The organism is Aerococcus kribbianus (genome assembly GCF_026805545.1).
In the GTDB taxonomy this organism is placed as follows: Bacteria; Bacillota; Bacilli; order Lactobacillales; family Aerococcaceae; genus Aerococcus; species Aerococcus kribbianus.
Genome location: NZ_JAPRFR010000001.1, coordinates 1 through 57671 on the forward strand (window position 1 = coordinate 1; position 57671 = coordinate 57671).

Annotated in this window: 51 protein-coding genes, 23 tRNA genes, 1 rRNA gene, 1 other RNA gene and 1 other annotated feature (1 of these 77 running past the window's edge); of the genes, 58 read left to right on the forward strand and 18 right to left on the reverse strand. The window is 39.8% G+C overall.

Annotated elements, in window-relative coordinates; genetic code table 11:
• Nucleotides 1-125: 125 nt before the first annotated feature.
• From rrf to OW157_RS00155, 31 genes are all read left to right on the forward strand, one after another.
• A 5S ribosomal RNA gene (gene rrf, locus OW157_RS00005) occupies nt 126-241 on the forward strand.
• A 10-nt stretch (nt 242-251) separates the two neighbouring features.
• A tRNA-Val gene (locus OW157_RS00010) sits at nt 252-324 on the forward strand.
• A 3-nt stretch (nt 325-327) separates the two neighbouring features.
• A tRNA-Lys gene (locus tag OW157_RS00015) sits at nt 328-400 on the forward strand.
• A 5-nt stretch (nt 401-405) separates the two neighbouring features.
• Nucleotides 406-487 (forward strand) — tRNA-Leu (locus OW157_RS00020).
• A 12-nt stretch (nt 488-499) separates the two neighbouring features.
• Nucleotides 500-572 (forward strand) — tRNA-Thr (locus tag OW157_RS00025).
• Between the two features lie 4 nt (nt 573-576).
• Nucleotides 577-648: transfer RNA gene (locus OW157_RS00030), tRNA-Gly, on the forward strand.
• Between the two features lie 36 nt (nt 649-684).
• Nucleotides 685-770: transfer RNA gene (locus tag OW157_RS00035), tRNA-Leu, on the forward strand.
• Nucleotides 771-787: 17 nt separating this feature from the next.
• Nucleotides 788-861, forward strand: a tRNA-Arg gene (locus OW157_RS00040).
• A 5-nt stretch (nt 862-866) separates the two neighbouring features.
• Nucleotides 867-940: transfer RNA gene (locus OW157_RS00045), tRNA-Pro, on the forward strand.
• Nucleotides 941-946: 6 nt separating this feature from the next.
• Nucleotides 947-1019: transfer RNA gene (locus tag OW157_RS00050), tRNA-Ala, on the forward strand.
• 5 nt (nt 1020-1024) lie between these two features.
• Nucleotides 1025-1098 (forward strand) — tRNA-Met (locus OW157_RS00055).
• Nucleotides 1099-1120: 22 nt separating this feature from the next.
• Nucleotides 1121-1194, forward strand: a tRNA-Ile gene (locus OW157_RS00060).
• Nucleotides 1195-1235: 41 nt separating this feature from the next.
• Nucleotides 1236-1325, forward strand: a tRNA-Ser gene (locus OW157_RS00065).
• Nucleotides 1326-1334: 9 nt separating this feature from the next.
• A tRNA-Met gene (locus tag OW157_RS00070) sits at nt 1335-1407 on the forward strand.
• A gap of 6 nt (nt 1408-1413) precedes the next feature.
• Nucleotides 1414-1486: transfer RNA gene (locus OW157_RS00075), tRNA-Asp, on the forward strand.
• 13 nt (nt 1487-1499) lie between these two features.
• Nucleotides 1500-1570: transfer RNA gene (locus tag OW157_RS00080), tRNA-Gly, on the forward strand.
• Between the two features lie 11 nt (nt 1571-1581).
• Nucleotides 1582-1655, forward strand: a tRNA-Ile gene (locus tag OW157_RS00085).
• A 3-nt stretch (nt 1656-1658) separates the two neighbouring features.
• Nucleotides 1659-1746, forward strand: a tRNA-Ser gene (locus OW157_RS00090).
• A gap of 39 nt (nt 1747-1785) precedes the next feature.
• Nucleotides 1786-1857, forward strand: a tRNA-Glu gene (locus OW157_RS00095).
• Between the two features lie 12 nt (nt 1858-1869).
• Nucleotides 1870-1959: transfer RNA gene (locus OW157_RS00100), tRNA-Ser, on the forward strand.
• A 9-nt stretch (nt 1960-1968) separates the two neighbouring features.
• A tRNA-Met gene (locus tag OW157_RS00105) sits at nt 1969-2041 on the forward strand.
• 6 nt (nt 2042-2047) lie between these two features.
• A tRNA-Asp gene (locus OW157_RS00110) sits at nt 2048-2120 on the forward strand.
• A gap of 5 nt (nt 2121-2125) precedes the next feature.
• Nucleotides 2126-2198 (forward strand) — tRNA-Phe (locus OW157_RS00115).
• A 20-nt stretch (nt 2199-2218) separates the two neighbouring features.
• Nucleotides 2219-2290 (forward strand) — tRNA-Glu (locus tag OW157_RS00120).
• A 158-nt stretch (nt 2291-2448) separates the two neighbouring features.
• On the forward strand, nt 2449-3435 hold the full coding sequence (gene mreC, locus OW157_RS00125; RefSeq protein ID WP_268751296.1) for a rod shape-determining protein MreC: 987 nt from the start codon (nt 2449-2451) through the stop codon (nt 3433-3435).
• Entirely contained in the window at nt 3428-3949 is a 522-nt protein-coding gene (gene mreD / locus OW157_RS00130; protein ID WP_268751297.1) for a rod shape-determining protein MreD, read from the forward strand. Before mreC ends, mreD begins: the two co-directional genes overlap by 8 nt.
• A gap of 87 nt (nt 3950-4036) precedes the next feature.
• Nucleotides 4037-4108: a sequence feature (ribosomal protein L21 leader region), on the forward strand.
• Nucleotides 4109-4125: 17 nt separating this feature from the next.
• Entirely contained in the window at nt 4126-4434 is a 309-nt protein-coding gene (gene rplU / locus OW157_RS00135) for a 50S ribosomal protein L21 (protein ID WP_268751298.1), read from the forward strand.
• Nucleotides 4434-4772: a ribosomal-processing cysteine protease Prp gene (locus OW157_RS00140; RefSeq protein ID WP_268751299.1), complete on the forward strand. Its 339-nt coding sequence runs from the start codon at nt 4434-4436 to the stop codon at nt 4770-4772. Before rplU ends, OW157_RS00140 begins: the two co-directional genes overlap by 1 nt.
• A gap of 23 nt (nt 4773-4795) precedes the next feature.
• Nucleotides 4796-5077, forward strand: a complete 282-nt coding sequence (rpmA, locus tag OW157_RS00145; RefSeq protein WP_268751300.1) for a 50S ribosomal protein L27 — start codon at nt 4796-4798, stop codon at nt 5075-5077.
• Nucleotides 5078-5358: 281 nt separating this feature from the next.
• Nucleotides 5359-6381: a class I SAM-dependent methyltransferase gene (locus tag OW157_RS00150; RefSeq protein WP_268751301.1), complete on the forward strand. Its 1023-nt coding sequence runs from the start codon at nt 5359-5361 to the stop codon at nt 6379-6381.
• A 155-nt stretch (nt 6382-6536) separates the two neighbouring features.
• Nucleotides 6537-7739: an acetate/propionate family kinase gene (locus tag OW157_RS00155; RefSeq protein WP_268751302.1), complete on the forward strand. Its 1203-nt coding sequence runs from the start codon at nt 6537-6539 to the stop codon at nt 7737-7739.
• 361 nt (nt 7740-8100) lie between these two features.
• Here OW157_RS00155 and OW157_RS00160 read toward each other — a convergent pair whose 3' ends face one another.
• The 3 genes from OW157_RS00160 to OW157_RS00170 all read right to left on the reverse strand — a co-directional run bounded on the left by OW157_RS00160 (nt 8101) and on the right by OW157_RS00170 (nt 10170).
• Nucleotides 8101-8562, reverse strand: a complete 462-nt coding sequence (locus tag OW157_RS00160; protein ID WP_268751303.1) for a universal stress protein — start codon at nt 8560-8562, stop codon at nt 8101-8103.
• A gap of 95 nt (nt 8563-8657) precedes the next feature.
• Nucleotides 8658-8845: non-coding RNA, 6S RNA (gene ssrS, locus OW157_RS00165), on the reverse strand.
• Between the two features lie 50 nt (nt 8846-8895).
• Entirely contained in the window at nt 8896-10170 is a 1275-nt protein-coding gene (locus OW157_RS00170) for a replication-associated recombination protein A (RefSeq protein ID WP_268751304.1), read from the reverse strand.
• A gap of 153 nt (nt 10171-10323) precedes the next feature.
• Here OW157_RS00170 and gshAB point away from each other — a divergent pair, with 153 nt between their 5' ends.
• From gshAB to OW157_RS00255, 17 genes are all read left to right on the forward strand, one after another.
• Nucleotides 10324-12606, forward strand: a complete 2283-nt coding sequence (gene gshAB, locus OW157_RS00175) for a bifunctional glutamate--cysteine ligase GshA/glutathione synthetase GshB (protein ID WP_268751305.1) — start codon at nt 10324-10326, stop codon at nt 12604-12606.
• 3 nt (nt 12607-12609) lie between these two features.
• The gene (locus OW157_RS00180; RefSeq protein ID WP_268751306.1) at nt 12610-13740 is read left to right on the forward strand and encodes a cysteine desulfurase family protein; all 1131 of its coding nucleotides are present in this window, start codon (nt 12610-12612) and stop codon (nt 13738-13740) included.
• A gap of 12 nt (nt 13741-13752) precedes the next feature.
• A complete protein-coding gene (locus OW157_RS00185) occupies nt 13753-14097 on the forward strand; it encodes a cysteine desulfurase (protein WP_268751307.1) in 345 nt (114 codons plus the stop codon).
• A 140-nt stretch (nt 14098-14237) separates the two neighbouring features.
• Entirely contained in the window at nt 14238-15362 is a 1125-nt protein-coding gene (gene mnmA, locus OW157_RS00190; protein WP_268751308.1) for a tRNA 2-thiouridine(34) synthase MnmA, read from the forward strand.
• Between the two features lie 311 nt (nt 15363-15673).
• Nucleotides 15674-16033, forward strand: a complete 360-nt coding sequence (locus OW157_RS00195) for a hypothetical protein (RefSeq protein ID WP_268751309.1) — start codon at nt 15674-15676, stop codon at nt 16031-16033.
• Between the two features lie 97 nt (nt 16034-16130).
• Nucleotides 16131-16580, forward strand: coding sequence for a GNAT family N-acetyltransferase (locus OW157_RS00200; RefSeq protein ID WP_268751310.1), 450 nt, complete (start codon nt 16131-16133; stop codon nt 16578-16580).
• 166 nt (nt 16581-16746) lie between these two features.
• A complete protein-coding gene (gene recD2 / locus OW157_RS00205) occupies nt 16747-19182 on the forward strand; it encodes an SF1B family DNA helicase RecD2 (RefSeq protein WP_268751311.1) in 2436 nt (811 codons plus the stop codon).
• A 287-nt stretch (nt 19183-19469) separates the two neighbouring features.
• Complete coding sequence (gene alaS, locus OW157_RS00210) at nt 19470-22106, forward strand: alanine--tRNA ligase (RefSeq protein ID WP_268751312.1); 2637 nt, start codon at nt 19470-19472, stop codon at nt 22104-22106.
• Nucleotides 22107-22174: 68 nt separating this feature from the next.
• Nucleotides 22175-22438, forward strand: coding sequence for an IreB family regulatory phosphoprotein (locus tag OW157_RS00215; protein WP_268751313.1), 264 nt, complete (start codon nt 22175-22177; stop codon nt 22436-22438).
• A complete protein-coding gene (ruvX, locus tag OW157_RS00220; RefSeq protein WP_268751314.1) occupies nt 22438-22854 on the forward strand; it encodes a Holliday junction resolvase RuvX in 417 nt (138 codons plus the stop codon). The genes OW157_RS00215 and ruvX overlap by 1 nt, the downstream gene beginning before the upstream one ends.
• 35 nt (nt 22855-22889) lie before the next feature.
• Nucleotides 22890-23198, forward strand: a complete 309-nt coding sequence (locus OW157_RS00225) for a DUF1292 domain-containing protein (protein ID WP_268751315.1) — start codon at nt 22890-22892, stop codon at nt 23196-23198.
• Nucleotides 23199-23443: 245 nt separating this feature from the next.
• A complete protein-coding gene (gene mltG, locus OW157_RS00230; RefSeq protein ID WP_268751316.1) occupies nt 23444-24562 on the forward strand; it encodes an endolytic transglycosylase MltG in 1119 nt (372 codons plus the stop codon).
• 76 nt (nt 24563-24638) lie between these two features.
• Nucleotides 24639-25271: a uridine kinase gene (udk, locus tag OW157_RS00235; protein WP_268751317.1), complete on the forward strand. Its 633-nt coding sequence runs from the start codon at nt 24639-24641 to the stop codon at nt 25269-25271.
• 75 nt (nt 25272-25346) lie between these two features.
• Complete coding sequence (greA, locus tag OW157_RS00240) at nt 25347-25829, forward strand: transcription elongation factor GreA (protein ID WP_268751318.1); 483 nt, start codon at nt 25347-25349, stop codon at nt 25827-25829.
• A gap of 379 nt (nt 25830-26208) precedes the next feature.
• Nucleotides 26209-26877, forward strand: a complete 669-nt coding sequence (locus tag OW157_RS00245) for a LiaF domain-containing protein (protein WP_268751319.1) — start codon at nt 26209-26211, stop codon at nt 26875-26877.
• Nucleotides 26874-27896: a sensor histidine kinase gene (locus OW157_RS00250; RefSeq protein WP_268751320.1), complete on the forward strand. Its 1023-nt coding sequence runs from the start codon at nt 26874-26876 to the stop codon at nt 27894-27896. Before OW157_RS00245 ends, OW157_RS00250 begins: the two co-directional genes overlap by 4 nt.
• A 9-nt stretch (nt 27897-27905) precedes the next feature.
• A complete protein-coding gene (locus OW157_RS00255; RefSeq protein ID WP_268751321.1) occupies nt 27906-28541 on the forward strand; it encodes a response regulator transcription factor in 636 nt (211 codons plus the stop codon).
• 168 nt (nt 28542-28709) lie between these two features.
• Here the strand turns inward: OW157_RS00255 and rnjA are convergent, their stop codons facing one another.
• Together rnjA and OW157_RS00265 are read right to left on the reverse strand one after the other, a co-directional pair.
• The gene (gene rnjA / locus OW157_RS00260) at nt 28710-30383 is read right to left on the reverse strand and encodes a ribonuclease J1 (protein ID WP_268751322.1); all 1674 of its coding nucleotides are present in this window, start codon (nt 30381-30383) and stop codon (nt 28710-28712) included.
• A complete protein-coding gene (locus OW157_RS00265; protein WP_268751323.1) occupies nt 30383-30601 on the reverse strand; it encodes a DNA-directed RNA polymerase subunit epsilon in 219 nt (72 codons plus the stop codon). Before OW157_RS00265 ends, rnjA begins: the two co-directional genes overlap by 1 nt.
• A gap of 170 nt (nt 30602-30771) precedes the next feature.
• Between OW157_RS00265 and OW157_RS00270 the strand changes: the two genes are divergently transcribed.
• Nucleotides 30772-31758, forward strand: coding sequence for an aromatic acid exporter family protein (locus OW157_RS00270; RefSeq protein ID WP_268751324.1), 987 nt, complete (start codon nt 30772-30774; stop codon nt 31756-31758).
• Nucleotides 31759-31805: 47 nt separating this feature from the next.
• Here the strand turns inward: OW157_RS00270 and trhA are convergent, their stop codons facing one another.
• Complete coding sequence (trhA, locus tag OW157_RS00275; protein WP_268751325.1) at nt 31806-32474, reverse strand: PAQR family membrane homeostasis protein TrhA; 669 nt, start codon at nt 32472-32474, stop codon at nt 31806-31808.
• A 102-nt stretch (nt 32475-32576) separates the two neighbouring features.
• Between trhA and OW157_RS00280 the strand changes: the two genes are divergently transcribed.
• Nucleotides 32577-33812, forward strand: a complete 1236-nt coding sequence (locus OW157_RS00280) for a YcjF family protein (protein WP_268751326.1) — start codon at nt 32577-32579, stop codon at nt 33810-33812.
• A 101-nt stretch (nt 33813-33913) separates the two neighbouring features.
• Nucleotides 33914-34501 (forward strand): DUF1836 domain-containing protein, encoded by a 588-nt coding sequence (locus tag OW157_RS00285; protein WP_268752759.1) that lies wholly within the window; start codon nt 33914-33916, stop codon nt 34499-34501.
• A gap of 485 nt (nt 34502-34986) precedes the next feature.
• Here OW157_RS00285 and OW157_RS00290 read toward each other — a convergent pair whose 3' ends face one another.
• The 3 genes from OW157_RS00290 to OW157_RS00300 all read right to left on the reverse strand — a co-directional run bounded on the left by OW157_RS00290 (nt 34987) and on the right by OW157_RS00300 (nt 37340).
• Nucleotides 34987-36582 carry an ABC1 kinase family protein gene (locus OW157_RS00290; RefSeq protein ID WP_268751328.1) on the reverse strand — a complete coding sequence of 532 codons (1596 nt, stop codon included), beginning with the start codon at nt 36580-36582 and terminating at the stop codon, nt 34987-34989.
• A 116-nt stretch (nt 36583-36698) separates the two neighbouring features.
• Nucleotides 36699-37019 (reverse strand): phasin family protein, encoded by a 321-nt coding sequence (locus OW157_RS00295; RefSeq protein WP_268751329.1) that lies wholly within the window; start codon nt 37017-37019, stop codon nt 36699-36701.
• A gap of 21 nt (nt 37020-37040) precedes the next feature.
• Nucleotides 37041-37340 carry a HesB/YadR/YfhF family protein gene (locus tag OW157_RS00300; protein WP_268751330.1) on the reverse strand — a complete coding sequence of 100 codons (300 nt, stop codon included), beginning with the start codon at nt 37338-37340 and terminating at the stop codon, nt 37041-37043.
• 162 nt (nt 37341-37502) lie between these two features.
• Here OW157_RS00300 and OW157_RS00305 point away from each other — a divergent pair, with 162 nt between their 5' ends.
• The 5 genes from OW157_RS00305 (at nt 37503) to OW157_RS00325 (ending at nt 41884) form a co-directional block, all read left to right on the forward strand.
• Complete coding sequence (locus OW157_RS00305) at nt 37503-38162, forward strand: ABC transporter ATP-binding protein (protein WP_268751331.1); 660 nt, start codon at nt 37503-37505, stop codon at nt 38160-38162.
• 1 nt (nt 38163) lies between these two features.
• A complete protein-coding gene (locus tag OW157_RS00310; RefSeq protein WP_268751332.1) occupies nt 38164-38943 on the forward strand; it encodes an ABC transporter permease in 780 nt (259 codons plus the stop codon).
• 83 nt (nt 38944-39026) lie between these two features.
• The gene (locus OW157_RS00315) at nt 39027-39782 is read left to right on the forward strand and encodes an acyl-[acyl-carrier-protein] thioesterase (RefSeq protein ID WP_268751333.1); all 756 of its coding nucleotides are present in this window, start codon (nt 39027-39029) and stop codon (nt 39780-39782) included.
• Between the two features lie 6 nt (nt 39783-39788).
• On the forward strand, nt 39789-40724 hold the full coding sequence (gene coaA, locus OW157_RS00320; RefSeq protein ID WP_268751334.1) for a type I pantothenate kinase: 936 nt from the start codon (nt 39789-39791) through the stop codon (nt 40722-40724).
• Nucleotides 40725-40732: 8 nt separating this feature from the next.
• Nucleotides 40733-41884: an AI-2E family transporter gene (locus tag OW157_RS00325; RefSeq protein WP_268751335.1), complete on the forward strand. Its 1152-nt coding sequence runs from the start codon at nt 40733-40735 to the stop codon at nt 41882-41884.
• Between the two features lie 205 nt (nt 41885-42089).
• Here OW157_RS00325 and OW157_RS00330 read toward each other — a convergent pair whose 3' ends face one another.
• The 6 genes from OW157_RS00330 to OW157_RS00355 all read right to left on the reverse strand — a co-directional run bounded on the left by OW157_RS00330 (nt 42090) and on the right by OW157_RS00355 (nt 52212).
• Nucleotides 42090-43889: an ABC transporter ATP-binding protein gene (locus tag OW157_RS00330; RefSeq protein ID WP_268751336.1), complete on the reverse strand. Its 1800-nt coding sequence runs from the start codon at nt 43887-43889 to the stop codon at nt 42090-42092.
• Nucleotides 43886-45622: an ABC transporter ATP-binding protein gene (locus tag OW157_RS00335; RefSeq protein WP_268751337.1), complete on the reverse strand. Its 1737-nt coding sequence runs from the start codon at nt 45620-45622 to the stop codon at nt 43886-43888. The genes OW157_RS00330 and OW157_RS00335 overlap by 4 nt, the downstream gene beginning before the upstream one ends.
• Nucleotides 45623-45844: 222 nt before the next feature.
• On the reverse strand, nt 45845-47473 hold the full coding sequence (locus tag OW157_RS00340; protein ID WP_268751338.1) for an ABC-F family ATP-binding cassette domain-containing protein: 1629 nt from the start codon (nt 47471-47473) through the stop codon (nt 45845-45847).
• 105 nt (nt 47474-47578) lie between these two features.
• Complete coding sequence (locus tag OW157_RS00345) at nt 47579-49735, reverse strand: RNA degradosome polyphosphate kinase (RefSeq protein WP_268751339.1); 2157 nt, start codon at nt 49733-49735, stop codon at nt 47579-47581.
• Between the two features lie 32 nt (nt 49736-49767).
• The gene (locus OW157_RS00350; RefSeq protein WP_268751340.1) at nt 49768-51321 is read right to left on the reverse strand and encodes a Ppx/GppA family phosphatase; all 1554 of its coding nucleotides are present in this window, start codon (nt 51319-51321) and stop codon (nt 49768-49770) included.
• A gap of 12 nt (nt 51322-51333) precedes the next feature.
• Nucleotides 51334-52212 (reverse strand): Cof-type HAD-IIB family hydrolase, encoded by an 879-nt coding sequence (locus OW157_RS00355; protein ID WP_268751341.1) that lies wholly within the window; start codon nt 52210-52212, stop codon nt 51334-51336.
• A 104-nt stretch (nt 52213-52316) separates the two neighbouring features.
• On the opposite strand from OW157_RS00355, the gene OW157_RS00360 reads away from it, so the two are divergent.
• Nucleotides 52317-52994, forward strand: coding sequence for a uracil-DNA glycosylase (locus OW157_RS00360; protein WP_268751342.1), 678 nt, complete (start codon nt 52317-52319; stop codon nt 52992-52994).
• Nucleotides 52995-53087: 93 nt separating this feature from the next.
• Here the strand turns inward: OW157_RS00360 and OW157_RS00365 are convergent, their stop codons facing one another.
• From OW157_RS00365 to recU, 3 genes are all read right to left on the reverse strand, one after another.
• A complete protein-coding gene (locus OW157_RS00365) occupies nt 53088-54032 on the reverse strand; it encodes an alpha/beta fold hydrolase (RefSeq protein WP_268752760.1) in 945 nt (314 codons plus the stop codon).
• A gap of 75 nt (nt 54033-54107) precedes the next feature.
• Complete coding sequence (locus OW157_RS00370) at nt 54108-56507, reverse strand: transglycosylase domain-containing protein (RefSeq protein WP_268751344.1); 2400 nt, start codon at nt 56505-56507, stop codon at nt 54108-54110.
• Nucleotides 56508-57122, reverse strand: coding sequence for a Holliday junction resolvase RecU (gene recU / locus OW157_RS00375; RefSeq protein ID WP_268751345.1), 615 nt, complete (start codon nt 57120-57122; stop codon nt 56508-56510). It lies immediately after the preceding gene.
• Between the two features lie 224 nt (nt 57123-57346).
• Between recU and tig the strand changes: the two genes are divergently transcribed.
• Nucleotides 57347-57671 carry the beginning of a trigger factor gene (tig, locus tag OW157_RS00380; RefSeq protein ID WP_268751346.1) on the forward strand. 956 nt of this gene lie beyond the right edge of the window, so 325 of the gene's 1281 nt are visible here — the first part of the coding sequence; its start codon is at nt 57347-57349; its stop codon lies beyond the right edge, outside the window.

Below are 57671 nucleotides of genomic sequence, written 5' to 3' on the forward strand. Positions count from 1 at the left end.
TGGAAGTGCAGTAATGTATGGAGCGGACCAGTACTAATGAGTCGAGGACTTATCCAAATGGATAGTTGTATGATGGTTGGTTTATGAAAACAGTATTCAGTTTTGAGCGAATAATGCTCAATAAGTGCGGTGGCGATGGCAAGAAGGACACACCTGTTCCCATCCCGAACACAGTAGTTAAGCTTCTTAGCGCCGAATGTAGTTGGGGGTTTCCCCCTGTGAGACTAGGACGTTGCCGTGCTTTTAATTATGGAGAATTAGCTCAGCTGGGAGAGCGTCTGCCTTACAAGCAGGATGTCGGGGGTTCGAACCCCTCATTCTCCATATGACTCGTTAGCTCAGTCGGTAGAGCAACTGACTTTTAATCAGTGGGTCACAGGTTCGAATCCTGTACGGGTCATTTATGCGGGTGTGGCGGAATTGGCAGACGCACCAGATTTAGGATCTGGCGCCGCAAGGCGTGGGGGTTCAAGTCCCTTCACCCGCATTAAAAACATAAGCCGGCTTAGCTCAGTTGGTAGAGCATCTGATTTGTAATCAGAGGGTCGAGGGTTCAAGTCCTTTAGCCGGCACTTTGCGGAAGTAGTTCAGTGGTAGAACATCACCTTGCCAAGGTGGGGGTCGCGGGTTCGAATCCCGTCTTCCGCTTTAGCGAAAGCTAAAAATATTGTCTTTGATAAATATGCCGGGGTGGCGGAACTGGCAGACGCACAGGACTTAAAATCCTGCGGTAAGTGATTACCGTACCGGTTCGATTCCGGTCCTCGGCATTATTATTTATCAATTGGCACCCATGGCTCAACTGGATAGAGTACCTGACTACGAATCAGGCGGTTGCAGGTTCGAATCCTGCTGGGTGCATATATCGGGAAATAGCTCAGCTTGGTAGAGCACTTGGTTTGGGACCAAGGGGTCGCAGGTTCGAATCCTGTTTTCCCGATTTTATGGGGGATTAGCTCAGCTGGGAGAGCGCCTGCTTTGCACGCAGGAGGTCAGCGGTTCGATCCCGCTATTCTCCATATATGGCGGTGTAGCTCAGCTGGCTAGAGCGTCCGGTTCATACCCGGGAGGTCATGGGTTCGATCCCCTTCACCGCTATTAGTTTTATTGGTTGTAGCTTGGACCTTTAGCTCAGTTGGTTAGAGCAAACGGCTCATAACCGTTAGGTCGTAGGTTCGAGTCCTACAAGGTCCATATTATTGGATATCAATAAAATAATTTTTAAATATTATCATGGAGGATTACCCAAGTCCGGCTGAAGGGAACGGTCTTGAAAACCGTCAGGTGGGTCAAACCACGCAAGGGTTCGAATCCCTTATCCTCCTTAAAAATATCGCGGGGTGGAGCAGTTGGCAGCTCGTCGGGCTCATAACCCGGAGGTCGTAGGTTCGAGTCCTACCCCCGCAATTACTAGGTCCCGTAGTGTAGCGGTTATCACGCCTCCCTGTCACGGAGGAGATCGCGGGTTCGATTCCCGTCGGGACCGTTTTTGGAAATATGCGGGTGTAGTTTAGTGGTAAAACTACAGCCTTCCAAGCTGTTGTCGCGAGTTCGATTCTCGTCACCCGCTTTATAAAATATGGGCCTGTAGCTCAGCTGGTTAGAGCGTCCGCCTGATAAGCGGGAGGTCGATGGTTCGAGTCCATTCAGGCCCATTTGGAGAATTACTCAAGAGGCTGAAGAGGACGGTTTGCTAAATCGTTAGGTCGCTTTCGCGACGCAAGGGTTCGAATCCCTTATTCTCCGTTGTGTTCTATTCTTTATAGTATGCATAACTTATTTGTCGGCCCGTTGGTCAAGCGGTTAAGACACTGCCCTTTCACGGCGGTAACACGGGTTCGAATCCCGTACGGGTCATTTATATCATATGGAGGATTACCCAAGTCCGGCTGAAGGGAACGGTCTTGAAAACCGTCAGGTGGGTCAAACCACGCAAGGGTTCGAATCCCTTATCCTCCTTAAAAATATCGCGGGGTGGAGCAGTTGGCAGCTCGTCGGGCTCATAACCCGGAGGTCGTAGGTTCGAGTCCTACCCCCGCAATTACTAGGTCCCGTAGTGTAGCGGTTATCACGCCTCCCTGTCACGGAGGAGATCGCGGGTTCGATTCCCGTCGGGACCGTTTTTGGTCCGATAGCTCAGTTGGTAGAGCACGTGATTGAAGCTCACGGTGTCGGCAGTTCGACTCTGTCTCGGACCATAATACTTATTAATTAGTCTGGCCCGTTGGTCAAGCGGTTAAGACACTGCCCTTTCACGGCGGTAACACGGGTTCGAATCCCGTACGGGTCATAGATTTTATAGCAAAGAAGCTAGGATGGAATTCCTAGCTTCTTTTTATTTAAAGATATTTATAGATTCTTAAGTTTCATGAGGTAAAATATCTGCCGTGAAAGTAAAAATTCTGTTATAATGGTCTATATGTATTTTAAGAGAAGGGAAGGATTAGCTTGCGTCAATTTTTTGGCAATAAAAAATTAATCATTTTGCTAATCAGTGTTATTACATCATTCTCAATGATTTCATTTTCTATTTTTGGTCAAGGTAATATGCCACAACCAATTTTATGGGTAAATGATGTAACTGCTATTGTCGGTCGGGTTGTATCGGCGCCAAGCAATTCTTTGATTCGTTTTTCGGAATCGATTGATAATTTGATGAACACCTATAAAGAGAATATTTCATTAAAGAAGCAAGTCAATTCATTGGATGATTTAAAAGCACAAAACGAGATTTTAAAAGCTGAGAATGCTGAATTATCGGATTTGTTGTCTTTAAGACCATCCTTAACTGGAAAAGACATTATTTCAAGTTCAGTAATTAGTCGTTCTCCTGACTCTTGGGTGGATAATATTACAATCGATGTAGGGAGTAATAATGGGATTGAAAAAAATATGTCTGTTATGACTTCTTCTGGTTTAATAGGTCATATTTCTGAAGTATCACCCACTTCTTCAAAAGTTCAGCTCTTAACTACTGAGAGTGAGCAAGTAAGACCAGTAGCGGTTTCTATTCAACTTGATGATGAAATTGTACACGGGATTATTTCTTCATTTAATCGCAAAAATAATGAAATTGTTTTAAGCCAAATTCCTCGAGATGCTAAAGTATCTGCTGGTGATATGGTAACGACATCTGGATTAGGAGGTGTCTCTCCAGAAGGTTTAGTGGTTGGGCAAGTAAAAGAAAGTCAAAAGGATAACCATGGTTTATCCTTAAAGGTCACCGTGAATCCTGCTGCTGATTTTAATGATATTCGTCATGTCATTGTAGTTATGACTATGGGAGCAGATCCCGAAGCTAATACCAACCAAGGTGAAAGTGTTAATGAGGATGGTAGTGTAGCTGGTGATGGTGAAGGCAGTGAACAAGCCAGCCAAAGTTCAGACAATCAAGCAGATAATAGTGAGTCTGAAGGCGGTGGGGAAGATGCTTAACTATTTTAAACAACATTTTTTACTACCTATCATTTTAGTATTTTTTCTCCTTTTTGATGGGACTTTGATGATTTTACTGACCTATAGCTTAAATACAGTGCCTTATTTTATTTCGGCAGCCTCATTGATTATTGCTCTGATTCTGTTTACGCTCTATTTGGATCAATATCGTGCTTTATATATCACTGCAATGGTATTAGGCTTTATTTACGACGCTTACTATACGTCAATTTTGGGAGTTAATTTGTTTGCCTTTCCTGCAATCATAATGATTACCGCTTATATCAAAAAGAAAATTATGTTAAACCTCTATTCTATTTGGTTTATCGTTATCGTAATGTATTCATTATATGTCCATTTCATTTACTTACTTTATGCCTTACTAGATATTCAAGCTGATTCAGTTCTTGAGTTTTGGACTATATTTTACATTCCATCATTATTATTTAATGGCTTATTGGCTTTTATCTTGATATGGGCGATTCGCCATTTAGCAGCTATGATTAATAATTAGTCATAGCTGTTTTTAATATTAAATGAAGAATTATGATTGACTTTGATTATCAAAGCTAGTATAATGTTACTGTTGTTTTGTGTGAGCACCACACTGCAACCGCTCATGACAAGTTACTAAGTTCTTCGGGCACTTGTTATGGCGAGTCTAAGTTTATTTTAAGGAGGTGCAGTTTAATGTACGCAATCATTAAAACTGGTGGAAAACAAGTAAAAGTTGAAAAAGGTCAAGCAATCTACATTGAAAAATTAGATGCTGAAGCTGGCGACAAAGTAACATTTGATGAAGTTGTTTTTGTCGGTGGAGACTCTGTCAAAGTAGGCGCTCCACTTGTGGAAGGTGCTTCTGTTGAAGGTACCGTTGAAAAACAAGGGAAACAAAAGAAAGTGACAACTTTCAAATATATTCCTAAAAAAGACAGCCATCGTAAACAAGGCCATCGTCAACCTTATACTAAAGTTGTTATCGACGATATCAAAGCCTAATGATATCTGCTGTTTTTAAAGCAAATATTACTAAGGAAATTATCGCTTTAGAGATTTCCGGTCATGCCATGTCTGGACCACATGGTTATGATATTGTATGTGCAGGGGTGTCGGCAGTCGTCATTTCAACCGTAAATAATTTAAGCCGTTTAGGAAAGATTGACCCTATTTTAGAAACAGATGACCGAGAGGGAGGATACTTATATTTGGAACTTCCTGACGATTTATCTGATCAACAAATAGCCTTGAGTCAGATGCTTTTACAGGCTTGTTATTATGCTTTAAAGGACGATATTCAAACCGAATATCCTCAATCACTAAGAGTGAGTCTAGCTTAAAACTACAATGGGAGGTAAAGCACATGTTAAAAATGAATTTACAATTCTTCGCCCATAAAAAAGGTGGAGGTTCAACAGCCAATGGTCGTGATTCAGAATCTAAACGTTTAGGTGCTAAACGTGCAGATGGCCAGGCCGTTACTGGTGGCTCTATTCTTTACCGTCAACGTGGAACTAAGATTTATCCTGGTTTAAACGTTGGACGTGGTGGCGATGATACATTATACGCTAAAGTTGACGGTGTTGTTCGTTTCGAACGTAAAGGCCGTGACAAAAAACAAGTTTCTGTTTATCCAGAAGCGTAAAAGTGAATAAAACCGAAAGGCTGGGACTCATATGTGTCCTAGTCTTTTTTGTTCTTTTTGAGTTAGTTTTATTTTGAGCTTTTAATACTATGCTGTCTAGATAGGGATACAGTGAATCTATATCGGGCTTCTCTCATAAACAAATAACAGTGAAATTAAACTTAGGCCCAGCGTAGTTGAAGTAGACTACTGACTATCTATTCTAATTACTGTAATTGTCATTAAAGGGGAAAATGGTGTATGATAAGGCGTGACCTTTAAGATGATTTAAGGAGGAAACTATGTCTATAGAAGTGATTAAAGAAGCCTATGAACAATTAAATGAAGCAACACTAAGCTTACAAGGCGCTCTTGATTTTTCTTATATCGAGGCTTTGCATGAGAACTTACAAAATTTAGCTAACCAAGAGGTGCAACAGATTGATGGTTTACCAGATGATGCGACTATCGCCCAAATTAAAACCAATTATAAAAGAATCAATGCTTTGTCCCTTGACGATGAGGCCATCCGCAAAGTTATTCAATTAGCTTTTTTAGAAGGAGACCGTCGTGACCAGCTACCTGCTAATTATCAAATGACTCCTGAGGCGATTGCTTTATTAATGGGATACTTTGCAGTCAAAGTTTTAGGTCTAAAACAAGAGGCTGATCAGTCTGTTCAATTGTTTGACCCAACTATCGGTAGCGGTAATTTGTGGGCCATCGTTTATAAGGAATTACAAAAAAATGGCTTCCAGGTCAGCGGAGAAGGCTATGATAATGATGATCTTCTCTTAGCAATCGCTGACCAATCATTTAAGTTACAAGACCTTTCACCTAATTTGTTTTTGGGCGATGCGCTAGGAAATTTATTGATTCAACCAGCTGATTTGGTGGTTGCAGATTTACCAGTGGGTTACTATCCTCTCAATGAGGTCGCTCAAAATTATAATGCTGCAAATACTGAAGAAGAGGGACTGTCTTATAGTCATTACCTCTTGATTGAACAGAGTTTAAATTATCTAAAAGCAGATGGCTGGGGAATATTCTTGGTTCCTAATACGATTATTACCGATTCTACTATGCCTCAACTCATCCAGGCCATTAATCAAAAGGGCTACTTCCAAGCGCTCTTATCTCTGCCACAATCATTATTTAGAAGCCATAAAGCGCAAAAAGCAATTATGTTTGTTCAAGCTAAGGGTGAGCAGAGTAAACAAGATGAAAATGTCTTAGTTGGGGAGATACCTGACTTAAAAGATACGCAAAGAATGCCACAGTTCTTAAAGTCCTTTGACAATTGGTTACAGTCTCTTAAGAATTAACAGGTATTTTTATAGCCTCTTTTCATGTCCAATGTTATAATAAGCACGTTAGTCAATATAGGTTAGGGGTAAATAAATTAGTGAATAATCTATTCCAAGGAATTAGCTATTTGTTTTCCTATCCAAACTAAATTTTTATTTTAAGGAGCGAGAATATGTCTAAAGTTATTGCTGTAAATGCTGGGTCTTCAAGTTTGAAATTCACTATCTATGAAGTAACTAGTGAAGATGAAGTCTCTTCAGGTTTAGTGGATCGAATCGGTTTAAATGATTCGAATGTAGTTATCAAATATGGTGATGGCGAAAAATTTGAAACAGTTACCGATGTTAAGAACCATGAAGAAGCCATTAACATTCTTTTAGAGCAATTAATTGAATTAAATATTATTGAAAGTTACGACGAAATTTCTGGAACTGGGCACCGTATTGTAGCTGGTGGAGAAATCTTCAAAGACTCTGCCTTGCTTGATGAAGAAGGCATTAAACAAGTTGAAGCACTGTCTGACTTTGCTCCTCTACACAATGGCCCTGAAGCCCAAGGAATCCGTGCCTTCCAAAAAGTTTTACCAGGAAAACCAACTGTAGGTGTTTTTGATACTTCATTCCATACAACCATGCCTGAGAAAGCTTACTTGTACTCAGTACCAATGGAATATTATGAAAAACATGGTGCTCGTCGTTATGGTGCTCATGGAACATCTCATCGTTATGTTGCCAATCGAGCCGCTGAATTAATGGGCAAAGACATTGCAGATTTAAAAATTATTACCTGCCATTTAGGTAATGGGGGCTCAATTACTGCCGTTGATGGTGGTAAATCAGTAGATACTTCTATGGGATTCACTCCTCTAGCTGGTATTACGATGGGAACTCGTTCTGGTGATATTGATGCTTCTCTAGTTTCTTATATTATGGAAAAAGAAGGCATCTCTGATATCAAAGATATGATCGATATTTTAAACAACAAATCTGGTTTACTCGGTTTATCTGGTGTCTCATCTGATATGCGTGATGTTGAAGCTGCCGCAGCAGAAGGTAATGAAAATGCCCAAGCTGCCTTAGAAGTTTTCTATGACCGTGTACAAAAATATATTGGTTCATATATTGCTGTAATGGGTGGTGTAGATGCTATTGTCTTCACAGCAGGTATCGGAGAAAACTCTCCTGCAACACGTGCCGCTATTATAAATGATCAAATGGACTGGTTCGGCATTGACCTTGATGCTGATAAGAATGATACTCGTGATGAAGCAGAAATTTCTGCTGATGACTCCCGCGTAAAAGTCTTTACCATTCCTACTGACGAAGAATTGATGATTGTTCGCGATACAGTTCGCCTAGCGAACATTACTGAATAGAGTGATAAAGAGGGTGTTCTGAAAAGCAGTCAGTCCTGTTTTCAGAACCCGACTATAAAGGGTGCGACAAAAGTCGCTAAGAGCAGAAGCCTTGGACCAAAGCACGAAAGATGGCTAACGGCCATCTGAGGGATTTGGGAAAGGCAGTCTGTTCTGACTTTTGCGAGCTCGACTAAAAGGATCTGATTCAATCCCGGCCAAGGTCGGCTCATTCAGAAATGGATGTTAGTCCTGCGATTGAGAACTCATCTAAAAGATAACTGTTTGTATATTAAGTAGAGGTTGGGAAAAAAGTCCCAGCCTTTACTTTTTTAAACGTAAAAACCCTAGCCAGATACTCGTAGGCTAGGGTTTTGATTTGTTATTCACTTAATTTATTTTCTAAATCAGTACGGACTACTAATACATCACAAGGAGCATTGCGAATCACATAATCAGACACCGAACCCACTAAGAGTCTTTCAACAGCGCTTAGTCCAGTGGCACCAATCATAATGAGATCAGACTTGCAATCTACGCTTAGCTCTTCAGTGATCACTTGCTTAGGCGAACCATATTCTAAGTGAGTGTGGACATCCTCTAAACCGTGATCATGAGCCATCTTCTCATAGTCCGCTAAGAGGGCCTTGCCTTCACTTGACATATCGTCGGTATAAATAATCTCATAGCCATCACCGACCTGCATGGCGCGTGTATCGATAATATGAGCAATATCCAAACTCGCTTCATTACGGCGTGCGACTTGAATGGCTTTTAGGAAAGCTTTTTTAGCTTCCTTTGACCCATCAATGGGAGCTAAAATACGTTTATATTCTTGATACATATACCTCACTCCTCCTTACTATTATATCTATATTATACCCTAAATAGATAAAAAAACACACGTCCGAAGACGTGTGCAAAAATTATTTTTTGTGAAAGAAGACCGTTAATGCCGTGTATAGTCTATCTGTATTGAACCCGTATGTTAATTACAGGTGGGCACCATTATCATGCTTCAACTTTCCTCATGAAAAGGCGTAGTTTCCACATGAGTTCACGGTTCCCTTAGATAGATGATTTGTAAGGTCAACACATTAAGAGAAGCACGTACATCACAGTTCCTTCTTTGTACTATATATTATACGCTTAGTTAGAGAAAATGCAAGTCGTGTGTTTAATGGCCTTCGCGTTGCTTGCGGTTATGGTCTAAAGCTTGCTCATATTTACCGGTATCAGCAGCTTGGTAATATCTCTTGTGCCGTAAGGTTTCTGGGAGATAGTCTTGTTTCACCCAGTGTCCAGGATAGTCATGTGGGAATTTATAACCTATACCATGCTGTAAGTCCTTAGCACCTTGATAATGGGCATCTTTGAGGTGGTCAGGAACTAGGCCAGCTTTGCCCTTATTAACGTCGGATAAGGCGGCATCAATGGCAGCTATGGCAGAATTAGATTTAGGGGACAAGGCTAAATCAATTACTGCGTGAGCTAGAGGAATTCTAGCTTCGGGTAGGCCAATTTGTTGTGCTGCTTGAACAGCAGAAACGGTGCGCTGGCAAGCTTGTGGATTAGCCAAGCCAATATCTTCATAAGCCATCACTAATAGGCGCCGACAAATAATTTGAATTTCACCAGCTGACAGTAGGCGGGCTAAATAGTGTAGGGCAGCATCCACATCAGATCCACGGACACTTTTTTGAAAGGCTGAAATGACATCATAGTGTTGGTCACCATCAGCATCATGGGAAAAGGCTTTTTGTTGCATACATTCTTCTACAATACTTATATTAATATGAATTTGGCCAGCTGAATCAGCAGGGGTTGATTTTACTGCTAACTCTAAGGCATTGAGAGCAGATCTTAAATCGTGGTTGGCAGCATGAGAAAAATGGTCCAAAGCTTCTTCATCAATGGCTAAATCATAGTCGCCTAAGCCACGTTCACTATCTTCAAGAGCTTGGTCTAATCCTCGACGAATAGCAGCTTCATTTAAGGGTTTCAATTCAAAAATTTGTGTCCGACTACGTAGGGCAGGATTGGTAGAAATATAGGGATTCTCTGTTGTAGCCCCAATTAATATCAGGAGGCCACTTTCCAAATGAGGCAGGAGAAAATCTTGTTTGCTTTTATCTAAACGATGGATTTCATCGAGTAGCAAGACTAATCCACCAGAAAATTTGGCTTCTTCAACCACTGTTTCTAAATCTTTTTTCTTATCGGTGGCCGCATTTAATTGACGAAAAGCATTGTGACTTGAACCAGCAATCGCACTAGCGATACTTGTTTTACCGATTCCAGGTGGACCATATAGAATCATAGAGGATAATTGTTTAGCGACAACCATGCGATTAATGATTTTACCAGGCCCAACCAGGTGGTCTTGACCAATTACTTCTTCAATTACTCTTGGGCGCATACGATAGGCTAAAGGTTGCTTATTAGTAGGCATAAGACACTCCTTTCTTGTTCACTATGTTATTATAGCATAGCCAATAAAATTAAGGCGGATAGCTGTTCACAAGTCTAGATACATGCTAAAATACAGTAACGACCCCAAAATTGGGGGCCCAGTTCACTCGAGCATAGGGTAAAGGAGTCAATTATGCAAGGATTACAATCATTTATAAGTGCTGACGGTATGGGTCAGTTATTTCAACAGTCAACAGTGGGTTTAGAACGTGAAGGGCATCGGATTGCCTCTGATGGTAAATTAGCTCTCACACCCCATCCACCTAAAATCGATGGCGCTGCCACGAGTTTTTTTATTCAACGTGACTTTGCTGAATCACAGTTAGAACTTGTCACTCCGCCTGTTCATGATACTAGTGAGTTGATGCAATGGCTACAAGCGATTCATGAAGTGGCTGTGCGTTCATGTGACCATGATGAGCGGTTATGGCCTTTTTCTGCTCCACCAGCCTTGCCTAGTGATGAAGCTATTGCTGTAGCTAACTTAGAAAAAGCAGAAGATATCGCTTATCGCGAATATTTAGTTAAGGTTTATGGCAAGAAACTACAAATGATTTCTGGGATTCATTATAATTTCGAACTAAGTGATGACTTTATTCAGGCTTGGTATCAAGCCAACGATAGCAGACAAAGTTATCAAAGTTTTAAATCTAATTTTTACTTACGTTTGGCACGAAATTTCTTACGCTATCAGTGGTTGGTGGTTTATCTTTTTGGTGCGAGTCCTGCTGCTCATGATAGCTTTTATAATAAGCTGAGTGATAAATTTGACCATCCTATTCGTAGTATCCGTAATTCTCATTTGGGGTATATTAATAAGGATGATGTGACTTATTCCTATGCTAATCTTGAGGAGTATGCCCGTCAATTAACGGCTAATGTCGATGAAGGACGCCTAGTTGCAGAAAAAGAATTTTATTCTAATGTCCGTTTACGTGGGGGTAAAACAGCTTGGGAATTAGTTGATCATGGGATTGACTATTTAGAGTTCCGTCTTTTCGATATTCAACCACAAGCCCCTTATGGTATTTGGGCAGAAGATATTGATTTTATGCGCTATTTCATTCTCTATCTGATTTGGATGGATGAAGATTCTAATATGGATGCCGTTCGTTTAGGTAATAAAATTAAAACAGCAGTGGCTGAAGAAGACGCTTTTAGTCGAACCGCTTATTATGAAGAAGGCCGCGAGATTTTAGCAGGTATGCGGCAGATGTTGGTGGCTATTGGAGGGCCAAAATCTGTTTATGGTATTCTTGATAAAATGCTAGACCGTTTAGACCATCCTGAATTAACGCCTGCTGCCAAGTTTTATAAAAAAGCACCAGATAATAAGACTTATCAAATTATGGGCGAAGAAATAGCTGCCAAAAATGCTGAAGACATCCGTCGCTATCCATACCTCTTAGGTGGTTTTACTGATATGGAATTATCCACTCAATTACTGATGGCAGATGCCATACAAGGTGGTTACTATATCGATATTTTGGATCGTGACCAACAAATAATACGACTCACTTATAAAGACCACCAAGAGATTATCAAAAATGCGAATATCACTAGCAAGGATACTTATATTTCACATTATGTCATGGAAAATAAGGAAGTTACTAAGTTGCTCTTAGAAGAGGCAGGCTACCAAGTGCCTAAAAGTCAAACTTATAAGCACTTAGACCAGGCTAAAGCAGATATCTCGCGTTTCGTTAATAGACCTCTAGTAGTGAAACCTAAATCTACCAATATGGGAATTGGAATTTCTATCTTCAAACATGGGGGTAAAGAAGCAGATTTACAAGCTGCTTTGGAATTAGCTTTTGATAAGGATGATACCGTACTGGTGGAAGAATATGTTGATGGAACAGAATACCGTTTTTATGTTATGGATGGAAAAACTCAGGCAGTACTCTTGCGTGTTGGAGCTAATGTTCGTGGTGACGGTGAATCTACTATTGCCCAACTAGTCGATGAGAAAAATCAAGATAAGTTACGAGGTAATGATCATCGTTCACCTTTGGAAATTATCAAACAAGGCCCTGAAGAAGCACAGACCCTTAAAAATCAAGGATTAGATTTTGATTCTGTACTGGCAAAAGGAGAGCTTGCTTACTTGCGAGATAATTCTAATATTTCTACCGGTGGTGATTCCATTGATATGACAGAACTAATGCACCCCTCTTATAAAGAAATTGCTCAAGAAATGGCTAAAGCATTGGGTGCTAATATTAGTGGCCTAGACTTGATTATTGCTGATTACGAAGAAGCAGCCACAGACAAGAATTACGCTTGTATTGAAGCCAACTTTAATCCAATGATGATGATGCATATTTATCCTGCTAAAGGGCAAGGGCAGCCACTTAATAAAAGGCTCTTGCAGTCATTGTTTCCAGAAAAAACTCATTATACCAAGGAGGGGTAATAGATGACAGGAGTTTATCTTGATTATGCTGCGACAACACCTATGTCTCCCCAAGTGATTGAAGCCATGACTCAGGCAATGAAGAATCATTATGGGAATGCTTCTAGCTTATATAAGATTGGACGTGACTCCCGACATATTATTGAGGAAACGCGGCAATTAATTGCAAAAACGCTCAATGCCAATCCAGCAGATATTATTATTAACTCAGGAGGCACTGAAGCTAATAATTCTGCTATTGTTAATGCCCTAGACCAATTTGCTGACCGAGGCAAACATATTATTACTAGTCAAGCAGAGCATTCAAGTGTTTATCAAACCATTCGTGCACTTGAAGCAAAAGGGTACCCTGTGACCTATTTAGACTTCGATGAAGATGGCCATATCGCCCTTGAAGCACTAAAACAGGCGATTCGTCCCGATACTGTATTAGTTTCAATCATGGCGGGAAACAATGAGGTGGGCTCATTACAAGATCTACAGAGTATTGGAGACCTACTAGCAGAAAAGGATATTTTTTTCCATACCGATACGGTACAAACTTACTTAAATTATCCGTTAAATGTTGAGGCGCTTCATATTGATGCTTTGTCAATGTCCGCTCACAAACTTTATGGACCTAAGGGAATTGGTTTTCTTTATTATCGTGATGCAGATAAGCATTTCGTTTCCTATATAAAAGGAGGCAACCAAGAAAATAAACATCGGGCTGGAACAGAAAGCATTCCTCAAATTGTGGGTATGAAGACAGCAATTGAATTGGCCAATAAGCACCAAAAAGACCACCAAGCCCATTTATTGGATTTACGTTACTATTTACTCGACCAAGCTGAAAAGCGTGGCCTCGACTTTCAAATCAACGGACCTCAAGACGCAGAACTGGCCCATATTCTTAACTTATATTGGCCAGGACATGCCTCTGACATACAACTAATTAAATTTGATTTAGCGGATATTTATTTGTCCGCTGGTTCAGCTTGTACAGCTGGTAGTTTAGAGCCTAGCCGAGTATTAGTGAGCATGTATGGAGAAGATAGTCCACGAATTCAAGAGAGCCTAAGAGTCTCTTTTGGTCAACCCACTAGTAAAGCTGAAATTGATCAATTTCTTGACCGATGTGAAGAAAATAAATAAGGAGGCGTTTCAATGGCTTTAAAAGATCAAGCCCAAGTTCCAGGGAGTAACATCAGCTATCAATTACATCCTGATTGTAAAAAATATACGCTTAGAGATTACGGCTTTCAAGAAAGTAAGCAAGGCAATTTCGACTATAGTCGTCCCATAAAAGTCCACTTTAAAGACAAGCAATCTGTTTTACTAAAGGTGCAAGTGGATAAAAATGTAGAAAAGTTAGCTATTAATGTCACTAATGAAAATGGCTTACAATCCCTTAATATCTATAAGAGTGACAAGTTACAACAATTTGTTGCTCCCTTAGAAGCTGTTCTAGAAGATATGGTGGCGGAAAAAGTTTTAGCGCCTGTCGATTAATCTTATAAGTGATTTGGAAAGCAAGGTGAAAACCTTGCTTTTTTTTGGCTTAGCCCTTATCATAGTATGTTGGATAAGTCCAATCTACTAACCAAAAATACGACCTTCAATCGTAAATTTTGTGGAAAGATGGTGATGGTATGGTAGATAAAACGAAAACCAAAGTAGTTGTCGGAATGAGTGGCGGTGTAGACTCCTCAGTGACTGCGTTGTTGCTCAAGGAACAAGGCTATGAAGTGATCGGCATCTTTATGAAAAATTGGGATGATACCGATGAGAATGGCTTTTGTTCTGCAACAGAAGATTATAAAGATGTTCAAGCGGTCGCCAATCAAATTGGTATTCCTTATTATTCCGTCAATTTTGAACAAAAGTATTGGGACAAGGTATTTACTTATTTTCTCGATGAGTATAAACGTGATCGGACGCCTAATCCCGACGTGATGTGTAACAAAGAAATAAAATTCAAGGCGTTCTTGGATTATGCTTTAGAACTGGGTGCTGATTATGTTGCGACCGGTCATTATGCCCAAGTTACCCGTGATGCAGATGGTCAGGTCCATCTTTTGCGGGGGGAAGATGATAATAAAGACCAAACGTACTTCTTAAATCAACTTAGTCAAGAGCAATTACAGCAGGTGCTATTTCCGCTTGGGCATTTGAAGAAACCGCAAGTACGAGAAATTGCTGAAAAAGCGGGTTTGGCTACTGCTAAGAAGAAAGATTCTACAGGTATTTGCTTTATTGGTGAGAAAAATTTTAAGACTTTTCTTTCTAATTACTTGCCAGCCCAACCAGGTCCAATGGTGGCAGAAGATGGCACAGTTATGGGGCAACATGCTGGCTTGATGTATTATACAATCGGTCAACGCAAGGGACTAGGAATTGGTGGGACTCAAGGCCCCAATAATGAACCATGGTTTGCTATAGGTAAAGACCAAAGTACTAATACACTCTATGTGGGTCAGGGCTATCATAACCCCAAACTCTATGCAGACTATTTAATGGCTTCAGAACTATCCTTTGTTGATGATAATTGGACGGAGCAGTCTTTTGACTGTACCGCTAAATTTAGATATCGGCAAGCAGATACACCGGTTCATGTTGATATTTTAGCTGATGGTCAAGTTAAGGTGACCTTTGCAGAACCGGTCCGCGCTATTACCCCAGGACAAGCTGTTGTTTTCTATGATGGTGATGAATGTTTGGGTGGTGCAACCATCGATAAGGCTTACCAAGACGATAAAATATTGCAGTATCAGTAAATTACTTACTGCTTATTTCTTATTGATAATGTGGAAAAGACTGGGATTGATGCCCAGTCTTTTTTGCTTTGGTGTATTTTTAACTTAATTTGCGCCCACAATCAGGTTCATAGTTTGCAGAAAGTTGGATTGCGCGTACAAAGAGAAAAAGTAGTGCGTGCCATCCTTCACGTTTTGGTCCAAGGCTTCTGTTCTTACCGCTTTTGCTTGCATCCTTTAGATTTTCCTAAGTTTCTTTTACTGTCTTTTAACTATTTATACTGCGAATTAGGGGTATAATAAATAAAAGTGAGAAAAGTGGGGAGATAATAGTGAGTCAAATTATTGAAACCATGATATTTTATCTATCAGAATTGTTTGTGACGATTATTTTGTATCTTTTGTATATGCGCCTTGTCCACCAGACTTGGCCGAAGAAATATCGGGTTCTGACTTTGTTAACTTTACAGAGTCTGATGTTGATTTTAGTGGGTACTGGTATGGTTAACATGTCAGTTTATGGGTCAAATTTATATTCTTTGATTTTTAATTCATTTTGGCTATTGCTCGCCTTTACGGCAGTGATGGAAGTGATGGATCATCGTCAGGGGCGGATTGCCTATGTTTTATTGCCAACAACTCTGGTTTTTTTACTAATGATTCCCTTTCTACAATTATTAGAATTTAGTTAGACTAATTAAAAATTTGCTAAAGAAGGGGATTTCTTTTGGCTTGCCTAAGCTCATGTGGTATAGTTTGTGAGTAAATTTTAAATTTAGGGGTGAGACCATGAGATTAATCGCTAAAGACTTTAGTCAACTCAGTAAAGAAGAGCTATATGAAATTTTAAAAGCACGTCAAGAGGTGTTTGTTGTCGAACAAGCTCGAGCTTATCAGGATTTGGATGAACTTGATTATGAGAGTTTCCATGTTTTTTATGAAGAGGACGATAGAGTTTTAGCTTATCTACGGGCCTTTCTCAAAGAAGGTGAACCAGGGACTATTCAAATGAGTCGCGTTTTGACTGTTGAACGTGGTAATGGGATTGGTGGCAAATTGCTTAAAGATGGCATTGCTGCTATTGTTGAAGAAAAGGATCCAGAACGTATTTATCTTGAAGCTAAGAATTTTGCTGTTGGTTTTTATGAACGTGAAGGCTTTCAAGCAGTCTCTGATGAATTTGAAGTTGATGGGCAAGCCCATGTGGCGATGGTGTTAGAAATTAATCAAGACAATTAAGGAAATGTTAAGTCAGCTGCTGAAGCTGGCTTTTTAAGTATGCCAATTTTTGTAAAAGAGATATCCCTAAATAAATATATTAGCTTAGCCGTTTTCCTCCTTAGAGTTATCCAATTATTATTTTTTTGATTTATGGTATACTAATGCATTGCGAGGAGGTGGACAAGTGGAAGATCAAGACTACATTATTGGTGAAATTAAGGCAACTTATTTTGAAAATCAAAACAATTATTATCGGGTCATGGCAATTAAGGTAGATGAAACTAATACCATGTATTCTGAAGATGAGATTGTGATTACGGGAAATTTTGTAAGTATTCAGGAAGGCACAACCTATCGTTTTAATGGGCAGCTTGTCGACCATCCTAAATATGGAGTACAATTTAAGTGTTTATCTTATGAAACACAAAAAATTTCAAGTCGTGAAGGTTTAGAGCGGTATTTATCTAGTGCGCAATTTCCTGGTATCGGAAAAACGTTGGCTAAACGAATTGTTGATTTATTTGGGCAAGAAACCATTGATATTATCTTGAACGAGCCCGAAAAACTTAAACAAGTCAAAGGTTTAAGCCCCAAAAGACGGACCTTATTGCATGAAATATTACAAGAGCAGCAAGGAAATGAACAAATATTTGTCAAGTTAGCAGAAATGGGCTTTTCCAACCAGTTGTCTGCCCAAATATTTGGTAAATATCACAATGAAGCCATTGAAATTATCGAAGAAAATCCTTATGTACTTATAGAAGATATCAAAGGTTTTGGCTTTAAACGTGCTGATGATATTGCCTTGCGTATAGGTTTCCCTAGTGATGCTGATCAACGATTGGCAGGAGGAATTGTTTACGCCTTGGACCGGATTTGTATGCAATCAGGTAATACTTATGTGGATAAGGATGCCTTGGCAGACTTGGTGGCAGATCTTTTATCCAGAGGACATGCTAAACCTATTTCGGTCGACCAAGTGAAAGTCATTATTGATGAGATGGAAGAAACAGGACGGTTAATAATTAGTGAAGACACTAAAGTAGCTATTCCTAGCTTGTATTTCTCTGAAGCGGGTATTGCCGCAAAATTGAAACATATGCAGTCTGATCGTTACCAACCAGATTATCCAGGAATTGATTTAGATCAAGAAGTCCAGGATTTAGAGGTGGAATTGGGTATTCAATACGGACACGCCCAAAAAGCTGCCATCAAAGAAGCTATCATGACTCAAGTTTTTGTTTTAACGGGAGGCCCTGGTACAGGTAAAACAACTGTACTTAATGGTATTGTTCGTCTCTACGCCAAACTTAATGATCTTTCCTTAGACATTGATGATTATGATCCTGGCGCCTTCCCCATTAATTTAGCGGCGCCAACGGGACGAGCTGCCAAACGGATGTCGGAAATGATTGGTTTACCTGCAGTCACTATTCACCGTCTCCTCGGCTTAACTGGTGAAGAAGATCCTAGTGAAGACCTTGAGGATGAATTTAGGTCACTAGAAGCAGATCTGTTGATTGTAGATGAAATGTCTATGGTGGATACTTGGTTGGCCAATCGTCTGCTAGAAGCCGTTCCTAGCTTTATGCAAGTGATTTTTGTTGGCGACCGTGACCAATTGCCTTCTGTGGGCCCGGGTCAAGTCCTATCAGATATCATCCGATCGCAAACGGTTAAAACACGAGAGCTAGATGAGATTTTTCGTCAAAAAGATGAGTCTACCATTGTGGAACTGGCCCACCAAATTAAGACGGGGGTAGTGCCTAAGAATTTGACAATCAACCAACGCGACCGGTCCTTCATTGCGGCGCCAGCAGCTAAAATTGCTCCCTTAATTGGTAAAATTGCCGAAAAAGCTGTCGCTAAGGGCTATTCCAAACGAGATATCCAAGTCTTGGCACCTATGTATAAGGGGCAAGCGGGTATTGATGCCATAAACCAAGAGTTACAGGCTCAGTTGAATCCTAATAATGACCAGAGTAAACGAGAAATGGTTTATTTTGAACAAATTTTCCGTCTAGGTGATAAGGTCTTACAACTTCAAAATAAGGCCGAAGATAATGTCTTTAATGGTGATATAGGTGAAATTGTAGCTATTTTCTATGCCAATGAAACTACAGATAAAACGGATGAAATCGTGGTGGCTTTTGATGAAGTCGAAGTCACTTATCCGCGTAAAGATTGGCAACAAATTACTTTGGCTTATTGTACGTCTATTCATAAGGCCCAAGGTTCAGAGTTTCCAATTGTTATTATTCCTCTAATCAAACAATTTCAACGGATGCTAAAGCGAAATTTAATTTATACCGCCATCACCCGGGCCAAGCAATCATTGATTTTGGTAGGGGATCCTTATGCTTATCAAACAGCAATTCAGAATATTTCCAATGACCGGGACACCCAACTTTATGATTTTCTCTTGGAAGCGAATCATCTAGTGACTGATGGTGAAGAGGCAAAAGTAAATAATGAAGCATCAAAAACCAAGCAAAATAAACCAGCTAATCCGATTAATGAAGAAAATAGTTCTAACTATCAATTAAGTGCGCAAATGATTATGACAGGACAAATTGATCCGTTGATAGGAATGGACAGTTTGTCTCCTTATGATTTTTGATTAGAAAGTATTGCTTGACAGATGAAATTGACTATCAGTATAATTTATGAGTAAGAGAATATACGGAATCGCGAAAGACCATATCTTAATCATTTAGCGAGAGTGAATGGTGAAAGCACTCAATTTAAGATGCTCCTTTCGTTTATGATTAAGTTGAAAAACTTCGCGCTCGCGTTAACAAGCAAAATGAAGAGGTAATGAACACAACATTGCAACTGAGGTGGTACCGCGCTTAGGCGTCCTTAGTAGCAAATTTTGTGTTCTTTTTTATTCAAGGAGGATAAGAAATGCAAGCATTAACTAGTGCTGAAATTAGACAAAAATGGTTAGACTTTTGGGAATCAAAAGGGCATAGCGTAGAACCATCTGCTTCGCTAGTGCCGGTGGATGATCCCACCTTATTATGGATTAACTCTGGAGTAGCCACTTTAAAGAAATATTTTGATGGCTCAGTTGTCCCTGATAATCCTCGGATTACTAACTCCCAAAAATCCATCCGTACTAACGATATTGAAAATGTAGGGGTTACTGCTCGTCACCATACCCTATTTGAAATGCTAGGTAACTTTTCTATTGGTGACTATTTCAAGGCAGAAGTGATTCCATGGGCCTGGGAATTATTAACGGGTCCGGAATGGTTTGCTATTGACCCTAACAAGTTATACATGACTTATTATCCTGAAGACAAGGAAACTTTGGCTTTATGGCAAGAAGTTACTGGATTATCTGATGAGCATTTTGTGCCAGTGGAAGATAACTTTTGGGATTTGGGTGCCGGTCCATGTGGTCCAGACACTGAGATTTTCTTTGATCGTGGGGAAAAATTCCAAGACCTAGAAGATTCTGATCCAGAAATGTATCCAGGTGGGGAAAACGAACGTTATTTAGAAATTTGGAATATCGTTTTCTCCCAATTTAACCATATGCCAGATGGTCAATATCTTCCATTAAAACATAAAAATATTGATACTGGTATGGGTCTGGAACGTATGGCTAGCGTGATGCAAGATGCGGAAACCAATTTTGAAACCGACTTATTCATGCCGATTATCCATGCCATTGAAAAACGTGACCAAGCGCAAAACTATGGAGCAAATAAGACGACAGACGTCTCCTACAAAGTCATTGCCGACCATATTCGTGCAGTAACCTTTGCGATTGGAGACCGGGCCTTACCGTCCAATGAAGGTCGTGGTTATATCTTGCGGCGCTTAATTCGCCGGGCGATGATGCATGGGCGCCGTTTGGGCATTAATCGCGCCTTTTTATCTGAATTAGTGCCTGTCGTGGGTCACATTATGGAAGATTATTATCCAGAAATTTTAGCTGACCAAGACTTTATTATGGAAGTCATTGCTACTGAAGAAGGGCGTTTCTTAGAGACGATTTCTGAAGGAGAAGCCATTCTATCCGCTGAAATTGACCGCTTAAAAGCAGACAAAGAAAATACCCTAGCAGGAGATTTTGCCTTTAAACTTTATGATACTTATGGCTTCCCGTTGGAGTTAACAGATGAATACCTAGCTGATGCTAATATGGCGACTGACCATGATGCCTTTAACCAAGAAATGCAAGCTCAACGTGAACGCGCTCGGGCAGCACGTAAAGATAGTCAAGGAATGGGGATCCAGTCTGAGATTCTAGGTGACATCCAAGTCGCAAGCCAATTCATTGGATATGATCACATAGCCGCTGATTCTGTAGTGAATGCTTTAATTTTGGATGATCAATTTGTTGATGAGGCTGGTCCTGGTGATTTAGCTTACTTGACGACTGAGGTCACACCTTTCTATGCGGAAATGGGAGGACAAGTTGCTGATACTGGTTTCATTCAAAATGAAGCAGGAGAGTCACTTGGCCGGGTTGTTGATGTGCAAAGGGCGCCAAATGGCCAACACTTACACCAAGTTGAGCTTTTAGCTGACATTCAAATTAATCAAATGATTCATTTACTCGTCGATGAAAAACGCCGTCATGCGATTACTAAGAACCATACGGCTACCCACCTTCTTCACCAAGCCCTAAAAGATATTTTAGGTGACCATGCCAACCAAGCAGGTTCCTTAGTCAATGAAAATGAATTACGTTTTGACTTTACTCATTTTGGTCAAGTCACTGACCAAGAATTAGTGGAAATGGAACACTTGGTTAATGAGAAAGTCTGGGAAGGTATCCAGGTACAAACCATTGAAACAAGTATTGAAGAAGCCAAAGCTCGTGGTGCTATGGCGTTATTTGGTGAAAAATACGGTGATCAAGTACGGATGGTAACAGTTGATGACTGGTCGATTGAGCTCTGTGGTGGGGTCCATGTGGCTAATACAGCAGAAATTGGTGTCTTCAAGATTATGTCAGAATCAGGAATCGGTGCCGGTGTTCGTCGGATTGTAGCTGTAACTGGTGAAGCCGCTGTTAATGTTTTTAAGGCACAAGAAGAAATCTTGAAATCTGTAGCTGAATACATTAAGGTACAAAAACCACAAGAGATTATGCCACGCTTACAAGCTAATGCCCAAGAAAATAAGGCTTTAGAACAAGAATTAAGCTCGCTTAAATCCAAAGCCAACCAAGCAGCAGCTGGACAAGTTTTCCAAGATGTGCAAAGCAAAGGTGATCGTCGCTATATTGCAGCTGCCTTAACCAACAAGACTATGGATGATTTGCGTAAAATTAATGATGAATGGAAGCAAGGCGATTATTCTGATGTGCTTGTCCTAGCAACTGATAACCAAGGAAAAGCCAACTTACTTGTGGCAGTCAATGATAAACTTATTGGAGAAGGCGTTAAAGCAGGTGACCTTATCAAAGAATTGGCCCCAATCGTTGGTGGGGGAGGCGGAGGTCGCCCTAACCTTGCCCAAGCTGGAGGAAAGAATCCTGCCGGAATTCAAGATGCGCTATCAAAAGTTGCTGATTTGTTGTAAAATAGACTTAGATTCTAGTAAACTTAGCTTATTCTAGAGAGAAATCGATAGAATTCAGGAGGTGCACAATGATGAACAAAGATGAAACGGTATTATTTAATTTTGGTGACAACAAAGAGAAGGATATTAAAGAAAGCTTGGAAGTTGTTTACGATGCATTAGTAGAAAAAGGTTATAATCCGATCAACCAAATCGTTGGCTATCTCCTATCTGGAGATCCTGCCTATATCCCTCGTCATAAGGAAGCGCGGAATGTGATACGTTATCATGATCGCGATGAAATCCTCGAAGAATTAATTCAATCCTACATGAAACAATCTGGGAGAGAATAATGCGGACGATGGGTTTAGATGTCGGCTCTAAAACAGTCGGCGTAGCGGTCTCTGATGCCTTAGGTTGGACAGCCCAAGGAGTAGAGATTGTAGCTATCAATGAAGAAGAAGCAGACTTTAACATGAAACGGCTCGGCCAGCTCATTCAGGAATACGAGGTTTCCACTGTTGTTATTGGCTTACCGAAGAATATGAATAATAGTGAAGGCCCACGAGCAGAAGCTTCCCGAAACTATGGCGATTTATTGACTCAGCATTTCCCAGTCCAAGTGGTCTACCAAGATGAACGACTAACGACTGTCCAAGCAGAACGGATGCTGGTCGAAAAAGGGGATGTGAGTCGTAAGAAACGTAAGAAGGTCATTGATAAATTAGCTGCTGTATTAATACTACAAAACTATCTTGATGCCCATTAAACAGACATTGAAACACAAAAAAGGAGGAAACTTTGATGACACAAGATCATAACCATGAGCATGACCATGACCATGAACATGAACATATTACTATTGTTGATGAAGAAGGTAATGAAACCCTCTATGATATTCTATTCACCTTTGATTCAGAAGACTTTGATAAATCATATGTTCTTGTTTATCCTGCTGGTGAAGCAGATGATGAAGCCATTGAATTAGAAGCATTTTCATATGTGGAAGCTGAAAATGGCACAGAAGGGGAACTACAACCGATCACTACTGAAGAAGAGTGGGATATGATTGAAGAGGTCCTTAATACTTTCATCACTGATGAGGAAGAATAAAACTTATTATAGATTAATTACTAAGAGGCTGGGAAAAATGATTCCAGTCTCTTTTCTTGTGCCGTGTTAGTTAGGCTTAAAATGGGAAAAGATTGCATAGAGATTACAAAAAACTTACTTTTTGCTAATATCATGTAATATAGGCAATAATAATACGATAATCGTGTATAATGAAATGAGTTTTAATATGAAGATGGTAGAGTAAACTTTTGTTTAAGCTTAAACTACCGAATAAGGAGATTGCTATGGTTAGAAAATCCCAACGGAATAACGCAGACCGAAAAAATGAAGCCAAGCGCGAAGATAATCTTGCCAACAAAATAGTCAAATGGTTATTTGCTGGCCTTATTGCCTTTGTTCTATTGATATGTTTATATGGTGTATTTTTGATTACAGTGGGCGGAATTGGCAACAAGGATGAGGTTAAAGTTGATGTGCCGGTTGGTGCTTCTGCATCGAGTGTGGCAAGTCAGTTAGAAGACCAAAATGTTATTGCTAATGCTAGCTTGTTTAATTTATACCAACGGATTAAGGGCGGCCAAGGTGTACAAGCAGGTACTTATACCATGCATGAAAATATGAGTATGCAGTCAGCTTTAAAGACTTTAAATGCAGGTAGTCAATCAGGGGAAGTCTACCGCTTGGTAATTCCAGAGGGCACTAATTTAGAAGGCATTAGTCAAATTGTTGAAGAAAATTCTGATTATACCGCTGAAGAATTTATGGAAGTGGCCACAGATGAAAAATTCTTCCAAAAGATGCAGTCACTTTATCCTGATATGCTAGCTGAGGTTGCTGAAAAAGATGATGTCCGTTACAAACTAGAAGGTTACCTCTTCCCTGCGACTTATGAAATTGGGGCAGGAGAAAGTATCGAAGAAATTATTGATAAAATGGTTGGACAAATGAACCAGGTTTATAACAGTCATATTGATCAAGTCAACCAGTCAGACTATAGCTTCCATGAATTATTGACATTAGCTTCTCTAGTAGAGGCCGAAGCACCTGAAACAGCTGACCGTCAATTAATTGCGGGAATATTTATTAATCGCTTGAATACGGGGATGCCAATTCAATCAGATATCTCAATTTCTTACGCTTTAAACGAACATCGTCCTTATGTGACTTATGAAGATACTGAGGTTGATTCACCTTATAACCTCTACCAAAATCCTGGCCTAGGACCGGGACCATTTAATAGTCCTGGTTTAGAAGCCATTGAAGCCAGTTTAGCACCAGAACCGTCAGATTATCTGTATTTTGTTGCTGACTTACAAACAGGTGAGGTTTATTATGCAGAAACTTATGAGGAGCATTTAGCCTTAGTTGACCAATATGTTTCTGAAGAAAATGCCAACATGTAAGTAAAAAGAAAATACGAGGAGCTCAGGGATAGCTGAGCTTCTTTTATGCCTATTGATAGAATTGGGGGAGACGATTATGGAAAATCATCCAATTATTATTGGTGTCACTGGTGGGACTGGCTCAGGAAAGACCAGTGTCACACGAAAAATCATGGCTAATTACGAAGATGTTTCATTGGCTTATATTGAACAAGATGCCTACTATAAGGACCAGTCCCATTTGTCTTTTGAAGAGCGTGTAAAGACTAATTATGACCATCCCTTAGCCTTTGATACCGCCTTATTAAAAAAACACTTGCAAATGCTTTTAAATGGTCAAGCTATCGATATGCCTGTTTATGATTATAGTGCCCATACCCGGAGTCAAGAAACCGTTCATATCAGCCCCAAAGAAGTGATTATTCTTGAGGGAATCCTTATCTTGTATGATGAAGAATTACGTGATTTGATGGATATCAAGGTTTATGTTGACACTGATGATGATATTCGAATTATTCGGCGTATTCAACGTGATATTGCGGAACGGGGACGATCACTAGAATCAGTTATCAAACAATATACCGAAGTGGTCAAACCAATGCATGAGCAATTTATTGAACCCACTAAACGATATGCAGACTTGATTATACCTGAAGGCGGTCAAAACTTAGTCGCCATCGATTTAATGCGGACTAAGATTTCAGCTATCCTCTTAGAAAAGAAAAAGTAATTGATATTGCTTTTTAAGGTGATAAATGATATTGTAATGCTATTGATTTTTGTATAGAAACGTTAGGAGATTATTATGACTGAAGAAGTTTTTCCAATGACCCAAGAGGGTAAAGAAAAATTAGAAAAAGAACTTGAAGAATTAAAAGTTGTTAAACGTAAGGAAATCGTGGAACGGATTAAAATTGCCCGTTCTTATGGCGATTTATCTGAAAACTCAGAATACGAAGCGGCTAAAGACGAGCAAGCCTTTGTTGAAGGGCAAATTGCCAAATTAGAAAAAATGATTCGTTATGCTGAGATTATTAATCCTGAAGATTATGAAGACGATGTTGTTAGCCTAGGACGTAAGGTTAAGTTCATTGAATTACCTGATGGCGACGAAGAAGAATATTCTATTGTCGGTAAGGCAGAAGCTGATCCGATGGAAGGTAAGATTTCCAATGAATCACCAATTGCTAAGGCTTTACTAGGTAAACATGAAGGTGATGAAGTGACGATTTCCACTCCAGGTGGCGACATGCAAGTTCGTATCGTAAAAGTAGAAGAACTTGCCTAAAAAGCGATTAAATAAGAGACAAAACCGGTGAATCACCAGTTTTGTCTCTTATTTTTTTATAATAGATGGTAAGAGTGTGACAAAAGTCCCAGCCTCTTATTACATAGAAGTTTATGATTTTTTCTAATTATATAGCTTACGAATATCACGATACAGAATGACTAGCGTCTAAAAAAATAAGAGGAGACAGTTCTCAATAGTTGCTTTGTTTTCGTAATAAGCTTTTGCTTCAGAAGGACTTTGAAGATAAAAGTATTATTCATTAGTGTATTGAGAACCAACAAAATATGCATATGCTAATAATTAAAATAATACTTTTGGTGGAGCTTTTTATCGAAATATCCTGGTATAATAGAGGGGCAAATAAAGGAGGTGGCCTATGTCTAGACGAGGTAAATATGGCTTAATCGCTGTTTTAATAGTATTGAATGCCCTATCAGATGAAGGATTTACTGGTATAAGTGGTCTGCTGCTGGCCTTGTTAGTGATTGCTTACGTTCTCTTGCGGCCAATGCCCAGAAAATATACTTTTTTTGATGGCTTTCTTTTGTTTTTAGGTGGCAGTTTATTAATCATTTGTCTTCTTACTTGGCCTGTACTACGTTTCATTGTCATTTTTCTGCTCTTATTGTTGCTAGTTAAGTATTTTTCTAATGAAAATTCTGACTTTAGTCATTCTCATACTGGCTTTATCAATCGTGAACAATGGAATCAACGTAATGTCAAAGTAGAAAACTTGGATGATTTTCATTTAGTGTCTGGTACACAGACCTGCATGGTTGATTTTGGTCAAGTTCTTATCCCACGTGGAAAACATAGTGTAGTCATTCATAAATTGTCAGGGCCACTAAAGATCATTGTTCCAAGAGGAGTCGACGTGACTTGTTCTGTCTTTATGTTTAGAGGAGAATACCACAGTCATGACGAAATCGTCACTCTAAATAATGATATGCATAGAGGATGGGTTGGTAGCCAAGAAGAGAGTCCTCGTCAATTAGAAATCTTTCTTTATCAGATGTGGGGACAGGTTGAGGTGGTGCAGCTATGAAGGCTAACCGTCTTTTAGTCTTATTTTTAGGTGTGTTTTTTAGTGAATTATTAGTGGGATTAATGCTAGTATTTGCTCTGAGAGCAGAGTTAGTAATCGTTTTAACTGGTTATGATATCGTTAATCTAATTATTTTTGCTTTGGCAGGACTAGTGACTCTAGCCATTATCGCCGTTCTAGTAGCCATTGTTTTAAATCGCTTATTGTTCAAGGAAGAAGTTGAGCTGCACTATTTCTTGGAAAATGTCATGAATAAAAATAATCAGGCTAAGTTGGGTCTGGCTAGCAATCAGTATTATCTCAACCCAACCAATAGCCAATTACTAGCTGATATCAATCGTTATATAAAAGAGTTGGAGAGAAGTAAACAGCAATTAAGTTTAGCTAATGACCAAGTTTCTGGATTTCGCCAAGATCACATTGTTAAGGAAGAACGACAACGGATTGCTAGAGAACTTCATGACTCAGTGAGTCAGCAATTATTTGCCATGACTATGGTCTTATCGGCCTTAGCTGGTCAGAATCTTCCTAACGATAGCCAAGCCTTGTTAGAAAAAGTTATTGAAATGGTTCACGCTGCCCAGGCCGAAATGCGCGCTTTATTGTTGCATTTGCGTCCAGTGTCACTAACGAATGCGTCCTTGAAAACAGGTATTGAAAAATTATTTGCGGAATTAGATACTAAGGTCGCTATACGCTTGGAAACGCGTTTACAAGAAGTTGATATTGCCCATGATATTGAAGATAATTTATTTCGGATGATACAAGAGCTCTTATCAAATTCATTGCGTCATGCTCAGGCTAATATTATTGAATGTGAGCTATATGATGAATATGATGAAGTGATTGTGAGATTTATTGATGATGGTAAGGGTTTTGATTATGCAGTAGATTATCAATCACAATCTGGCTATGGACTCAAAACTATTAAAGAGCGTGTCGACCAATTATCAGGACAACTTAATGTGATGTCCCAAATAGGGAAAGGGACAGTTGTAGAAATTAGGATTCCTAAGTAGGAGGGGACTATGATTAAGGTTTTAATCGTTGATGATCATGAAATGGTACGTCTAGGAGTGGGCGCCTACCTTCAAACACAGATGGACATTGAAGTAATTGCAGAAGCCAAAGATGGTCAAGAAGCCTATCATAAAGCCTTAGACCTCCGTCCAGACGTTATTGTTATGGATTTAGTCATGGAAGGGGTTGATGGTATCCAAGCCACCAAAGCTATTATGGCAGACTGGCCCCAAGCTAAAATACTGATTGTGACTTCCTTCTTAGACGATGAGAAAGTTTACCCTGCAATTGAAGCTGGAGCGCATGGTTATATTTTAAAAACGTCTTCAGCTCATGAAATTGCTCAAGCCATTCGAAAAACTGCTAAAGATGAATCTGTTATTGCGCAAAAAGTTTCTGATAAACTCTTGGCTCGTGAAGTAGAGAGTCGAACCCACCATCTTCACGATGATTTAACGAATCGTGAGCAAGAAGTACTCCAATTAGTTGCCAAGGGCTACTCTAACCAGGAAATAGCTGATAGTCTCTTTATTTCCTTAAAAACGGTAAAAACCCATGTCTCAAATATTTTAAATAAATTACAAGTAGAAGATCGCACCCAAGCCACTATCTACGCTTATCAAAACAATTTGATTAAGGATTAAATAAAGTCTTGTAATAAATAATACGTTTAGCGTCAAATGATGCTAGACGTTTTTTATTTAGTCATTGGGCAGACAAAAAAGGGATGAGGCTGGGATTTTTGTCCCAGCTTCATCCAGCGATAGTTTTATCTTAAATTTTAAATAGTAGGCAGTAAAGGCACTCTAGATTTAAACACTTAATACAACCGGCATAATCATTGGATTGCGCTTGGTCCGTTTGTATAAGAAAGGTTGTAGGGCAGACTGCATCTTGTCACGTAATATTTTTTCACTCACTTCATTACCGGAATTAAGGTGTCCGATAACGGAAGTTTTGATAACTTTCTGGGCATCTTGAATGAGTTGTCCAGATTCACGCATATAGATAAAGCCACGTGAGACAATATCAGGTCCAGCTAGCAATTCATTTTTAGCGAAATCAATTGTTACCACAGCGATCACTAATCCATCCTCAGACAAATTGTGACGGTCACGTAGCACAATATTACCGATATCACCAATCCCTTTCCCATCAACATAAACGTCGTTAGCAGGGAAGGAACCAGCCCGACGAGCAGAGTCCGCGGTTAAGGCTAGGACCTCACCATTTTCCATCACGAAGATGTCGTCTTTAGGAATACCAACTTCTTGGCCTAATTGCGCCTGGATAGATAGCATCCGATATTCCCCATGGACTGGCATAAAGTATTTTGGCTTCAATAGTGAAAGCATTAACTTCATCTCTTGTTGGCCACCGTGTCCAGAAGTATGGACCGTATTGACCTTACCATGGATTACCTCAGCGCCTGCTTCTAGCAACTGGTTGATAACACGGTTAACGGAACTAGTATTACCTGGAATAGGTGAAGAAGAGAAGATAACCGTGTCTTCCGGTTGAATCGTAATTTGTCGGTGTGTGCCATTAGCGATTCGACTCAAGGCAGCCATGGGTTCACCTTGAGATCCTGTACACATAATCATGACTTCATCCGCTGGGTAATTATTAATTTGCCGACCTTCGATAAAGGTATCATCAGGCACATTGATATAGCCAAGTTCTTTGGCATTTTTAATGGCTGCTTCCATAGACCGACCAAAAACAGCTACCTTGCGATTAGATTGCATTGCCACATCAATAGCTTGGTTTAAACGAGAAATATTGGAAGCAAAACTAGCAAATATTATCCGTCCCTTGATGCCCATCATGATGTCCTTGAGGCTTTCACCCACGACCTTCTCAGATTTAGTAAACTCTGGAATCTCAGCATTGGTAGAATCACCAAGCATTAGTAGGACCCCTTCATCACCTAAACGTGCCATCTTGTGGATATCAGCTGGTTTACCAACTGGGGTGAAGTCAAACTTATAGTCACCTGTAAAGACAATGTTTCCTGGTGGTGTTTTGACGACGATTCCCATAGGATCTGGAATAGAGTGAGCAGTACGATAGAAACTAACAGATGTTTTGCGGAATTTAATCACATCATCTTCGTCAACTTCATGAAGTTCGGCATCACGTAAGAGCCCATGTTCATCTAATTTATTACGGATGAGTGCCATCGCTAATTTACCTGCATAGATTGGCACATTAATTTGTTTTAGTAAGAAAGGAATGCCACCAATGTGGTCTTCGTGGCCGTGAGAAATAATCAAGGCCTTTACTTTGTCTTTGTTTTGAACGAGATAGCTGTAGTTTGGAATCACATAGTCAATGCCCAACAATTCATCTTCAGGAAATTTAACACCTGCATCTAAGATGATAATTTCATCCTGGAATTGGACGGCATAGGTATTTTTTCCAATTTCGCCTAAACCCCCGACAGCAAAAACGCCGACCTCGTTGTTTTTAATGTTTAGTTTCATTATGCGTCAAACTCCGTTAATTCAAAATCTGGATTCTTTTGTTCGTAAGCCAGGTGGGCTTCATCCAATTCTTGAATATATTCAATATTGTAGGGGGTATGTGCGGTGATTAATTCGCGCACTTGGATTGGGGACTCGGCATCGATATAGAGAGCATGGGTCGCTTCACGCCGAGGCACTTCTTTTTTTGATTCTTGATAAGTGACTTTATAAATCATAGTATTCTCCTTTTCATAGTATTTTAACGATGCATAGGCTGCTCCTTCTATTTTAACATATTAGTTGGCATCATGCTTTTAATATTAATTGCTGAACAGATTTTTTCAAAATAAAGACGTGTTTAAGGAAATTATGCTAAGATTAGAAAGAATTAATGAGGAGGGGACTTATGCAAACTGCGATAATTAAGGCCATTAAATATGCCTTAGCGACATTTTTTGCCATTTTTATTGCTCAGTGGTTGGGATTAGAGTACGCCGTAACCGCGGGAATCATTGCAATATTAAGTTTAGCGGAAACCAATCGAGCGACTGTTTTATATATTGAACAAATTGCCATTACTATGTTACTAAGCTTAGGAACGGCTTGGTTGCTATTTCCCTTATTAGATTATAATATTTGGGTGTTTTCACTCTATTTATTGATCGCCTATCCATTAGCCGTCCTATTCAAGAGCCAACGTGCCATTGCACCTTGCGCCGTATCTGTGTCTCATTTACTGATTGAAGAGACAGTGGCTTTTGACTGGCTACTCAATGAATTTTTGTTACTAATTATTGGGACAGTGTTAGCACTCTTGGTTAATCTCTATCAACCTTCTAAAAATAAAATTATTTTGGCAAAACAAGCCGAGGTAGAAAATCTTATTCGCCAGATCCTAAACGAGTTTTCTGACCAGTTAGCCAATGGCGATAACTTCTATGAAAATTCGGGTCGTTTAGATGACTTGACCCTGATGATTCGTCAAGCTATTAACTTAGCTGAGGAGGAAGAAGCTAACCGCTTGTCCAAAACAAGCTTTTATTACCGGGAATATTTTGAAATGCGTAACCAGCAAACACGTATTCTCTATGAAATTGATGCCAGTCTTCATGAGGTAGGAGCAGCCATTCCCCAGCATCAGGCCTTAGCAGATTTTATGCAAGCGACCAGTCAGCAATTGCATGAAAGTAACACCGGCCGTCAGTTAAAGGCTGATTTAAGAAAAATTAGGGATTATTATAGCCAATCGCCCTTACCAAAAAGCCGTCAAGAATTTGAGGAACGGGCCATCCTATTTGAAATTCTTCAAGATTGTCAAAAATTTTTAGATATAAAAGCAAGTTTCTACCGTCATGTGCAATCTATGGACCGGCATTTTAGTAATAGGGATTAGATTAGGAAAGAAAAAAGCTGGGCGACTGGGCCCAGCTTTGCAAATAATTAGATAAAGAAATAAATCGCCATGAACATAAAGATTGATCCGGCTAAGACAAAGAAATGCCAAATCACATGGAAATAGCGAAAGTGGCTCTTGGAATAGAAGAAGGTGCCTAAGCTATAAGTTAAGCCGCCTAATACCAAATAAAGCATCCCATTAAATCCGATAGCAGCAGCTACTTGGCCAATGGCAAAGACAACTAGCCAACCCATAATCAAATAGAGTAGGGTAGAAAAGCGTTTCATCTTTTGGATAAAGAAAATTTTCATGGCTATTCCCACCAAGGCAATTGACCATTGAGCGATAAATATCAACCAGCCTAGCCGATTATTTAAGGCAATTAAACAAAAGGGCGTATAGGTTCCCGCGATTAGAAGAAAGATACTTGAGTGGTCGATAATCTTAAATATAGGGGCCGCTGAAGTAAAGGATAAGGAATGATAAAGGGTTGAGGCTAAATAAAGTAGGGTCATAGAGACACCGTAAACTGTGTAAGCAAACACCTCTAATCCAGACTCGTTATCAATCCCCTTGATAATAAGTAGGACAGTAGCAATAATCGATAAGATCACCCCGATACCATGGCTGATTGCATTGAAAACCTCGCTACGAATATAGTAATTGCGTGTAAAGGGGGCTTGGTGTAATTTTTCTTCCCAGTAAGAATTCATTTTATCACCTCTTTTTGCAAATATTATATCACAAAAATCAGACTCAAGTTGCTTGGCGAGCCCTTGGTAAGGGGCTATAATTTAATTAATGGAGGGATATTTATGAAGAATAAACTCGATTTATCGTTAATTGATGAATTTTCCAAAAAAACGAATGAAGAAATTTCTAAAATTGATCCGATTACTATTTTATTAGTTGGAAAAACTGGGGTAGGGAAGTCAACTCTGGTGAATAATTTGTTTAGAGAACGTTTGGCAGAAACAGGGGTAGGAAAACCTATTACCCAACATATTCGCCGTATTACTAAGGAAGGCATTCCCTTGGTACTCTATGATACCCGAGGCCTTGAATTAGAACAATCTGTTCAAGACCAAGTTGCTAGTGAAATCAAGCAAAGTATGGCTGAATTAGCTAAAAATGATCAGAGCATGGATGTGATTTATTATTGTTTGGCCGCTTCTTCAGGGCGAATTGAAGCCATGGAAATCGACTTTATCAAGAAATTATCCCAAGCAGCGCCGGTGATTTTAGTGCTGACGCAATCAATTGGTGATCCAGCCAGTGAATTTGCTGAGTATTTACGGGATTTGAATCTTCCCGTTCAAGCAGTGGTCCAAGTCATGGCTGAGGATTATAAGATATCTGCTGACTTAACTATTCCTGCTTTTGGATTAGAAAACTTGCTTGACAAAACTTTTGCTATTTTGGATGAAAATCAACAAGTCGCTTTTAACAATGCCCAACAGGTTGATATTGAACGTAAAGTTAAAGCAGCGCGAAGTTGGGCGCGCAAGTATATGTTAACCACTTTTGGTGTTGGCTTTACGCCTATTCCCTTTGCGGATGCCACGGTCTTAGTTCCCATGCAAATTGGAATGATGGCGCATATCACTGCAATTTTTGGTGTATCCTTAGAAAAATCTACCCTAATTGGGATTATTGGGGCGGTTGTGGGTACAGGCGGTGCCACTTATTTAGGACGGACCATAGTCAGCAATGCGGTTAAGTTTATTCCAGGCCTAGGAACAGCTGCTGGAGGACTCTTATCAGGAACAACAGCAGCGATTGTGACCACTGCTTTAGCCACATCTTATATTGAGGTATTGGCTATTTTAGCCACCCAAGAAGCCAAGGGACAAGCTCTTGATGCCAATACTGTTAAAAATATTATGCGTGAGCGATTTGAAGCCCGTTTGAAACGTAATAAAGGGGCGGAATCAGTGGAAGAAGTAGTAGAAAAGAACTTTTCTGACTTAGAAGCACCATCAAGTCAAAAAAACTCAGGTAAGTCTGGAAAAAGATGGGGTATAAAATTGCCATGGCAAAAGAAAAAATAAGTAATATCTTGTGGTTTTTTATGAAAAAGCACAAAGAATGTATTAAATCCTATAAAGAAATGTGCTATAATGGTCATAATTATTTCGATATGGGTGGTTAAATGATGAAGAATAAGTCAATTTATGATGGGTGGATCGATGAGATGGCTTCCTTTCAGTTACCACGCTGGAATGAGCTCTCTTCGGTACCGCTTTATATGGATCAATTGTTAGCCTTGGTAAAAGATTATCTTAAAAGCTTCCGTTTACAAGATACATCTAATATGGAGATTACCCCGGCTATGGTCAACAACTATGTCAAACTAGGATTGATGCCTAAACCTGAAAAGAAGCGTTACTACCGCCGTCATATTGCTTATCTAATTATCATCACATTGTTTAAGCAAGCAATTTCCATTCAAGAAATCCGTAAAGTATTAGTTTATCTTGCTGCTTCTCATGGCAATGAACAAGCATACAATTTATTTTGCACTTATTTAGAAACTTCCGTCAGAAAAGAGTGTCATTATTACCAAACAGGTGAATTTACTTATGAAAACGGCCAGGCCTATAAAGACCCTGACCACTTTGACCATTATATTATTTGGAATGCCTGCTCATTGATTACACATCTTATCTTCTCCCGACGCTTGATTGAATGCTTATCCCCTGAAGACCTAGTATTAGATGAACAAAAAATCTCATCGTAAACTAAGGATGTGAGTCAATCGCGATCAGGGACGGACCATATCAGAAGGAGGCAAAAAAATGGTGAAAGCCATTTTGGTGACTCATTCAGAAATGGATGCCGACCCTGCGATTACGAGCTCGACTAGATAGGGTGCGATGAAAAGCGGTAGGACTGAATCGTTGGACCAAAAGACTGAAGCTAGCGACAAGCTATCAAAGACTTTTGAGAAACGCATGTCAGTCCTTCTTTTTAGAGCCTAACTGATGAATAGACAACCAAACTCCAAACATCTATGGGAAAGGCAGTCTGTTCTGACTTTTGGAACTTGACTAAAAAGGATGAGATGAAATGCGGGAGCTCCGAGCTGTTGGAAATCAGGATAAGATGCACTTAAGTACAAGCTAAACACATTTGAGACTGAGCGTTGACGCTCGGTCTTTTTTGATTATATGAAAAACCGAAGCAAGCGCTCCGGTCGAACATCGGTTTAATAAAATATTTTCATTATTTACGATTGGTACGGAAAATAGAAATCAATAGGACTAAACCAATGATGCTCGCAATAATAAAGAAAATGATTCCTAATAACTCCACTGACTGGGTAGAGGCAGTGGTCACAATAAAGGTTGAAGAAATAATTAGTGCAGCTAAAATTAGCGAAGAAATCACTCGGTTGATCATTTGATTAACCTGCGTGAGCCGATCTTCGATATTTTCGAAACCAATTCGGACACTTAGTCGGTCGTTATTGATTTGGTCTAAGGTTGTTTCTAGCTTTTGTGGGATGTTTGCCAAGGTACGTGCTTGGCGGGATCCAGCTCTAAATAGGTGGTTAGGATCAAGGTAATCCTTCCAATCGATTAGATTCCCTGACCACATGAAGCTTTGAAAAACTTGCATAAAGTCCAAGTCAGGATCAAGATCTTCTAAAACGCCTTGGAGCATGACAACGGTTTTCTCCAAAATAATAAAATCTGAAGGAAAAGTGAGCCCGTGCTGGTGACCAAAACGCATGATATCTTGGAAAATAGCTTCAATATCAATACCCGCAAATCCCTTGGTTAAGTACTTGTCAAATAGATAGTTGATGTCACGGTAAAACTCTACTCGGTCAACTGGGCGGTTCTGTTTACAAATTTGGAGTAATAAGGAAACAAGTTGATCGACATCCTTGAAGACGATAGCTTTTAGGCCATCCAAGAGAAACTTCTTGTTCATGGGGGTAACAATTCCCATTAAACCAAAGTCAATAAAGACGATTTTACCATCATCAATCAATAAATTACCTGGATGGGGATCGCCGTGATAGAACCCATCGTCGAAGACCTGGTATAGATAAGCATAGACCAATTTTTCAGCAATATCACTCCGATCATAACCTTGGCTATCGAGTAGCTGATTTTGGTTGATACGACTACCATCTATGAACTCCTGGACCATGACTTTTTCGCTGGTGTAGTCTAAATAAGGTTTTGGAACACGGATAACGGTCCGGTCTTGATTGAGTTTGGCAAATTTTAGGGCATTTTGAGCTTCGTGTTCGAAGTCAATTTCTTGTAAGGTTTGTTGTTTAATTTCTTGTAATATTTCGATAGGATTAATCATAATCCCCAAAAAAATGGTTGGTATGTACTCAATAACTCGAATAAAAATATTGATGTCGCGAATGAGTTCATTTTCGATGTTAGGCCGTTGTACCTTCACAATGACCTGGTCTCCGTTCTTTAATTGCGCTCGGTGGATTTGGGCAATTGACGCTGAGGCCATAGGAATTTTGTCAAAGGATGCAAATAAGTTCTCGATGGGCTGCTGAAGGTGGAGTTCAATCAAATCTTCGATAATATTATAAGGAAGGGGTGAGGTGTTGTCTTGTAATTTTTGCAATTCCTTAATGTATTCGCTAGGTAAGATATCATTACGCGTGGAGAGAATTTGTCCAATTTTTATAAAAGATGGGCCTAATTCTTCAAAGGCCAGACGCAAGTCAGCAGGATCCTGATCATTTTTATCAGGCCGGATACGGGTTTTATAGAGATGACCAAAGCCATATTTACCTAGTACACGAATAATTTCTGCAAAACGGTCACGGTTAGCTGACACAGTCCTCACGTCCTTTCTCTATTTGTTTAATTAAGTAGAAAGAGGCTGGGATATATCCTCCCAGCCTATCAATTGGCATCATTTAACGCCGAGCTAGCGGCTATTTGATTGATTTGTTAGAAATTGTCTTCATTGAAGTCATGGTCCTTGTCTTCGATAATGGCTACTTTATCGCTAAGGATAGCCACTTGGTCGGCAAGTTTGCTGACTTGTTCTTGTAGGTCAGTTAATGAGTTTTGTTGCTCAGCTGGTTCAGTTACTCCTGCTTGTCCTCTGTGATCTTGGACGAAACGTTTAAGATCTTGGCTAAGTACTTTTCCTTCATCAACGGAAATTTGTCCCTTTTCAACTAACTTGTTTAAGGCATCAGACGCATTTTCATATGTTAGACTAGTTCCACCAACTGCTGCTAGGAATAATTTTTTTAAGGCATCCATTATAAAAACTCCTTTCAAAGTTTAAGCGTTCGGAAAACGGTATACAAAATTTTCTTTATCAGGGTCAAAGTCAACAGCGAAGTCATGACCCGCGAAGAACCAATCATCTTCTTGACTAGTGAAATAGATGATACCATCCTTTTCTTCTTGGGCGAGTATGGCTTCATTTTGAGGGTCTTTAACATGGATAGCAACGGAAAAGCCATCATGGATTTCGGTAGCCCCATAAACCTTGCTGGTGAAATTGAGGCCCTGACCAGGTTCTAATCCAATCTCGGAAACCACATAGTCATGCGCACGGTCTGAAACTGAAATTTTCATTGTTAATCCCTCATTCATTAGTTTATAGTTTCATTATAACGAACTTTTTTGACAAATCAATTCTAAGCCCTTCTAGAAAGCGCTTAATCATAATAAGGTTAGGGAATTATATTATAATATGTTAGAATAGAATTATTCTAATTTAAGGAAAGGAAGAAAAATATGACAGAGAAGATTATCTTACAATTGAAAGATGCTTGTTTTGCACCTGATGGCGATCCTATCTTAGAAAATATTAATTTAGACATTCCGGTTAACGCTAATATACGGGTCAGTGGGCCATCTGGTTCTGGAAAATCGACTTTACTGAAGATGATGGCAGGATTGATTCCGCTAACTTCAGGTGAACTCTTATTTAGAGGGGAAAACTTCAACAAAATGTCGGCGCAAGAATATCGGCGGCAAGTCTCTTATGTGTCTCAAACACCGCAACTATTTGGAGAAACGATTCGGGATAATTTAGCCTTTCCTGCTCAAATCCGAGAAGATAACTTTGATGAAGATCGGGCCAAACATTTATTGGCCCAAGTCAAGCTTGATTATCTTGATTTAGATCAGAGTATTGAGCATTTATCCGGTGGAGAACGCCAACGTGTCGGTTTAATTCGTCATTTTATGTACGAGCCTGAAATGTGGTTATTGGATGAGATTTCTTCAGCTCTAGATGAAAATTTGCGTACAGAGCTTTGGGAGTGGGTAGTGGCCCATGCTGCTGACAAACATCAAAATTTGATTTGGATTTCTCATATTGAAGAAGAGGGATTAAAGGCCGATTATGAAATTATCTTAGGTCAACATCAAGCAGAATGGCGGGTGAATTAGGATGGAAAACTTAAATGTTTCAATTTTATCCTTAATACTATCTTTTACTATGGTTTTAGTCGCTATGGCGATTTCTCGTAAAGAGAAATTAGATTTAAATAAAGAAATTATGATTGCCATGGTTCGGATGATTATCCAACTGGTGGTTGTTGGTTATGTTCTTACCTATATTTTTGGCTTAAACTCCAAAATAGTGACTGTTTTAGTGATGTTGTTTATGGTCGTAAATGCGGCTTGGAATGCCAGTAAGCGGGCCCAAGCGATTCCTAATGCTTTTAGAATTTCGTTGACTTCTATTATGATGGGTGTCGTTTTATCCTTGATAATTTTAGTGGTCTCTGGTGCTATTGAATTCATTCCTTCTCAACTTATTCCGATTAACGGGATGTTGGTGGGGAATGCGATGTCCGTTATTGGTTTGTCCTTTACTAATTTGAATAACGAATTTAAAAAATCTCAGCAAGAAGTCATGGAAAAACTAGCTCTAGGCGCATCTAATAAGGAGGCTTCTCAAGATATTATCAGACAATCAATCAAAGCTTCCTTGCAACCTACAGTAGATACAGCTAGAACGGTTGGATTAGTGCTCTTGCCAGGGATGATGACTGGGATGATGTTTGCCGGCGTAGTTCCTATGCAAGCCATTATGTATCAGATTTTGATTTATTTTATGATGATGTCAACCTCAACCATTACCGCCTATCTGGCTGTTTACCAAGCCTATCCTTATTTCTATAATGACAATGATCAATTGCAATTTCCTAAGCCACAGAAAAATTAGTCAAGTTTAAGTTTTGCCCTCTGTTAACTTAGTCGTTATGGTGTATAATATGGCTATTAGTGACAGATTTGGAGGAGAGGGCAATGGGAGTTAGATATGAAGAATCACGACAAATAATCGCTAGCCAGTGTGACTTAAATGGTCAGCTACGCTTGGATGCTTTGGTTAACATATTCTTGGCAGTATCTGGGGCGCAAGAAGAAAATATTCCTGCCGTCAAAGACTACATGCAGAGCCATCATTATAATTGGGTAATCACTGAAAATCAAATTGAGATTAACCACCTACCACAAGTTAATGACCAAGTGAGGGTGGTCACCCAAGCCGTGGATTATAACCGCTTTTTCTCATATCGGTCTTATCAGATTATAGGTTCTGATGATCACATTTTAGTGGATGCTTTGACTACTTTTTCATTGATTGATTTAGAAAGTCGGCGAATTATTGGAACGCCTGATGAAATTATTTCAGCCTATTCTATGGAAAACCAAGTGCAAAAACGCCAAAGAGTGCGTCTACCTAAAGTTTTGGACCATGTCGATCAAGAAGATACAGTTAGGGTTCAATACTTGGATATAGATGGCAACCAGCATGTTAACAATGCTGTTTATCTGCGTTGGCTATCTAATAGTTTAGGTAAGGAATGGTTCCAAGACCATCAGATTCAACGTCTAGTTATTAATTATGACAAGGAAGCTTACTTAGGGGACCAAGTCATCTTGACAACTGAGAAAAAACAAGACGGTGATCAGGTGTCTACGCGTCATTTAATTAGTGGCGATCGTGGCCGACATAGTGCGGTTGCGATTGACTGGCAGCTAACTAGTGGGGAAGATTAGATTTTTATGCAAGAAAATAGGGATTATTATGTTATTGAACGTGATGAATGGAATGCTTACTTGACGAATGAGCTTTCTAACCGGCAAGTTACCATCACAGACCAACAGTTAGAGCGAATTACGTCTTTAAACGATGTGCTATCGCGTAAGGATGCCTTTGAGGTTTATAAGCCACTAACTGAATTGGTAGATATTTATAAGCAAAATTATGAAGAACTCACCCGCAAACGTGATCGTTTTTTGGGGATTAGTCGCAAAATGCCACCATTTATTATCGGTATTGCTGGAGGGGTGGCAGTAGGGAAATCAACCGCTGCCCGTTTGTTGAAAATTTTTCTCTCCCAGGTTTATCCCGATTTAAACGTCGATTTAGTGACAACTGATGGCTTTCTCTATTCCACTGAGGAGTTAGAGCGTCGCAACATTCTAAACCGCAAAGGCTTTCCTGAATCCTATAATATGCAGAAGTTGATTTCTTTTTTGAAAGATATCAAGAATAATGTGACTAATATCCAATACCCCACCTATTCCCATGAAGTTTATGATATTATTCCTGGAGAATTACAGGAATTGGTGAATCCAGATATTGTTATTGTTGAGGGCATTAACATTTTACAATTTCCAAGTAATACTAATATCTATGTCTCTGATTTCTTTGACCTGTCAATTTATGTGGATGCTGATGCTGGCTTGATTGAAAAATGGTTCTACCAGCGTTTTGAACTTTTAGTGGACAAGGCTAAAAATAAACCCGACGATTACTACCATCGTTTTAGTAAAATGGATAAGCCGGATGCCATTTATTATGCACATAAGGTTTGGCAAGAGATCAACTTGGTCAACTTAGAGGAGAATATTCTCCCTACCCGTAATAATGCGGATATTGTGATTCACAAAGAAAATAACCATAAAATCAACCAGCTATGGTTGAAAAAATATTAGGAGGTATTATGGCTTCAAAAAAAACACTTAAACAAATTATCGGCATTATCGTATTTGCTGCCGTCTTTTTCTGGGTAATCAATAATTTCGGAATAATCAGACAAGCCTGGCAACAAATTCTTACATTAACCTTACCCTTTATCTTAGGGGCAGGAGCAGCCTTTATTTTGAACTTACCCTTGAAATTATTTGAGAATCAGCTCGTCAAATGGACTGGTAAATATTATAACTGGTATCGTCCTTTAGGGATATTATTTGCTTTTCTGTTAGTCTTTGTACTGATTTCCTTTGTCGTTTTTCTAGTTTTGCCTGATTTACAAGATACGATTTCTTCATTTATTGCGGTAGTGCCTAGTGAAATCAATAAAATGGTCAACTGGATTAATACTTATTTCAGTGAAAATCCGGCTGTATTAGAAGGTTTACAAAATATGAACCTTGATATGGATAGCTTACGAAGCCGCGCCATTCAAACCGCTCAAGCTGTGGCTACGGGCATCTTTGGCTCATTGGTGACGGTTGTATCGGTGGTTGTTTCTTCGGTATTTAACACTTTTATTGCTATTGTTTTTGCTATCTTTATCTTATCAGCCAAGGAAAGCTTAACCCGTCATTTTAAAATGTTAATTTACGCTAGCTTTAATTTAGAATGGGCCAATTATATTGTCGCCGTTGGAAAGAAAGCCAATGAAGTTTTTTCTAACTTTATTAGCGGTCAGGTCACTGAAGCCTTTATCTTAGGGATACTCTTTTACTTGGGAATGTGGCTATTTAACTTTCCCTATCGTTTATCAATTTCAGTCTTAACTGGTGCTTTATCCCTTATTCCAATTTTTGGTGCCATCTTTGGGGGCTTTTTAGGAGCAATCCTTATTTCTGTGATTTCTCTACCCCAAGCGATTTGGTTTGTGGTTTTCACAGTGGTGATTCAGCAAATTGAAGGGAATATCATTTACCCACGGGTAGTTGGTAATAGCGTTGGTTTACCAGGAATTTGGGTCATGTTTGCAGTGACAGTGGGAGGCGGTCTGTTTGGCCTAGTAGGAATGCTACTATCTGTGCCAACTTTATCGTTACTCTATCAATTAACGCGCGATACGGTTAGCTTCAAACTCGCTTATAAAGGTCTAGATGTTCATGCAGATTCAGAAAACTTATAGGTAAGAAATAAGTCAAATTAAAGAGTTATTACTGTCTCCTCCTAAAGTAAAACATGTCTTACTTTAGGGGGAGATTTTGGTCTTATTTATTTAAAAAATCGAACGAAGCAAGCATTTAAAGATTAACAAATATAATTGTAAACAAAAAACACCGGCTACTGTTCTAAAAGTAGCCGGTGTTTTTGCTGGGGCTAATAATAATCTCTTAATAAGACATATGAATATCAGCGGGTTGCTCTTGTTTTTGGAATTGAGAATTATAGAGGTCGGCATAGAAGCCATCTTGGGCCATTAATTGCTCGTGATTACCGTGCTCGATTATATTCCCATTTTGCATCACTAAAATCATGTCTGCATTTTTAATGGTTGATAGACGGTGGGCAATCACAAAACTGGTCCGTCCCTCCATGACATTATCCATAGCACTTTGGATTAATTGCTCCAAACGTGTATCAACGGATGAAGTTGCTTCATCTAAGATTAAAATATCAGGATCAGAGAGAACAGCTCGAGCGATAGTCATTAATTGTTTTTGTCCCAAGGAAATATTGGAGGCTTCTTCATTGATTTCCATATCATAACCACCAGGCAGCGTTTGAATAAAGTGGTGGACATTAGCCACTTGAGCAGCTTCCATCACTTCATAGTCATTGGCCTCTAAGTCACCAAAACGTAAGTTTTCCATGATATTGTCAGTGTAAAGCCAAGCATCTTGTAAAACCATTCCAAAGTGTTTGCGTAATTCAGATCTTGGAATCGTTTTAATATCGACGCCATCCACCTTAATGGCCCCGCTATCTACATCATAGAAACGCATCAAGAGGTTGATTAGGGTGGTCTTACCCGCACCAGTAGGGCCAACTACTGCCACTGTTTCACCAGGATTAACTGAGAAGGAGATATCAGTCATTAATGGGTTTTGAGGATCATAACCAAAACGAACATGGTCAAATTCAACGGCACCGGCAACCTTATCCGGAAGCGTGTTGCTTACTGGCATTTGATATTCTTCTTCCTCGTCCAAGAATTCAAACACCCGTCCCGAAGCAGCAATGGCGGATTGGATAACCCCGGATAACTGGGTGATCATTTGAATCGGTTGGTTGATTTGCCAAACATATTGCACAAAAGCTTGTAAGTTACCAACTGTTAAGCGTCCCGCTAGTACGGCTAAAACACCAACAACAGAGGTCACTGCATAAGCTAAATTAGAAACAAAACCTAAGATGGGCATCATCAAGGATGAAATGAAGCTGGCTTTGAAGCCATGGTCTCGTAAACGTGCGTTTTTGTCGCGGAAGACAGAAACGGATTCCTCTTGTTTACCATAAACCTTAATCTCAGTGAATCCTGATAACTGCTCTTGAGTATAACCAAATAAGTCACCCAAGGCATCTGCTTGTTGTTGAAAAGCGGTTTGCGATTTTTTGAGAATAATTTGGGCCAGAAAATAGGAAATTGGAATAGTCACAATAAGGATTAAGGCTAGTTTCCAGTCCAGGATTAGCATCATAGTAATCGCAAAAGCAATCCCTAAAACCGCATTTAATAATTGAATAAAGGATTGTTGCAGGGCGTTGGTAATGGCATCCACATCATTAGTCATCCGCGCTAAGATATCGCCTGTTTGATGGGCATCAAAATAAGATACAGGAATGCGGGAGGCTTTGTTGGAAATATCATTACGTAAATCATACATGGATTTTTGGACTACATTAGTTAAGGCATACTGCCCGATGAATTGGCCACCATGAAAGCCCATTCCACGTATAAAATAAAGCACACAAACCCAGGCAATATAGGAGTAATTAATTCCAGCACCTGGAACGCCATTCACTATATCTAACACATTGGCTGATAGTTCTGTGATTGCTAAACCTAAGATAACAGGCTCAATGGCTTGAGCAAAGGTTTGCACGATAGTTGCCAGAATAGAGAGTATGAATTGGCCACGATAAACACGTAAATAAGACCATAGCCGTTGGAGTACATCGGTTAATTTCATCGGTTCAATTCCTCCTCACTTAGTTGAGATGCTGCAATTTCATGGTAGAGAGGAGAAGTAGCTAATAGCTCTTTGTGGGTACCTACTGCTGCAATTTCTCCTTCATCTAACACGATAATTTGGTCGGCATGCATAATTGTACCCACCCTTTGCGCCACAATGACGGTAGTGGCATTCTTAGTTTCTTCTTGTAAGGCGCTACGCACTGCTGCATCAGTTTTATAGTCTAGAGCTGAGAATGAATCATCGAAAATATAGATTTCACGCCCACCAATAATTGAACGTGCGATGGATAAACGTTGTTTTTGACCCCCAGATAGGTTGGATCCACCTTCAGCTAAATGGGTTTGATAATGATTTTCTAAGCGGGAAATAAATTCTTGAGCTTGGGAAATAATAGTGGCATGTTCCATGTCTTGTTCATCAGCATCAAATTTACCAAAGCGGAGGTTATCGGAAATATCTCCAGTAAATAATAAGGCTTTTTGTGGGGTATAACCAATTTTGCTACGTAATTCCTTGAGATTGTAATCACGAACATCAACCCCATCCACTAAAATTTGTCCCTTGCTAACATCGTAGAAACGTGGAATCAACTTAACAATAGTTGATTTTCCTGATCCTGTTGATCCAATAAAGGCAACAGTTTCGCCGGCCTTGGTTTTGAAATTGATATTTCGTAAAACTGGTTTATCCGCATCAGGATAGGCAAAGTCGACATCCCGAAATTCTAGGCTACCACTCTCTGGAAAGTCATGAATTTGTTGGTCCGCTGGTTTTTCATTGATAGAAATTTTCGTATCTAAAACTTCTTGCAAACGACCAGCAGAAACTTGGGCCCGCGGATACATCATGAAGATATTAGCGAATAACATTAATGAAAATAGAGCGTGAAAAACATATTCGATAAAGGCAACCACGGTACCAACCTGCATGGTTTGACGCTCAATAAAACCAGCACCAAACCAAATAATGGCAATAATTGCTAGGTTAATCACTACAGAAAAAAGGGCAGGTGTGACCGCCATCCAGCGGAAGAGACTGGTTGACTCTTGTCGGTAGTTATCATTAGCATGGGCGAAACGATTAGCCTGGAAATCTTCCCGGTTAAAGGCACGAATAACTCGTAGTCCAGTAATTGATTCTCTAAGCACTCGGTTGATCCGGTCCAAGTTTTTTTGTTGCCGTTCTGAAATTGGTAGGGTGATACGAGCAATCAGTAACACCACCACAACAATAAGTGGGGCTAGGGGGAGAATCGTGACTCCAAGCTCTATAGAAGTGGTGATAATCATGATAACACTGACAATAATCATCATAGGAGCGGTGAATCCTTGCCTAATAATCATGTCAGTGAACTGAAGTAAAATAAAGGCATCACTAGAGATTCGCGTGGTCAGAGAGGGAACCCCTAACTCTTGGAACTCGTGATGCGATAGATCTTGCATTTTTTCATAGGCATCATTACGCATATTCATGGTCATATTAGCTACAATTTTACTTGATGAATAAGATGTAATAAGTCGACCAACTAAACCAATACTTGCTAAAATTACCATAATAATAAAATAAGGCCATACCGAGCGATTGACATCGCCAAGAATGACATCATCAATAAGCTGAGCTAGTAGGGTCGGCATTCCTAAGGTTACCACTACAAATCCTAGGGTTCCTAATAAGGATAGCAGAAGTAAGCCTTTAAATTCTTTGACATATTGCCAAATATATTTCATAAAAACCTTCCTCTCTATATGATAGTTGCAAATATTATTATAAGCTTGGAAAAATAATCATGCAATAACTTTAGGGATAAAAAAAGGCACCTGTTGGGGGCAGGTGCACGATTTTATGTTCTGTGGGGCCAGAACAGTAACTATTTAGTTACCTATAGTTAGTATTATACTGGGTAATTGTTGATTTTATGTAAATTTTATGTAAATTTTTGTAAATATTACCTAGTTAATATACAAATTGGCTACCCGTTTTTGGACATCATTGTCATTTAGATAGTTACTATAAGTGGTTTCCATCCGATCGACTAAACCATTCGGACTTACATGGATAATGCGGTTAGCGATGGTATCAATAAATTCACGGTCATGAGAACTGAAGAGAACCACTTCTTTGAACTTGATGAGGCCATCATTAAGGCTTGAAATGGATTCCAAGTCTAAGTGGTTGGTTGGGTCATCAAGAATTAACACATTCGCTCCTGAAAGCATCATTTTAGATAGCATACAACGAACTTTTTCTCCTCCAGATAGGACAGAAACATTTTTATTCACATCTTCACCCGTGAAGAGCATCCGTCCTAGGAAACTACGTAAGAAGGTATTGTCTTGTTCTTCAGGTGGGGCATATTGGCGCAACCATTCTAAGATAGACAGATTACTATCTTGGAATTCAGCAGAATTATCCCGGGCCAAATAGGCTTGGCTAGTCGTCACTCCCCATTTGTAGGACCCTGAATCAGCTTCTAATTCACCAGTAATAATTTTAAACAAGGTAGTAGTAGCAATATCGTTACGGCTTAAGAAAGCGACTTTTTCATGTGGACGAATAGTAAAGGTAATATTGTCTAATACCTTCACCCCATCAATGGTTTTGGAAAGATTTTCCACCGTTAAAACATCATTCCCAATTTCTCGGTCAGCGTCAAATCCAACATAAGGGTATTTACGACTAGATGGACGGATATCGTCGAGTTCGATTTTATCTAACATTTTCTTCCGTGAAGTGGCTTGCTTAGACTTAGAAGCGTTGGCTGAGAAACGAGCGATGAAGTCTTGAAGTTCTTTGATTTTTTCTTCTTTCTTAGCGTTGGCGTCTGCTTGGAGTTTAGCCGCTAATTCAGAAGATTGCTTCCAGAAATCATAATTACCGACATATAATTGAATTTTTCCAAAGTCAACATCACAGATATGGGTACAGACCTTATTTAAAAAGTAACGGTCATGAGAGACCACGATAACTGTATTAGGGAAGTCAATCAAGTATTCAGCTAGCCATTCAATCGCTTGCGAATCCAAACCGTTTGTAGGCTCATCCAAAAGTAGAATGTCAGGGTTTCCGAATAAGGCTTGTGCCAGTAAGACTTTTACCTTATCCTTTTCGCGCAGTTCTGACATTTTAGCATAGTGAAGCTCTTCGGTGATATCCAAGCCTTTAAGGAGCTGGGCGGCTTCAGATTCAGCTTCCCAGCCATTGAGTTCCGCAAATTCAGCTTCTAGTTCACCGGCTTTGATTCCATCTTCTTCAGTGAAGGATTCTTTGGCATAAATGGCATCTTTTTCATTTTTGATTTCGTAGAGACGCCGATTCCCCATAATTACTGTGTCCATCACGCTATAGTCTTCAAAACCAAAGTGGTCTTGGCTTAAAACAGATAAGCGTTCGTCAGGATCCTTGCTGACGTTACCACTAGATGGGGCGATTTTTCCGGATAGAATATTTAAAAAGGTCGATTTCCCAGCACCATTGGCACCGATAATACCGTAACAATTTCCTGGGGTAAAGGCGATATTAACATTATCGTAGAGTTTACGATCAGAAAAATGTAAACTTACATCATTGACAGTTAGCATTGAATTCCTCTTTCTGCATCATGCATTATTATACAATAGAGTCATTATGACATGACAACTGCCCTAGAAGCAAGGGCAATTTGCTTTCTAAGGCAGTAAGTTTAACTATTTGCGACGGCGTTGTAAGATTCGATTTTGAATCCGGCTAAACCAGTTTTCAGAATTTTGTTTGGCATGGCGAATGGACGATTTTTCAGCCTCTGCCTTGGCCATAAAGACCATTTGAGCGTTGACTGGTGCCTGATCGTTGGTGACGTAATCATAATTGGAATCTGGTAATTTATAACGAGCCTTCGTATTATCGTCTAGGTAGATTTTGAGAATTTCCTTTAATTCACTGCGGATATTGGCATCGAGAATTGGGAATTCAATCTCTACTCGTTTAATCATATTCCGAGTCATCATATCGGCAGAGGATAGGAAGAGTTTTTCCTCACCATTATTATTGAACCAATAAATCCGGCTATGTTCTAAGAAACGGCCCACAATAGAAATCACACGAATATTGTCACTGAGACCAGGAATACCAGGGTTCAAACAACAAATGCCCCTAATAATGAGGTCAACTTTCACTCCTGCTTGACTGGCTTCATAAAGTTTCTTGATGACAGGTTTTGAAGTCAAGGAGTTCATCTTAGCAATAATGTGACCATTACCATGTTCCTTGTGCTGCTCGATTTCTTGGTCGATATCTTCCATATAAGTATCTCGAATATCAAAAGGTGACACATGAAGATGCTTATAGTGGGGTTGGTCAGAATACCCACTTAAGTAATTGAAGAAATCAGTGGCATCTTGTCCGATAGCTTCGTCAGTCGTGATTACACCCATGTCGGTATAGATACGCGCCGTTTTGTCATTGTAGTTCCCCGTACCTAGGTGAACGTAGCGGGTAAGCTTGCCATTTTTTTGTTTCATGACCATAGCAATTTTTGAGTGGGTTTTGAGGTGGGTTTTTCCATAAATGACATGACACCCAGCTTCTTCTAATACTTTGGCCCATTGGACATTGTTTTCTTCATCAAAACGCGCCTTTAATTCCACTAAAACGGTGACTTGCTTGCCATGTTCAGCAGCAGTTTTAAGCGCATGAATGATAGGCGAATTATTGGACACCCGGTAAAGAGTTTGCTTGATAGCAACCGTGTCAGGGTCATTGGCGGCATCCGCAATAAATTGTACAATCGGTTTAAAGGAATCATAAGGATGGTGGAAAAAGACATCCTTGTGCTCTGACGCCTTAAAGACGTCGCTGCCTTGAAGTTCCCGAGGATAAACGGGAGAAAACTTCTCAAAAACTAGTTCTGGATAATAGGCCTCAACGGCATCACGGGCTGCATTTAAGCCAGTTAGGTCCAGAGGGCCATCGATGAGGTAAAGGTCACGGTCCTCTAAATCTAATTGCCGCATCAAGTAATCGATATCATGGGCTAAACCATCAGTATCTTCGCTACGAATATCTACTTCTAGTCGTACTGCACGTCCATTACGGCGTTTAATTAAGTAATCTTCAATCACCGCTAATAGGTCTTCAGCACCTTCTTCATGAATATCTAGGTCAGCATTACGCGTCACGCGGAAGAAGAAAGAAGAAGTAATGGTGTAACCAGCAAACATACCAGAAATATGATATTGAATAATCTCCTCGACAGGCACCAAGAAGTGTTTATTCTTACATTGGTAGTGGTAGTAACGGTTGACCAATGGCGGAATAGGGACGATGGCAATTTGTTGTTCATCTTCACGTTGTAAATTAACAAAAAGATGAAGTACCTTGTTGTTAAGATTAGGGAAAGGACGGTAGGCATCAACCCCTAGAGGTGTGAGGGTAGGAAACACAGACTCATTATAGAACTGCTTAATATTTTCCTGTTCCTCGTCATGAACTTGATCAATGGAGATAAAGTAAATGCCTTGGTCCCGACATTCAGCAACGACTTGATCATAAAGCTCATATTGGTAAACCACATTTTCCTTGTTTTTCTCAGCGATGGCATCTAATTGTTGGTCAGGTGTCCATTGTTTCTTGCTGTCAACGATATTTTCGCCGAGGTAGTGTTGGTCTTGTAGACCAGCCACACGTACCATCATGAATTCGTCGAGGTTGGAAGAGCCAATGGCCAAGAAGCCTAGACGTTCAAGCAAAGGATTACGCTTGTCAGCAGCTTCTTGCAAGACCCGGTAGTTGAATCCGAGCCAAGACACTTCACGGTTATCATAATATTTGGGGTTATCATAATCTTTTTTTATTTCAGTCGTCACTGAGAACAGTCCTTTCTTTGTTTGGTTTAGGCCTATATGATTTGTTTATAAGATGCTTGGTTAATAAATTCCACAGTAATATCTTCGTCAATAATACGTTCGACGTGTTTCTTTTGACTTTCGGAACGGTGAATTTCAGAAATCAAAGTACCAGTATAGAATATTCGCAAGATTAATTGGTCATTTTTCTTAACGATATCAATGGTTTTGACGATGTTAGAGTGGGAATCATTTAAGCATTCAGAAAATTTTATCAGTCCTCCCATGGCTTGGAGAAGATCACTGTTTTTATCTGAGAACCAGTCCCCAAAATTATGCAAGTAGTCTTTGAATAAGGTTCTATTCTTGTAACTTGCTAAAATGCTCAGTGCCACACGTTCCTTATGAGTAAATCCATTTAAGTTAGAATTGGATAACATATAGTAAGTGTGTTGTGATGCATTACCTGGTTCAATAATATCTCCAATGTAATATAAGTAGGCCCCAAATGCGAGTAGTTCTAACTCATGTTCATTATAATCTAAATAGCCGGCTTCATGGAGGGCATTATACACTTTTTTAGCGTTCATCATCCGCTGTGCCCCATCTGACATTGAGAAGTTATAAGCCCCAGTTAGCCGCTCGACAGTCTGATTGGCAACATGGTCAATATCGAAGGCATCGGGGTATTTATTTTCCATGTATTCATAGAGAATCCCTTCTCGTAAGCCTCGTTGGCTAAAAATAAAGTTTGGTGCTTCCACTATGGCTAAGAGTTCTTGGAAAACAATCACAGCTGGTGTAATAATATCAGCCCGTTCAGAACTTAAGCCATCTAATTTTTTGAGGTCTTTGACACTAGTGCTGGAGAACAAGTCGAAAACTTGGTCCACATCCTCAAGAGACATTTCATAATTGTGGAGGCCAGCTAGGGTATAATCATTTTCCATTTGATGGACCCGGGCAACGTTACGAGCAGAGCCACCGATGGCAATGACGGGTAGGTCTACTCCCTTCATAAAATCATTGTCCTTGAAGGCTTTACGGACAAATTCACGGGTTTTTTCAAGAGCCTTTTTATCGGTATTGTCTCCTTTTTTGAAAAATTTTTCTGTTAATGAGACTGCTCCGAAGTCAAAGGAATGGGAGGCCACAATTTTCTTGTCCTTGAAATAAGTGATTTCAGTAGATCCCCCACCGATATCCACAGAGACACCGTCCCGGTAGGCCATGGAATGGATAATCGCATTAAAGCCATAAAAAGCTTCCATCTCCTCGGGCACAATGTCAATACTGATGTCGGTGGCTACTTTCACTGCTTGCAAAATTTCTTGTTGATTTTTGGACTGGCGAATAGCAGCAGTGGCCTTGGGTATGATGCAATCGGCTTTGAGGATTTCTGATTCTTTAGCGAATGCTTTCATCACATGTACTAAAACATCGATTCCTTCTTGGCTCATGACATTATCATCATCGATATATTGATAAATTCGGGCTGGCATCTTGATGTTTTGAATTTCTTTGAAACTCAAATTATTCTCAATTTGAAAGACCACCAGACGAATCGAGTTAGACCCGATGTCAATTAAACCTATTCTTTCTTTCATGATGCTTCCTTCCTAATCTTGACTACTAAGGTTAAGAGCTTTTTGAATCGCTTTGGCCACACCACCATTGTAATTGGTATCAGTTTCATACTTGGCGCTAGCTTTAACTTCATCTTCAGCATTGCCCATGGCGAAACTGTATCCAGCCACTTCTAACATAGTGATGTCATTGTAGTTATCACCAACAGTTAGGATGTTTTTCGGATTGTAGCCATGTTCACGACAATAGGCAAGGACAGCTTCACCCTTAGTTGCACGTTCATGCGAAATTTCAATGTTACTTGAGAAGGAACTAGTAACATAAATACCTGGCAGTTTGTCATCTAATTCTTGGCCAAAAGCTTTGAGCACTTTTTGGCCTTCGGGATGAAGGAAGGTGATTTTTAAAATTTGTTGGTTTTCTTCTGTAATCAAATCAGCGAGGTTATCACGATAGTCAATAGATTTTACTTCGTTAGATTGGGTGGCCCGCTGTTGGCATTCTTCATAGGAAAGGCCGGGATTGGTTTGGTGAATGAGTTCAGTAATGGCAACAATGCGGTCAGCCTTGGAGCTTGAATAAACATTTTTAGAGGTCATTGCCTCCATATAATAGTTTTTCTCTTCACCAATCCGGATAATTTCCATGGCAACGTCATTAGGTAAACCCACTTCGTATTCGACATTCCCTTCACGGTCGAATAAAATGGCGCCATTAAGGCCAATGATTGGACAACGTAAGCCGGCTTGTTCAAGCAAGAATTTAGCTTCCGTAAAATTACGCCCCGTGCAAACAAGGAAGGGAATTCCTTGGGCATAGGTATCCATAATGGCTTGGATGTTATCAGGATGAACTTGAATATTAGAATCAAGCAAGGTACCATCCATATCAGAAACAATCAGTTCAAGCATGGTCATACTCCTTTATCTTTTAATAAGTAAAGTTTATCATAAGAAGTAAGTATCTCACTAGGGAAACGGATAATTTAATTCTCTGTTTTAGAAAGGAAAGCATTATGGATTTTTTGAAACTGTATTTAAACAAGCAATGGCAAAGCATCTTGGCCCCATTTATAGCTAGTGATGTTTACAAAAACTTAACAAAGCAAGTCGCCCAAGCCTATCAAAATAAAATCGTGTATCCAGCGCCTGAACATATTTTCCGTGCTTTAAACCTAGTCGATTATAAGCAAATAAAGGTGGTTATTCTAGGTCAAGATCCTTATCATGGTCCCAACCAAGCCAATGGGTTAAGCTTTTCCGTGAATCCAGGCGTCAAACTTCCACCTTCCTTGAGAAATATTTATCAGGAATTGGCTGACGACCTCGGAATCGAACGGAATTCGGGCGATCTGACGGATTGGGCTCAACAAGGAGTCTTGTTACTAAACACCACCTTAACGGTGGAAGCCCATCAGGCCAATTCTCATCAAAATTATGGTTGGCAATCATTAACCGATGCGGTATTAGCAGCAGTTAATGAAAAAGAGTCGCCCCTTGTCTTTATCCTTTGGGGCAAGCAGGCGCAAAAGAAGGGCAGATTCCTCGACACTAATAAACATCTCTTACTTCAAGCACCACACCCAAGCCCCTTATCAGCCTACCGTGGTTTTTTTGGCTCCAAGCCTTTCTCTAAAACGAATGCCTTTTTAGAGAGTCTAGGTCTTGAACCAATCGACTGGTCAGCCCAATAGTTGCTTGCATCAGATCTTAGGTAAATTGCTAAAACTCCCCTAGAGTTGAGTACTGTTTTAAGTATTAACTCTAGGGGAGTTTTAATTGTGTAATTAGTTTTTGCGAGCTGTGTTTTTATTTAACTGCCGGTCTAGCCATTCTTTGGTATAGTTGAAAACAATGTCCGTGCCACCATACATATAAATTTCATGGCCACGATTTTCAAAGGTATAGAAGCTAACATCAGCAAACTGATGACGGGCAAAACTTTTAGCTAATTTTGCTGTTTCTTTGCCTTTGTTGACCAAGGGATCATTGCGACCAGTAAAAATCGCTATCGGTAAGTTGGGATCGACAGTACGTAGCCAACCTGGACGAGTGGCTTGGTGAACAATCTTTATCAATTCAGCAAAGCCATTATTAGTAAAGACAAAACCAATCAAGGGCCAATCGACTGTTTGCTCGGGACTAGGTTTCGTCCATAAATTCATTAATTTATTGCTGTTAGTAGAGGTATCAGGTAAACCGGTTTGAAAGAGCTGGCGATGGATGGTGTAATTATAAGTATCAGGCCGAAAATCATTTAAAATTGGCGATAAACCGACCCCTAGAAGCGATAGTGGGGTATAGGCATTAGTGCCGCTGAGTAAGACACCGGCTAATTCTTGACTATAAGTCTGCATATAAATTCGTGTCAGATAAGCCCCCATCGAATGACTTAGCATAAAGTAGGGCAAATCGGGATATTGATTGTGGATTTCAGCATAGACATGATGCATGTCTTCTACTAAGAAATAACTCGCATTATTGCTACCGAAATAGCCTAAACGGTTGTGCTCCTTGGCTAAGGGACCATGGCTAATATGGTCGTGGGCAACAACGAGGTAACCGTTTTTTTGCAGATAATTAGCGATTTTTTCATAACGTTGGGCGTGTTCAGACATACCATGTACAATGTGAACGATAGCTTTGGCATGGGGATTATCCCATAAATAAGTCGGAATATAAGGGCGTTGGGTCATGGCTGACGGGATATGGGTCAGGGTTTGGTAAGTCATAGAATCTCCTCACTAGCATGTTTTATTTCATTATATAAAAAGCGCTTGGGAAATTATACCCAAACGCTTTTTTCATTAGGCCGCTTCGTCTTCATTACGCGTACGACTACGGCCACTAGGGGCAGTACTTTGACTGCTTGAAGCAGCAGAGGAAGGAGGAGCTTCTTCTGTGCTGCCAGTTTCTTCCTCTGGTTCCACTTCCGTGCTTTCTTCCGCTTCTTGATTGTCCTCTTCGCTGGTAGATTCTTCCTCTACAGTACTTTCGCTTTCTGATTCAGAATAAGAAGAGTATTCGCTCTCTCTTCCCACGCTGGAGCTGACTTCAGAGCTAGAGGAGCGAAATGAGCTAACAGGCGGTGCTTCTTGAGTCACCTTTTGTTGACGATTATTAACATAATCATCGTAAAGCGCATCATTAGCTAAACCGTTAATCCGCCGTGAGCTTGGTGTTGAAGAAGTGGCAAATTTCGTTGGAACCGCACCAAATTCTAAAGCAATTTCATGGACTGATTCGGGTTGTTGCCAGTCGGCGTTTTCACTTTGGCCGGCAAAGTAAGACATAAAGTTTTGATAGAGTTGGTTGGCAACATTCCGGTCATTACCAATTAAATAGCCTTTTTCATCAGTAGACGTTGGATTATCATAACCGGTCCAAATAGATACAGAATAATCTGTCGTATAACCTGACATCCAAGTATCAGGAACGGCTTCATCTGGAAGCCCAAGTTGAGCCATTTGTTCTTCAGAATAGTTAGTCGTCCCTGATTTACCCGCTTCATTTAAACCAGAAGTGTGGTAAGCAGTGAGCAGGCCTTTCTCACGATCAGTGAAGGAGTCTTTTAGCATGTCAGTCAACATATAAGCGGTTGAGTCTGCCATAGCTTGACGGGATTCTCCACTCACAGAAATCTCTTGACCATCAGGGTTTACAAAGTAATCGACTGCTTTTGGTTCATTGTATTGGCCATAATTACCTAAAGTGGCATAGGCAGCGGAAAGGGCCAGGGGAGTGGCTTCACCACCTAGGGCATTGGATTCATAGACACCTTCGCCATTGTTGACTTGGATACCAACATTTTTTAGGAATTCATCGACTTTTTCTATGCCAACTTCCTTTTCAAGGTTTTGAATCAATTTAAGAGCAGGTACATTACGTGAACCAGCAAGAGCTTGACGTAAAGTCAACATTCCTTGGTAACGACGGTCCCAGTTATAGATTTCCATACCAGAAGAATATTCGTGTTTTTCGTCAACAATTGAAGAATCAGTTGAATAATTGAGATATTCAATGGCAGGGCCATAAGATGAGAACGGCTTGATACTAGAACCTACACTCCGTTCCAAGTTGCTGGCGCGGTTTAGGCTCAGGCGGTCCTCGTATTGGCGTCCACCCACTAAGGCCACGATATGGCCAGTCTCTGTGTCTAATACAGAAGCAGCAGCTTGCATGCGTTCATCCGGGAAGTAAGCCCCTTCGTTATCTTGAATCGTATTAAAAATATGCGACTGGGCCTGGGTGTCTAAATGTGTATAAATCGATAAACCATCAGTGAAAATATCATAACCTTCTGCTTTGACTTCATCAGCGACTTGTTGGACATAGGCATCTAGCATAAGATCATTGGCGTTTTCTGTTTGTTGGTGTTCTTCTAATGAGAGCAAGCCTTCATCGACGGGTGTATTAACCGCTTGGTCATATTCTTCTTGACTAATTTTGTCATTTTCCAACATGGCGTAGAGAACATCATCGCGTCGTTCTTTGGCTTGTTCAGGGTTTTGATAAGGGTCATAAGTGTTAGGGGCTTGGGGCATACCCGCTAAGAGAGCCGTTTCAGCCAAGTTGAGCTCGTTCAGAGGGCGACCATAGTAAATTTCTGCTGCTGTTCCCATACCATAAACACCATTGGACATATAAACCTTATTAATGTAGTATTCAAAAATTTCTTGTTTATTAATTTTGTTTTCCAATTGGTAGGCCAACCAAATTTCTTGGACCTTACGTTTATAAGTTTGGTCTTCTTCATTGGTAGAGAAAACGGAAAGTTTGACTAACTGCTGGGTAAGAGTAGACCCACCTTGAGAAATGCCTCCTGCTCTTAAGTTGGCAAGAGCAGATCCTATAATTCGACGTAGGTCAAAACCATTGTGTTTTAAGAAACGTCTATCTTCAATTGATGTTACGGCATCGAAGGTTTGTTGGGAAATGTCCGATTCATCAACGATAATCCGTTCATTGGCTGAGGTTTCATAAACCGAATTTCCATTGGCATCATAAATGGTAGAGGCAATTGATCCTGTTAGGTCTTTTTCGCCAAGGTCGGGTGCGGTTGAAATCCAATAAATCCCCACACCTCCGACAATAAGGCCAAGCATTAGGATGATACCACCAATAGCTAAAACGATTTTCTGCCATAGGGGCATGCCGTCAAATTTGTTTTTCTTATCATTGCGTTGGTTGCTACGACGCTGACTCACTTATTTCACTTCTTTCTCTAAATTGTTAATATAAGCATCGAGAGCCGAAATATAATCCAAAGCAGGCATATAGCCCGATTGGATGGGGTAGGCTAAAGACTTGATGCGTTCTAAAGGTATCTTGTTACTTTCCTTACTTTGATAAGCCTGCCAATCCTCTATTAGGGCTTCAAAAGGATAGAGGTAGCTAAGTGCCAGTTGCTTGAAATGGATGACCAGAAAACAAATGCCACCTTGATCATAACAAGCCTGCATATGAGAAATTTGGTGGTCATGAATATTTTGTAAGGGGAAATGTTGTTTCAGGTCTGTTTGCTTGGCTTCAAAATCAATATAATAGCTCCGATAGACGCCATTATAATCGGTCGTGGAGGCTTGTCGGTAATAGGCTTCTTTAATCACTGCGCGGCTACGTTTAGGGTAGTCGACTTTAACCACCTGAATAGGGGTAGGTTTTTTATGAATGATCGCAATGCCGTGCTCCCGATAATAGGCATTTGATTGGTTCAACATTTCCTCCAGGCGCATACCACGTTTACCATAAACGGTCTTTTTGGGGCGTTTATTTCTTCTGTGGGGCAGGCCGGTAAAGGATTGACCATTGGGATAGCGCATAAATAGCCTCCTTTCAAAATCACTTTATTATATCAAAATTATAAGCCATAGCTAACGCTTTGCCAATAAACTTAATATAAATGTAAGAAATCTGCTTGTCCTACTAGTCTTTTCTGGTCTTAAGCTAGACAATCCTTGGGAAATAGTGTATTATGTCAAAATGTGGAGATTGTTCGATAATAATCTCAGAAGATTTAATACTAATAGAAGTTAGGGGAATATAGATGACTGTAAATTATGAAAAAACCAGTACTAATGAAGGTGTTTTACACTTTACCATCGCGCATGAAGACGCTGTCAAAGCGATGCAACAAGCCTATAAACGGATCCAAAAAGACGTATCCATTCCAGGATTCCGTAAAGGGAAAGTAAACTACAAAATGTTTACACAAATGTACGGTGAAGCTAGCCTTTATGAAGATGCCTTAAATATTCTATTACCTAGTGAATATCCAAAAGCAGTGGAAGAAGCTGGCTTAGACGTTGTCACACAACCACAATTTGATGTTGACTCAATCGAAAAAGGTAAAGACTGGGAAGTTCAAGCCA

What these genes read in the sequence shown, in the direction of transcription:
- mltG (WP_268751316.1), top strand. Translation starts at nt 23,444, where the DNA reads ATGGTTAGAAAATCCCAACGGAATAACGCAGACCGAAAAAATGAAGCC.
- OW157_RS00365 (WP_268752760.1), bottom strand. Translation starts at nt 54,032, where the DNA reads ATGACTTACCAAACCCTGACCCATATCCCGTCAGCCATGACCCAACGC.
- OW157_RS00330 (WP_268751336.1), bottom strand. Translation starts at nt 43,889, where the DNA reads ATGAAATTAACCGATGTACTCCAACGGCTATGGTCTTATTTACGTGTT.
- OW157_RS00315 (WP_268751333.1), top strand. Translation starts at nt 39,027, where the DNA reads ATGGGAGTTAGATATGAAGAATCACGACAAATAATCGCTAGCCAGTGT.
- OW157_RS00160 (WP_268751303.1), bottom strand. Translation starts at nt 8,562, where the DNA reads ATGTATCAAGAATATAAACGTATTTTAGCTCCCATTGATGGGTCAAAG.
- OW157_RS00285 (WP_268752759.1), top strand. Translation starts at nt 33,914, where the DNA reads ATGATGAAGAATAAGTCAATTTATGATGGGTGGATCGATGAGATGGCT.
- rpmA (WP_268751300.1), top strand. Translation starts at nt 4,796, where the DNA reads ATGTTAAAAATGAATTTACAATTCTTCGCCCATAAAAAAGGTGGAGGT.
- OW157_RS00310 (WP_268751332.1), top strand. Translation starts at nt 38,164, where the DNA reads ATGGAAAACTTAAATGTTTCAATTTTATCCTTAATACTATCTTTTACT.
- alaS (WP_268751312.1), top strand. Translation starts at nt 19,470, where the DNA reads ATGCAAGCATTAACTAGTGCTGAAATTAGACAAAAATGGTTAGACTTT.
- OW157_RS00200 (WP_268751310.1), top strand. Translation starts at nt 16,131, where the DNA reads ATGAGATTAATCGCTAAAGACTTTAGTCAACTCAGTAAAGAAGAGCTA.
- recU (WP_268751345.1), bottom strand. Translation starts at nt 57,122, where the DNA reads ATGCGCTATCCCAATGGTCAATCCTTTACCGGCCTGCCCCACAGAAGA.
- OW157_RS00360 (WP_268751342.1), top strand. Translation starts at nt 52,317, where the DNA reads ATGGATTTTTTGAAACTGTATTTAAACAAGCAATGGCAAAGCATCTTG.
- mreD (WP_268751297.1), top strand. Translation starts at nt 3,428, where the DNA reads ATGCTTAACTATTTTAAACAACATTTTTTACTACCTATCATTTTAGTA.
- rplU (WP_268751298.1), top strand. Translation starts at nt 4,126, where the DNA reads ATGTACGCAATCATTAAAACTGGTGGAAAACAAGTAAAAGTTGAAAAA.
- OW157_RS00150 (WP_268751301.1), top strand. Translation starts at nt 5,359, where the DNA reads ATGTCTATAGAAGTGATTAAAGAAGCCTATGAACAATTAAATGAAGCA.
- OW157_RS00185 (WP_268751307.1), top strand. Translation starts at nt 13,753, where the DNA reads ATGGCTTTAAAAGATCAAGCCCAAGTTCCAGGGAGTAACATCAGCTAT.
- OW157_RS00250 (WP_268751320.1), top strand. Translation starts at nt 26,874, where the DNA reads ATGAAGGCTAACCGTCTTTTAGTCTTATTTTTAGGTGTGTTTTTTAGT.
- OW157_RS00340 (WP_268751338.1), bottom strand. Translation starts at nt 47,473, where the DNA reads ATGCTAACTGTCAATGATGTAAGTTTACATTTTTCTGATCGTAAACTC.
- OW157_RS00215 (WP_268751313.1), top strand. Translation starts at nt 22,175, where the DNA reads ATGATGAACAAAGATGAAACGGTATTATTTAATTTTGGTGACAACAAA.
- OW157_RS00155 (WP_268751302.1), top strand. Translation starts at nt 6,537, where the DNA reads ATGTCTAAAGTTATTGCTGTAAATGCTGGGTCTTCAAGTTTGAAATTC.
- udk (WP_268751317.1), top strand. Translation starts at nt 24,639, where the DNA reads ATGGAAAATCATCCAATTATTATTGGTGTCACTGGTGGGACTGGCTCA.
- OW157_RS00270 (WP_268751324.1), top strand. Translation starts at nt 30,772, where the DNA reads ATGCAAACTGCGATAATTAAGGCCATTAAATATGCCTTAGCGACATTT.
- OW157_RS00335 (WP_268751337.1), bottom strand. Translation starts at nt 45,622, where the DNA reads ATGAAATATATTTGGCAATATGTCAAAGAATTTAAAGGCTTACTTCTG.
- mnmA (WP_268751308.1), top strand. Translation starts at nt 14,238, where the DNA reads ATGGTAGATAAAACGAAAACCAAAGTAGTTGTCGGAATGAGTGGCGGT.
- trhA (WP_268751325.1), bottom strand. Translation starts at nt 32,474, where the DNA reads ATGAATTCTTACTGGGAAGAAAAATTACACCAAGCCCCCTTTACACGC.
- OW157_RS00245 (WP_268751319.1), top strand. Translation starts at nt 26,209, where the DNA reads ATGTCTAGACGAGGTAAATATGGCTTAATCGCTGTTTTAATAGTATTG.
- OW157_RS00350 (WP_268751340.1), bottom strand. Translation starts at nt 51,321, where the DNA reads ATGAAAGAAAGAATAGGTTTAATTGACATCGGGTCTAACTCGATTCGT.
- ruvX (WP_268751314.1), top strand. Translation starts at nt 22,438, where the DNA reads ATGCGGACGATGGGTTTAGATGTCGGCTCTAAAACAGTCGGCGTAGCG.
- rnjA (WP_268751322.1), bottom strand. Translation starts at nt 30,383, where the DNA reads ATGAAACTAAACATTAAAAACAACGAGGTCGGCGTTTTTGCTGTCGGG.
- OW157_RS00305 (WP_268751331.1), top strand. Translation starts at nt 37,503, where the DNA reads ATGACAGAGAAGATTATCTTACAATTGAAAGATGCTTGTTTTGCACCT.
- OW157_RS00170 (WP_268751304.1), bottom strand. Translation starts at nt 10,170, where the DNA reads ATGCCTACTAATAAGCAACCTTTAGCCTATCGTATGCGCCCAAGAGTA.
- coaA (WP_268751334.1), top strand. Translation starts at nt 39,789, where the DNA reads ATGCAAGAAAATAGGGATTATTATGTTATTGAACGTGATGAATGGAAT.
- OW157_RS00180 (WP_268751306.1), top strand. Translation starts at nt 12,610, where the DNA reads ATGACAGGAGTTTATCTTGATTATGCTGCGACAACACCTATGTCTCCC.
- OW157_RS00255 (WP_268751321.1), top strand. Translation starts at nt 27,906, where the DNA reads ATGATTAAGGTTTTAATCGTTGATGATCATGAAATGGTACGTCTAGGA.
- OW157_RS00355 (WP_268751341.1), bottom strand. Translation starts at nt 52,212, where the DNA reads ATGCTTGAACTGATTGTTTCTGATATGGATGGTACCTTGCTTGATTCT.
- gshAB (WP_268751305.1), top strand. Translation starts at nt 10,324, where the DNA reads ATGCAAGGATTACAATCATTTATAAGTGCTGACGGTATGGGTCAGTTA.
- OW157_RS00295 (WP_268751329.1), bottom strand. Translation starts at nt 37,019, where the DNA reads ATGGATGCCTTAAAAAAATTATTCCTAGCAGCAGTTGGTGGAACTAGT.
- OW157_RS00325 (WP_268751335.1), top strand. Translation starts at nt 40,733, where the DNA reads ATGGCTTCAAAAAAAACACTTAAACAAATTATCGGCATTATCGTATTT.
- OW157_RS00300 (WP_268751330.1), bottom strand. Translation starts at nt 37,340, where the DNA reads ATGAAAATTTCAGTTTCAGACCGTGCGCATGACTATGTGGTTTCCGAG.
- OW157_RS00225 (WP_268751315.1), top strand. Translation starts at nt 22,890, where the DNA reads ATGACACAAGATCATAACCATGAGCATGACCATGACCATGAACATGAA.
- OW157_RS00140 (WP_268751299.1), top strand. Translation starts at nt 4,434, where the DNA reads ATGATATCTGCTGTTTTTAAAGCAAATATTACTAAGGAAATTATCGCT.
- OW157_RS00265 (WP_268751323.1), bottom strand. Translation starts at nt 30,601, where the DNA reads ATGATTTATAAAGTCACTTATCAAGAATCAAAAAAAGAAGTGCCTCGG.
- OW157_RS00280 (WP_268751326.1), top strand. Translation starts at nt 32,577, where the DNA reads ATGAAGAATAAACTCGATTTATCGTTAATTGATGAATTTTCCAAAAAA.
- greA (WP_268751318.1), top strand. Translation starts at nt 25,347, where the DNA reads ATGACTGAAGAAGTTTTTCCAATGACCCAAGAGGGTAAAGAAAAATTA.